The organism is Tatumella ptyseos ATCC 33301, from assembly GCF_000735525.1.
Classification (GTDB): domain Bacteria; phylum Pseudomonadota; class Gammaproteobacteria; order Enterobacterales; family Enterobacteriaceae; genus Tatumella; species Tatumella ptyseos.
The window spans coordinates 114,169-171,286 of record NZ_JMPR01000018.1; the positions used below are offsets into that span (position 1 = coordinate 114,169).

Genomic DNA, 57,118 nt, shown 5'->3' on the forward strand with positions numbered 1-57,118 from the left:
GAACCGCTGATTTTCTCCGGTGTGGTTTTGACTGAAGCGTTCAACGCTTTCCCCTTATGATACAGATGTTGTGTAAATCTCTGGCGCGCACTGCAACAGCAGTGCACCGGACTTTTGTCAGGATTGTCAAAAAATGCCATCTTTCTGTAAAACTAACAACTATTAAATCTGATTATTTATGCATTAAATCCGGCACAATGCCCATAATCCCCTTAGCAAAGACGACTATTGGTGAATAAGCAGAATAAAATTCCGCCGACTTTTTGTTCGTTTATTTGTACGATGAAGTACGTTGAGGTGCTACTGTCCGGAACCCTGGTGACGAAAAATCCCGGGCTGAGCGTAAGGAAAAATTCATTGGTTTTAACTATCTGAATCAACGTTTTAATCGTTAACTTTTTTAATAAAAGGCCGGAATTCAGGGGGTTCAGCGTTATACTTTCCAGAGTAAACAAAGCGCTGAGTCTTTCATCTATGCCTTGCATGTCGTGCTGGAGATTCTGACCACTAAGCCATTTTCATCCCAGGTGAGTTATGTCCCCTTTACAGCTTGCTAATTTTTCAATCAATTTTGTTTTCCAGCCGATGTTTGGTAAAACCGGAGAGTTGTTAGCGGTTGAATGTTTATCGAGGATCACCGCCAACCACCAGGGGACAACAATCTCTCCGGAATTTTTTTTCCAAAGCGTCACTCCTGCCATGAGTATTGAGATCCTTAAGGCACAGATTGCTTTAATCGGGTCTTACCGTGACTGGTTTATTCGTCACAATGTGATTGTGACGGTGAATATCGATGATAAGTCACTGGACTTTGTGAACGAGCATTACCTGTCTGAAGGCAATGCGTTTGCGGGTTTTATCCATTTTGAAGTGAATGAATCTTCAGACAGTCTGGTACCTGAGTCTAACCAGGCCCCGGTATTCCATAAGCAGCGGACATTCTGGCTGGATGACTTTGGTTCCGGCCTTTCCGGATTCTCAGCTGTTTTCGATAATCAATTTCGTTATATTAAAATAGACCGATTTTTGTTCTGGAACTTTATGAGTAAGCCTGGCGGAAGCCAGCTGATGGGAGCGTTACTGAACTTCTTTTCATTAAATAATTGTAATGTGGTTGTCGAAGGTATTGAAACCGATCAGCATGAAAAATGGCTGTCTGAAATGCCGTACTATGCGTTACAAGGGAAGCTCTGGAAGGAGCTGACCATTGAAGAGTTGTGCTGCGCTGCCTGACAGAACCGCGGTATGACGTCTGTGGTGTCACAGGCGTGTGGCCTCTGTCTGCTATCTCATAAAGAGAGCAAGCCTTGTGAATACCTTCCTATTTTTATATGTTATTTTAAAGTTTCTCTTAAGTAAGAAGGCTTATCTCCTATGGCTGGTGTTAATACTGATCCGCAGACGCTCAGAAATGATCGTTTTGAACTGGTCGCAATCCTGCGTACCCTGCTGAAAGAAAAACATCGTTTTAGCCTCAGTTCTGAAGAGGGGCACGATTTCGAATTGCTACGTGTTGAATCCAGCCGTGTTTATCTGAGCCTCCCGCAAGCAGATTTTACCTTACCCGCAACTCTTGAACTCAGCGCAGAAGGGAGTGAAGCAAAAATTATTTTTACTCTGAATGCTGTCCGTCAGGAAGAAACCGCCGGGGGGACTGTACTGACCGGCGAGATCGGTAATGAGTTTAATTACTTTCAACGACGTATTAACCTGCGCGTTCCGCTGCCTTTATGGAAAAACTTTACCCTGACGTTGCCGCTTTCAGGGCTTAGTGCACCCCGACCCTTTATCATCTATGACTTTTCGGTCGGCGGATTAGGCGTTTACACACCGAAGCCGTTGTCAGAAAAAGCCAAAGTCGGCGCGGTATTTAAGAAAGCATTATTGTCTTTAGGAGAATACGGTGAGTTTAAAGCCAATATTGAGATTATTGCGCTCAGTGAACTTGAAGAAGAACTGCCGGAATACCCTGGCTATCAGCAACGGATGTCAGTCAGGTTTACGAATCTGTCACTGATAAATCAGCGTAATTTCCAGAAAATTGCCTATGCGTTCGAAGTCAATTTTAAGCGTAAGCGATAACCTGTCTCTGCCTCTTCCCTCCGATAACCGGAGAAGATTTCGGTTCCCCTCACACGACTGATAAACGACATACTCCGTTGCTTCTGCGACAGATAAGGCCTGGATGGCCCCGTGACGGGGCCGGAGTCAGGATTATTTAAACGTTATATTGACGGTGGCAGTGGTATTGAAAGTCCCTACTGTCGGGGAATTGGTGAGCCATTTCAGATAAGCAATATACCCGACCGGGATGGTTGTCGTAGAGCTGCTGGTGATCGCAGTTGTGGTGAAGGGGTAGACCTGACCAAAGACAAGCGGTGTCCCGGTATTACTTTGGCTCGTCAGATAAACGCCGATCCCGGGTTTCGTGGACGGAATGAGCAGAGTGGGGTCGCTGGTGCTGACATCGTTACTACTAAAACTGGCGACCAGTTGCTGACCCACGCAGCCCCCCCCGGACACATTTGCGGTGACCGTAAACGGTATGGTTTTCGCTATTTTGCCGACCGCGGAGGTTTCACGCATGACATTACCGAAATTGATATTTGACGGTGAAATAGTCACTGTCGGAGTACACTGTATCACACTGATATTATTGAAGTTAGTCAGGTTGGCGACATAGTTACTGTTTGGGGTGCTGTTAATGCCCAATACACCATCCACCTGAAATACGCCCGCGGTACCAATGTCTGTAAAGGTTGTTTGTGGTGCGACCCCGGTGGCTTTCAGGTAAATCGAAAAAGTAAAACTGATGGTCAGTGGTCTGGCCTGGCCGTACTTCGCATAATACGCGGAATCAAAAATCGTACCGCGCCCGACATCAATGGCTTTGGTCGCGACAGCGGTGTTAATAGAATCATAGTCTTTACCGTTGATCGTCACACCGACGCTCAGCGAAGGGTCTATTTTACTCAGACCACCCTGCGGGTTCCAATAGAGCCAGGCATCCTCTCCCCCCGGATAGCCTTGCATATCCCAGCAGGTAAAGGTGGCAGTATAGGTAGACGAACGCCATAAGACGTTACCGGCGGTAAAGTCTGATTTAGCAAAGGACACCGATCCAATCGGAAAACTTTGAGAAATAGAGCCTGTCGGTGACGGTGTGTCGGCGTAACTGCCCTGGCGGCAGGAGAGGGCGAAACTTTGCTGGCTGGCGAAAATCGCGCAGAGAACCAGCAAAGAGCCTAATAATTTTCGTAGGGTGTGCAGTGTCATTGCCTGGCTCCTCAGGGGCGTTGGCAGGTCAGTGTAATTTCCTGATATCCACTGGTTTTTGTCTGATCGGCCAGCTTATCGGGGATGAGTAAGAAACATTTATCGTTCGGGCCTTCACCCCATTTCACTGTCAGTTTTTCGCCGGCCGCAATGCCGGAGACAAACAGATCGCCTTTCATTCCCACGGTACCGCTATTACGTCCCCGGGCATTAAATACCCCCGCACCAATCTGCGGATAACTGTGATCCGGCAGGGAGGAATGAATGAGCAGGCTGTGGCCATAAAAGGTATTGAAAGTGACGCGGACAATGGCTTTCTGCATCGGGACGACCTGGATAACTGATTGCGGAATATCCAGCCCCGGACGCATCTCTTCGGTATTCAGTGCGATGGTATTGTACCGGTACGCCGTCAGGTTATTGACAATAGCGTACCCAAAGCGGTCCACTTTAACGCCTGGTGAGTTAAGGATCCCCACACCTTCGGCATTTTTCGCTTTGATGATAGCAAAGGTATCGCCCAGCGGTTGCGAAAGCGTGACTCCACCGGAGTGGACAACCAGGCCGCCACTGGCACCCAATGCCGTCTGAGTATAGTTGTTGCTGTAACTGTAACTACCGTTCAGATTACCCATACTGCCCTGATACCCCAGGTTTGCGCCGCTGTTTTGTCCGCCGGTCTGAGTATGGCCGGTCGTCACTCCGTAGCTCAGACGGTTATCATCAAGCAGGGTGCCTGAAACGCCGGTGTTATAGCTGTCGCCCGACTGCTGGTCATGTGCCAGCTGGGTGGTGGAGACAATCGCGTTATTATTATTGTTCCAGACCAGCGGGATAGAAAGTGTCATGTTAATGCTGTTATCGGCATAACCATACTGGGAACGGGTCGACTGCCAGTAGACACCGTAGCTCACATTTTTCCAGGCATTGGAATATCCCAGTTGCACGGTACGGGTTTTCTGACTGGTTCCCCAGTAACGTTGCTGGTTAGCATTAACATAGATACTGCCATAACCTTTCAGGTTCTGGTTAATCGAAACTTCCATACGTTCACGCTTATTGGCATAAACGTTTGAGTAATAAGTCGCGTTATTGGTCTGCGCCCAGGCGGGTGTCCCGTCTGCAGTGTCATTCGGGTCGATATAGTCGCTTTCGTATTGACCATCTTTCCAGTCACGCCTTTCCTGCACGGCATCACTGAAATCATAATATCCGGAGGTCGAATAACGGTACCCTGCCAGCCGGAAATCGGTACCGAAATCACTTAATGACTTCGCATATAAAAGACGATAGCTCTGACCTTCTTTGGTATCACCGGAAGCCAGATTAGTTTTGGCGTAACTGCCATCCAGGGAAACCGCACCCAGATCACCCAGACCGGTCCCCATACCCAGCACGGCCGACTGATAGTTGTCGGCGACAATCACACCGCCGTACGGCGTCAGATTATGGCTGATCCCGCGGGCCACGGTACCCTGAATAAACTGCGGCTGATAACCGCTGATACCATCATGGTAACGACCGGCGGTGACCTCATAGTTCCACAATCCGTTACGCAACATACTGGTGACAGATGAATAGGCAACGGTAAAGGTTTTCCTGGAACCATCGGCTTCCGTCACGGTGACATACAGCGTACCGCTGCTATTGGGATAGAGATCACTGATAGCAAACGGACCCGGCGGCACTGTCGTGCTGTAGACCAGGTAACCGTTCTGGCGGATAGTGACCCGGGCGTTGGAGGTCGCTACCCCCCGGACGACCGGTGCATAACTCCGCATACTTTCCGGCAGCATGTCATCGACACTACTGAGTTTGACTCCGCGAAACTGGATGCTGTCAAAGACACTGTTGCTGGTAGAGGACTGGCCCACCAGAAAACGGCTGCGCATAGCAATAATATCGGTTTCTGCCCAACTGGAAATATTATTCCAATGAGAGCCGGTAATATTATCATGGGTATAGTTGCCGTTTTGACGTAAACGCCAGCGGCCAAGGTTCAGGCCATTATTTAGCGACAAATACGTATATTCGTTATTATCGGCGACGGATGAACCGCGATAATTGTTTTTGTCGTAGTTGAGCGTGTAATTAACAAATCCGGCATTCACCCCCTGGTCCCAGATACGGGTAGGGATGTATCCCTGAGGAAGCGTTTTCAGGTGGGTTTGCGGGACTGCCAGATCGATACGTTGCTGAGTAATATCTGCGGCGACTTTGGCATCCGGGATATATTTACTGATATCAATACATTGCTTACCGGCCAGAGGGGCGGGAAGAATAATACCATATCCGTACAATTGCTCAGTACTAAAACAAGGACGAACACCTTCCGGCGTTCGGATAAATGTCACCGGCAGGCTATCGACTTTTTGGGAGTTCAGATAAATATCGAACGGGTAAGTGCCTGGCTGAATACTGTCACCGACCGACACCTGACGTGCTGCATTGAGATTGCCTGCACCATGAACGAATTGCATATTAAACTCTTCCGCACTCGCTCCTGACATTGCCAGCAGACCGGGGAGCGCAATAACCAGCGACAAAGAGTAACGTGTTTTTATTTTCATGGTGGCCAGCTTCTGAAGTCTGTTTATTTAACCGGAAAGTTGTTTACTTCGGTGGTCCCACCATAATCATTAACATAGCTGAATGAGACGGTAGACCCGAGCTGAGTATTTGCCGGAAGAGTAAACGCTCTGGTAGAAAAAGGTGAGACCATATCCAGATAAATATCCTGAGCACTTTCCTTATTCAGGTGCAGACGGTTCAGCGAGATATACATCGGGCCATTATTGGTCACGGTTAACTTATTGCCGTTTTGTGTCCATATCAGTTTCTGCACTTCTTTATCTAAGGTCGTATTCAGGCCCTGAGGACGATAAAAAAGCTTTAAGCGGCTATGAACGGCAATTTGCAGAACATTAGGATCTTTTGCCTCCGGAGGAATTTCCTGAAGATTAATCCAGAATAATGACTCACGGTTAGTCGGTAATCCATGACCGGCGTAAATAAAACGCAGTGTGGCCTCTTTACCCGCATCGATTCGCATAATGGGCGGGATCACCTGCATCGGGATCGGCGCATTACTGCTGCGATCTTCGTTTTCCAGCCAGCTTTGTAACATGTAGTTCTGGTTACTCTCATTTTTTAATGAGAGTGACGCAGAACTGCTGCCTGAATTATAAATGACTCTGGTGGCCTCCAGTTGTATTGCTGCAAACGATGAGACTGAAAACAGCTGGAGCAGTACAAAAAAGATAAACTTCTTCATCATTAGTTCCTGTTTTTCCACCAGAGTATTAGCTGTTACTGATATTCGATAGAGAAATTAGTGGTGGCGTTAGCCTGTCCGCTCGGGGTGCCTTTTGCGAATGCATAGTATCTGGCAGCCAGTTTGATATTCAACGCGCCAGTAGAGTCTGTTGCCTGGAAAGGTACAGAACTGCTGGTATCACCGATAGTATAAACTCCCCCGCTCGCTAAATCCGTAATCTGAATACCGACACTTGTTGACGGATCAGTACCGGCTACACCGGTCGGAGTCAGTTTCAGTAAGGACGGGTATCCTGAAACTGCAGTACCATCAAAGCGAACTTTGATTGAACCGGTAGTACATTTGCTCAGGTCGATTTCAAAAGGACGCGGGCCGGCAGTCTGGGTCGGGGAAGACAGTGCTGAGCTTGAATAGTTACCCATCGCCACAGAGATAGTTTGGTTGGTGGCATTGGTCACTACGCAACCTGACTGCGTGATGCTACCGGTAAAGGAAACGGTTCCATCCGAAGCAAATGTCTGCACTGATGCCAGAGTTAAGGTTAATGCTGCTATTGGTAACAGAACTTTTTTCATTTTACTACCCCATGACTGATTAAAAATAATGATGAAATGTAAGGTTGAGTTCCTCTGGGAACCTGTCGGGGCTCTGCCATTCTGATAACCAGCCTTAAGGGCAAACACATCAGGAAGCATCTCCGTGAACAAAAATATATCACCTGAAATGCGTGGTATTGATAGGAGCTGAAAATTGATAAGGCTTCTTTGATAGTTAAGTTCTGTTTTACTTTTTGACCAGCAAAGAGATCCATTCATTAACATAACTGTCGAAATACTGTCATATTCCTGAATAGTGTTCTCTTTTGGTCAATATCTTATTGATATGGCGGATCTTCCCGTTTCAGGTTCGTTGGCAGTGGTCAGGGCATAACACACCCCTTTTTTCAGACGAAAATAGGGTATTAACCCGCATGTTCGCAGGCAGAACGGAAAAAAAAATCCAATAACGGCGAAAATTCATCAAAACGCACGCAGGAGGCCGTGATAAACGGACAGAATGCCGGGGAAATGGTCGGGAAATGACTGTCAGAAACAGCACCCCCGGGAGGGGGCGCGGGGAAAGATTACTTTACGGTAAAGATATAAGTCCCGGTGGTTTTATGCCCATCAACAGACAGCGCATGCCAGGCGACCTGATATTCACCCGCAGACAGAGGCGCATTCAGCGGGACCACCAGCGTATTTTTTTCCTGGTCGCTGAGTGAGGCTTTGCCGGTACTGACCGTTTTATCGCCCTGGTATGTCACCGTGGCATTACTGAATGACGGCTCCAGATCTTCAGAAAAATGCAGTGTTAAGCGGGTGGGGCTGGTGGTGAGCTGGCTTTGCGGTGCCGGTTCGGCTGAGGTCAGATGTGCATGGGCCAGTACCGCCGTGCTGGTCAGCGCGGACACAAGCAGGGCGGTCGTGACGGCCAAAGATTTTACTGAAAAAGACATTGTTTATTTCCTTGTAATAACGTCAAAGTTTACCGGTAAAAAATACACCGGCAGGGATCGGTAAAGTCCGGCTGCTATATTTCGCATGCCTCCGCCTGCGAAGGCTGGCAGCAGGTGAGTTCGCTGAGACTGCAGATGACGGGACAGGACGGGCGCAATAAACATCATCAGGATTGCCGGTAATGCAATCACTGCAGGATATTTAGCCGGTGACAAGCGGATACTACATGCCAAAGGAGTTACCCATCATTGATCTGTCGCGTTATTGTAATTATTTTTGCACAGAAATGTTAATGGTTAACCCTTTTATTTTACATGGTGATAGCACTGACACTGTACGAAAGGTGAGTAAGGACAGTTATTACCGCGGATCCGGCCGGGGGATGCCGGGAAATCGTTTTCCGGGCATCGCTGCCGTCTTCGGTAAAACAGGATAATGGTGGCTTTATCCGAAATCGTTGCCGGGAGTTCTCTCCCGGCAACGCGTATCAGACATGGGATCCTCCGGAATAGGTCGCACTTTTTTCCGCAGGCGCAGCGACAGGGGCAGTCCGGCGGGGCAGGATCAGATTAAGCAGAATAGCCAGGATGCCCCCGCTGGTGACAGCGCTCTGGAACATATTACGAATAATCGCAGGGAGTGCTTTGAGCACTTCCGGTTGTGATTCAATGCCCAGACCGACACCAAACGCAATGGCAATAATTAACATACCACGGCTATCAATCGGTTCGCGGGTCATGATCCTGATCCCCGCAGCCACGACATTACCGAACATGACCAGTGTGGCACCTCCGAGCACGGGTTTAGGCAACTGTTCGAGCACATGACTGAACATCGGGAAGAGCCCCAGCAGCACAAAAATACCGCCAATCCAGAAACCCGCATAGCGACTGGCGACCTGGGTCATCTGGATGACACCGTTGTTCTGAGCAAAGGTTGTATTCGGGAAGGATGAAAACGTCGCCGCCAGCAGACAGCTGACGCCATCACCGAGGATCCCGCCTTTAATCCGTTTTTCGAATTCCGGACCTTCTACCGGTTGTTTTGACAACATACAGTTGGCCGTCAGGTCCCCGACGGCTTCGATAATAGAGATAAGAGAAACCAGAGCCACGGGAATAAATAGCGACGGTGTAAAATCCAGGCCGAACCGGAAAGGGATCGGCAGGGTAATCAGTGAACCCGGCGTGCTGAAGTGCGGGTGAAACGAGCCGGTAAGCCAGGCCGCAACACTGCCGGCCACAATACCGGTGACAATGCCCGAGAGCCTCAGCCAGGGCGAACGGCTACAATTCATCAGAACAATCACCAGCACCGTCAGGGCGCCGAGCCACAGGTTTGATGGTGCACCGAAGTCAGCTGCGCCGAAACCCCCGCCCCAGTCACTGATACTGACGTTAATCAGACTGATACCGATCAGGACAATGACACTGCCGGTCACCAGCGGGGTGAGTACACGTGAAAACGTATGAATAAACCGGCTGACAATCAGCGGAATAATGGCTGCCACCAGGTTACAGCCAAAGATCATCGCTAACATCTGTTCAGGGCTGGCACCCTGGCTTTTAAGCATCAATCCGCCGGAGATAATGACCCCAAGAAAGGCAAAACTGGTGCCCTGCAGGCAGATCATTCCCGCGCCGATGGAGAAAAAACGGCCTGCCTGCAACAGGGTGCCCAGGCCGGAGGCAAACAGCGACATACTGATAAGCCAGGGAAGGTATGAGTTCAGCCCGAGTGTGGACCCGATAATTAATGGCGGAGTAATGACACCCACAATACTGGCCAGCATATGCTGGATGGCAGTAAACAGTGCAGGCACTGCCGGTATCTTCTCATTCAGGCCATACAATAGCTCGGTATCATGCTTATCATTCATCGGGTGCACTCCGGGAAGAAACAAAAGTTTTATATCTCAAGCAATATTCAGGCCATATCGGGGCAGAGTGAAGCTCACCGGTCAGGCATGTATGGCTAACATAATGCTATTAAAAGAAATTAACCGGGTTTGTCTGAACGAATACATTGCAGAATGACGGGGGTGTTCTGGAACGATTGTCTCAGGATGGCTGGCCGGATGACCCTTTTTTGTGCAACTCCCGGGGTGACGACGACAGCGGTGCATTACGAACGGCGGGAATATCCGTGCTGGCGGACAGGGGAAAGCGGTCTGGCGGGGAAGAGCCTTTAGCAGGGGCGATGTTGTGCTGAACAGGACTTACAAAACAACAGCCCCCTCCATGAGAGGGGGCTGTCCGGTCAGTAATGGATAACCGTACGGATCGACTTACCTTCGTGCATCAGGTCAAACGCATCATTAATCTCGTCCAGCCCCATGGTATGCGTGACAAACGGTGCCAGTTCAATATCACCTTTCATTGAGTCTTCAACCATACCCGGTAACTGTGAACGGCCTTTCACGCCACCAAAGGCAGAGCCTTTCCAGACGCGCCCGGTTACCAGTTGGAACGGACGGGTCGAAATTTCCTGTCCGGCTCCCGCAACCCCGATAATGACCGACTGGCCCCAGCCCCGGTGCGCACTTTCCAGCGCGGCGCGCATCACATTGACATTACCGATACATTCAAAGGTGTGGTCAACACCCCATTTGGTCAGTTCAACAATAACCTGCTGAATCGGTTTATCGTAGTCGTTCGGGTTCAGGAAATCCGTCGCACCAAACTGTTTAGCCAGTTCGAATTTTTCCGGGTTGGTATCAATGGCAAAGATCCGACCGGCTTTTGCCTGACGGGCCCCCTGAACCACTGCCAGACCAATGCCTCCCAGTCCGAAAACGGCAACGGAATCGCCCGGCTGAACTTTTGCTGTGTTATGAACGGCTCCGATACCGGTAGTGACGCCGCAGCCTAACAGGCAGACATGTTCATGGTTAGCTTCCGGATTAATTTTCGCCAGAGAGACTTCAGAAACCACCGTGTATTCACTGAAGGTTGAGCAGCCCATATAGTGGTAGAGAGGCTGGCCCTGATAGGAGAAACGGGAGGTTCCGTCCGGCATGACACCTTTCCCCTGCGTTTCACGTACAGCGACGCACAGGTTAGTTTTACCGGATTTGCAGAAGTCACACTCTCCGCATTCAGCCGTGTACAGCGGGATCACATGGTCACCCACGTTGACGCTGGTCACGCCTTCCCCCAGTTCGACGACGACACCTGCCCCTTCATGTCCCAGTACGACAGGGAACAATCCTTCAGGATCATTACCGGACAGGGTGAATGCATCGGTATGGCAGACGCCGCTGTGGGTTATTTTAATCAGGACTTCACCTTTTTTTGGCGGAGCGACATCGATTTCTACAATTTCCAGCGGTTTGCCCGGGCCGAAAGCAACGGCGGCACGTGATTTCATAACTTTATTCCTGTGACAGAGGGCAGATCCGGCTATTTAAGATAAGCGCGAACCAGCCCGATGGTATCGTTAACTGACGTATTGAGCTGCCGGCTATCGGTCTCAGTACCGTCAAAGGTTTCTCTGATATGGCTTTCCAGCACTTCGGCCATCAGCCCGTTGACTGCGCCACGGACTGCGGCGATTTGCTGCAGAATAGCCCGACACTCTTCCCCTTCATCCAGTGCTCTTTCCAGGGCATCGATTTGCCCGCGAATACGCCGGACCCGGGTCAGTGTCTTCTTTTTTGCTTCCGGAGTGGATGGCATGTTGAACACTCTCACTGAGATGACCGGAACGAATATACTATATGGGAGTATAGTATGTGAAGTGAGATCGGTAAATTTTCCTTTCGTTTTGGTCATCGGAAACGTACGTTATTGATAAGTCACGAATGAAAACGATCCGTGAAGAGCTGCTTATTTATTTTTATCATGAGCGACAGAGAAAAGGCTGTCCCGGAATAAGCAGCACGGTTATGCAGTAATGTCAGCAATAACACAGAGAAAATAACAAACGGGGAACTTATGATCAGACTGACAGGCCGGCTGATAGCGAAAACAGCGGAAGATTCAGCGATTATTCGTCGCTATCTTCCGGAACACCAGCGTTTGTCACGCGCGGAAGACGGGTGTCTGTTTTTTGAAGTGATTGAAAGTGACGATCCGCTGATCTGGCGGGTGGAAGAGCTTTATACGGATCAGCGAACATTTGACGCACATCAGACCAGAACCCGTAACTCTGAGTGGTGGAAACAAACATCCGCTATCTTAAGAGAATATCGTATTCATGAAGGATCGGATGTTCCGGCGGAGTCGCCGCGCTGACCCCCCGGACTGACAACGTACTGAAACCCGTCTCGTTCCTGCTCTGCAAAACAGTGAATTGTGTAGCCTGTAGTAATGAGGCAGGGGGAAAATCCCGTGTCACTGCATAAAGTTATCAGGCTACCTGAGTGGGTATTTGGCGGGAAAAAATCACAGGATAACGATGAATATAAAAATCAGAAGTACAGAGGCAGGAGATGCGGCGCAGTACCTGACAATATCGTGCCAACAGACTGTTCAGGAAAATACATTGGGTATGCCCTGCCAGTCACTGAATGACTGGAATGAACGGTTGGCTTGCAACGGTCGTGACGGGATTTATCATTTTGCCGCCGACGCTGACGGGGAGTTAGCCGGAATCATTACTATCCGTAATCCTCAGCACCCCAGGCTCAGGCACACCACCAATCTGGGCATGTTTGTTGATGAAAATCATACAGGCAAAGGCGTGGGTTCCGCATTAATCGAATTTGCTCTCAGATACTCTTTTCACTGGCTTGGTGCGGTCAAAGTTGAACTGGAAGTCTTTACCGATAATGTGGCAGCCATCGGGCTATATAAAAAGTTCGGGTTTCGGGAAGAAGGGATCAGAACGAAATCGGCGCTGAGAAACGGCCAATATGTCGATGTTCTGATGATGGGGCTTGAGGTGCAGGATACAGAGATGCTGTCAGGTCGCACTCACGAATAATCAGCTCTTCAGGAGTACGGCGATGCCCTGCAGGAAAGGGCAAGATCTCCGGGAAAAAGAAACGATATTTGCCGGTAAGACGGGCGAAATATTCTGCTTAAGTATCGTAGCGCGGGGATGTTGCTTAAAATAATCCGCTGACCTCTCTGTTTATCACTTTCCCCTGGTACGCACTTGTACAGATACTCCTGTGCAGGTTCCTGAAGTGGTTTTCTGTCGTGAGCCTGCGACAAAACGGCCGTCTTTTCCTTACAGTAAACGATCCCGGTATCGCGCGTGTCCACTCTGCGGGACAGGCGCGCACGACAGCAGAAAACGCCAATATCAGGGTGTCGTATAACAATGACGTCCCGGAGAACGCATACTTTAATTGCCCGGGCCCGGATGATTCAGGCCGGTAACCGCTATCAGGAGAGCACAAACTATTATCAATAATGATGACTGTTTTACCTGATGACACTGCTTCATTCTCTTTGTCGCCGGACAATATTTTCGAAGTTATATGTCAGAGTTGGGTAAATAACACTCGTATTGTAAGCGATTATTTGTGAATTACACCTACGGATATCACCAGTCCGGAGTTATCCTTATGTTTTTACTTTGGTTTATAGCCTGTCATTTCTTTTGGAACTTTCTGTCCTGAGCCGGTGTCGAATGTTGATTATAATAAATATATATTTTATACCGTAGGTATAAAAAATTACATAACGTATTAACAGGGATTTATTTTAAATGAGATATGGTTCAGCAGCGATAGCTAAAATGTCTTTAGGCGCTTTCCTGTTACTTTTATTAACAGCGGTCTCTTTTTTTACTGAGGATAAATTAAGCAGGTATTCTTTCTATTTTTGTGGCTATGCTTCCATTTTGGGTTTTATCTTATTGACTGTCGGTCAGGGAGTGAAAAAAAGTCTTCATAAACTTTCTTTTCCTTTTCTGATTATGGGGCTGTTATTTCTTCTCTGGTCATTATGGTGCACCTTTTCCGGTGAAGGCAAATATTTGCTTTATACCTCTGCGAAAAGAATGATTATCGCGTTTTTTATTATAAACTTTATCTTAGCGACCTTCAAAAATTCATTTATATCAAAAGATAAACTGAAAAGTTATGCCTTAGCCGTGCTATGGATAACCTTTATTGTCGCTTCACTTTCCGGTATTCACCAGGCGCTGAACTCAGGCGGCAGGATCCTGCTGGGATTTGATCGGCCTACGATGAGTGCCTATGCCTATTCCTTTGTTTCTCTGACATTAATGATGGCTCTGGCGTATGACAAGAACCGGCTGAGAAAGAATATTACTTTTTTCTGTATGATTGCTGTCTCTACCTACGTCATTTTCCATACACAGACTCGTGCGGCGATGGGGATCCATACTTTTCTGATCGTGGTGATCACTTTTTATCTGTTCCCGGTGAAGAAAGAACCTCTGTCCTGTCTCGTCGCGCTACTCCTTCTGGCCTTCTCTGTATTTTCTAACCACCATATTATCGATCATCGTACCGACCAGGCCCTTAGTGATGTTCAGTCCTATAGAAATGATAATGACCGTACATCACTCGGTGCCCGGTTCAGCATGTGGAAGGTCGGGCTAATCTCATTTGAGCATCACCCGTTGGGTGAAACGCTTCATCAAAGAAATGATTTTATACGCGGCTACCTCCGGACGTCCGGAGAGGAAAATTCTGATGTGAACAGGTATCTGGATGTTCATCTGCATAACGAAGTGATTCAGTACCTTTCAGTATTCGGAATTTTCGGCTTGATTGTCCTGTTATATTTTTACTACTCTTTTATCCCGGGGTTAAGAAAAGAGTACGGTGTATTGAATTGTATTTCTGTCCCTATGGTCGCTACGATTTTTTACGGGATAACGGATGTTCTTTTTATTTCAGACGGCATGATATTGATTTCTTCGGTGACGATAACACTGAGTGCAATCATTATGTCAGACAAAGAAGTGCATCAGATGAGGGGGAGATCATGAACCCTGTATTAAGTATTGTTGTTACTGCGCACAATGCAGAAAGAACGTTAGGACGCACTCTGGACAGTATTCTTAATGCCATCTCGCAGGGAGAAGATGCCTGTGAAATTGTGATTGTTAATGATGCCTCTGAAGATGGTACATCCCGTATTGTTAGTGAGTTTGCGGCTCAAAATTTTTTATTCACCCGATACTATAATGTGAGTTTCAGAAATATCGGTTTAGTCAGGAATTTTGCAGTTCAGCATTGTCTTGGGGACTATATTACCATGGTTGACTCGGATGATATCGTCTCCGGGCAGGCATTTTTCAACGCGCTGACTCTTTTAAAAAAAGAAGCGCCGGATGTTTTTCTGACCCGTCTGATTAAAGTCAATGAAGAGGATATGCCTTCCTCTGAGACTGTTATTTTTGAGCCGAAAAAGATCAGCCGGGAGAAACTGATCAGGAAATATCTGGCCCACAAAGAAGTCCAGTCCCACTTTATCGGTCAGTTTATCCGTCGGGAGTTGCTTTCAGGGATTTGTTTCCCTGATTTTACCTGTTATGAGGACTCATTTACCTTTCCGCAAGTTCTGGCGAATGCAGAAAAAATTCTGTATTCCCGGGTGGGTTTTTATCAGTACCTGAAGAATAATAACAGTCTGTCTAATTCCATAGATGCTGAAAAGCTGGGTTGCCTGATTGAAGCGACACAAAAAGTCGATACGTTGTTCTATAATGCCTATAAAAACCTGGTGATATGTCGATGGATAGACATCCTTGTTAAATACGGTGACCGGATAAAGGACACTGAGACCATGATACTGCTCAGAAAACGTGTTGCGCGGGTGAGCTATTTTTCATTTATTACTGACCCCGGGATCAGGGTTAGCTATAAACGGAAATTACTGACACTTGCCAGGGCCAGATAGTGACGAATCAGTCATGGAAATTATTCTCAGCGGGCTCCACTGTATGTAACGGGCCGCGGACAGAATGCTATTGCTGCCGGGTCGGCAGATAATGATCCAGGCGTGACAGGATATCTTAGGGGACATCCGCATCAGTGATAAAGTGATCCTGCTACGTTCGGACAAAAGGATGGCGGCATAGGCACGGAGGTCGGTGTACAAAAAATCGTTGTTTTCTGGCTGTCGCACCAGAAGAGTATTATTCCCCCTTACTTTATCAGTGGAATGCTATTCGTTCCATGATGATTTTTCAGGGAGAAAATAAGTAATTATGATGTAAAGTCAGAGGCCAGTGTTAAGTATGGCTTTCAATTCTTCCTATGGTTATTTTTTTAAATTTCCTTTTTGTTGTTCTCCATAGGAATATCCTGACCTTTAATGATAATGGTCTTTCTTTTTTATTTTTCTTAATGTTATTGACCTGCTTTTTTCGAATCCCTTTCTTTTTTCAATTTGTTCCTGATCATACCATATTGTAGAGTTTTCGCTGAGCGTTGATTGTAATCCGACCGGGGGGACGATAGCTTTAAGAGAAACGATAGAATATTCTCTGATGAAAGTCCACCTGTCAGCTTCAAGCCAGACAGGAGTAAGGAAATCCAGTAATTTAATCGCGGCCTTTTTATTTAACAAATAGCAATGTGTCAGAGCGGCTTCAGCAACATCGACCAGATGATAATCCTCATTGATTTTTTTTATTGGTTTTGTGAAGTATTTATTCACTTCACTGAGAAGGATTACCTCCTCCGATTTATTTTCAATGTTGTTATACCACTCTACAATCTTTACAAGATCGACTTTCAGCAATGCATCATCTTCTAATATCAGTGCTTTTTCTATATTTTCATTAGCCATTTTTTTGTAAATTTTTAGATGGCTTAATGAACATCCGATTTCCGAAGGTGTGAGTCCGGCAACATAAGATGGATGAGTGATTTTTTCTAATTCATTATGACTTAAAGTGCGTCCATCCACAGCAGGTATAATTTCTGCCTCTATATTCAGGTCCTTACATTGTTGCAAAATACTTAAACGTCTTTCGCTATCTTTCTCTAAGTTAATAATAAAAACGCGCATTTTTTGTAATTTTATAGTAAAGGTATCGTTAACTTATGATACGGAATATTCCTAATAATACAAAATTAATTAATGTATTTTCTTGTTTATTAAATAACCAAAATAAAATAAGTAATTGATTTTGTTTTATTTTTATTTTTGCATTATGAAATGCCAGTGCTTGATACGGAGGGTTAAATTCTCCATTTAATGTTGCTCTATAACGTTATAAGTTAAAATTTTTTATGCATTTTGATGGCCAGGGGGTGACTTGTAGCCCTGAACAGATCTTCGTGTTGAATCGCTTCCGGTTTAACGTCAGGTATAGCTGTAGGTGCTTTTGAAAGGAGGGAACACTGTATTTTTTTATCCGACCCGGGCTTATCATCAATGATTACCGCTCCGGGTGTCGTTCTGACGGATAGTCAGTGAACAAAACCGTGATTGCCCTGAATAAGCAGAAAACCCTGGGCGGCAATATTGGTTCGGATAACGACGTTGTTCTGAAGGATTGGCCGCAGAACATCATTCATTATGAGGTAAGGCAGCCATAAGAGGTCATCAAGCCCCACAGATGTACCGTTGAAATGAAAGGGTACGCAGTGACGATGAGTCACGTTCGCTTATGTCTCGCCATTTCACAGAATAATCACACCTGTTTGTGGGGGGATTACCGGGAGATATTAAATTCAATGAGAAAAGTACGGGTGAAGGAGGGAGCCCGGCAATGTAACCCCGGTCTGTCATCACCGGGTCCGTGAAGTGTCACCGGCAGCAGAGCCATCAGTGCGTTTGTCGGACAGAATGAACCGACGCATACTGGAGCGTCAGGCCTGTCCCTCTGATGGATTGCAGAAACAGCAGAAATGAAAAAGCCCCGCATTTCTGCGAGGCCTTAGAAAGAGTGGTGCCCGAACTCGGAATCGAACCAAGGACACGGGGATTTTCAATCCCCTGCTCTACCGACTGAGCTATTCGGGCAACGGGGCGCATTAAACCGTAATGGCCCTGAGACGTCAACTCTTTTTACCAGACAAAAGCAGAAAAAGGCACTGACTGTCTGCTTAATAGACAAAACTCACTGATTTGCTGTTTTTTCGTCAGGCTGTCTGTCCGGCCAAGGGGGACTCAGGCACCATTCTGTTTCCTGGTCGAGCCCCCGCAGAGCAGACCGCCGGTAGCATCATGCGGTGAGGCTGCGTAATACCGTCTTCACCGGTGAACGGTTGAAAACGCTACGGCTGGCAGTGAATGTCCTGGCACTGACTGACCTCTGGACGCCAGACCCGCTGTTAGCCCAGAGCACCATTTTTACGGCACAGTGCGACCTGCAAAATATCCTCAGCCAGACGACGGGCGATAGCGATATCCTGCAGGTTGCGTTTGACCAGTAACTTACTCAGGCACCCTTCCAGTATCAGTTCCAACTGGTCGGTAACCATGGTCGGGTTATCGGTTTCCAGAGATAAAAGGTACTGATGGGTATACTGCCATGATGCCTGTTTTTGTTTTTCAGCTTCCTGATGGATGGGGTGATGTGGGGCAGGGAAAGCACTGCAGGCCGCGATAAACAGACATCCCGGAAAGCGACCGCGTTGAACGTGCTCTGATAACAGCTCATAGCGTTTCAGAATTTTTTGCTCAGTGGTCAGTGAACTGTCCTGGCGGATATCCTGACGCCACCCGGCAATCTGTTGCCCGTGGAACGCGAGAGCATTACGCATTAGCTGCTCTTCATGGGTATCCTCACCGACCAGTATCCCCAGTTCACCCAATTGTTGCTTCAGCGTACCTGCGGCAGCGAATCCCTGCTGCTCAAGCAAATGTAATACCTGTTCTGATATTTTTTCCGGTGACACACGAACCTCCAAAAAAGCGATACCGGCCTATGCCGGTATCGTCAGAGTAATCAGGGTTGAAGTTTTTGTAAATGTGCCGCGAATTCACGACCATTCATATATCCGGTGACGCGTGAGCCCGGGATTTCATGGCCTTCGGCATCGAAAAAGAGCAAGGTGGGCAGCCCCAGCACCTTCAGATGGCTGAGCAGGGCATTATCCTGTGCGCTGTTAGCGGTCACATTGGCCCGCAGCAACTGATACTGTTTCAGGCGCTGCGCTACCTCCGGGGCCGTAAAGGTATATTTTGCAAACTCTTTACAGGCCACACACCAGTCAGCGTAGAGATCCACCAGGGTGATTTTCCCCTGAGAGTGTGCCAGGCGCTGATCAAGCAGGGCAATCGTGCTGACATCCTCGAAAGGCAGGCCGTGGGTTTCTGCGCTCAGAGTCGCCGGCGATGCAGACGGGAATGCCCAGTCCTGAAGCGGACGTGCAGCGATAATGGCCAGCAGTAACCAGACTATCTGCAGAATACGCATACCACCTTTGTGGCTCTTCAGGCTCAGGCTGAAGGCCCAGCCGCAGAATGCCACGCTTAACAGACTCCAGAGGCGCAGCCCCCATAAATCGCCTGCCACACGTTCTATCAGAAAGACCGGCAGCGCCAGGATGACAAAACCGAACCCTTCTTTTACGGCTTGCATCCAGGGGCCACTTTTCGGCAGTAGCCGGTTGCCGAACAGTGTGACCAGAATAAGCGGCAGTCCCATTCCCAGGGCATACAGATAGAGCGTTCCGCCGCCGGCCAGCAGATTACCGCTTTGTGCAATATAGAGCAGGATGGCACTTAACGGGGCTGTGGTGCAGGGAGAGCAAATTAATCCTGCCACCGCCCCCATCAGCAAGACCCCGGCCAGCGAACCGCTTTTTTGCCGGTTGCTCCACAGAGTGAGTTGGGTTTGTAACGCGGAAGGTAATTGCAGTGTAAAAGCACCAAACATTGAGAGCGCCAGCAGAATAAAGACCCCGGCCAGCGTCAGCAGTACGGCAGGGCTTTGCAGGGCTGCCTGAAAACGTAAACCGGCGGCCGCCACGACCATTCCCATTAGCGTATAGGTGAGAGCCATCCCCTGGACATAAACAAAGGCCAGCAGGAAGATACGTGAGGTGCGGATAGTGCGTCTGTCACCGAGAATAATCGCCGAAATCAGCGGATACATAGGGAGGACACAGGGAGTAAATGCCACACCGATCCCAATCAGCAGCGCCCAAAGTGGGGAAAACGGTAAATGCGTTGCCGGCAGGGCAGGTTCGCTCCGGGCGCCGGCAGACGTGGCTTCCGCCGCCGCAGGGGAGACCGCAGTATCGGAAGGGCTGGCCTGAGAGAGCGGGACAACCCGGGTCTCCGGAGGATAACAGAATCCTGCGGCCGCACATCCCTGGTAACTGACGGTCAGGCTGGCTGAAGGCCTGATATCGTGCAGTGAAACCGGCACCCGGAGATCGCTGGTAAATATCTGACTTTTCCCGAAAAATTCATCTTCGTGGGGCTGGCCGGCGGGCATTGCGATCTGCGCGATCTGCGCCTGGCTGGCGGTCAGGGTGATTTTTTGCTGATAAAGGTAGTAGCCTGGCCTGATATTCCACTTCAGCACTAACTGATTGCCGTTCTGACTGAAATCGAACCCGAAGGCTTGATCTACCGTCACAAAATGTGGCGATGAGGCGGGCCCACTGAATAATGAGGCCTGTGTCTGCAGGCTGAATAATGTAAGTGCCAGGATAATCAGGCGAGCGATGCGTGCAACCATGACAGGTATTCATTCTCTCCGTGTTGGACAGGGATCACCAGTAACTCAGGGACATCATAAGGATGTGCCTGCTTGAGCAGTGACAGTAAGGCGTGTTGATGTTCAGTATTACTTTTCAGGATAAGCTGGCACTCTTCGGCACATTCGAGCTTATCCTGCCAGAGATAATAAGACGTCATTCCGGGAAGAATGTTCACGCAGGCCGCCAATTGGCTTCGGATAGCGCATTCAGCCAAAGCCGTTGCGGAAGCCTTATCGGGGGTAGTGCATAACACAATGACGGCGTCTGATGTTTTCATGACTCACTCCTGAAACGGTCAGGCATGATAGCACTATTTTTCATCAGTACAGAATAACGCAGGCACAGAATGGTTCAGGGCAGGGAGAGTACAGGGCCTGGTCAGGCCCTGATAAGGTTACTGGCTATCTTCGGTATAGCGTTTTGCTTTGTAAACCGGGTGCATCAGGTTTTCAACCGAGAAAATATCATCCAACTGGGCTTCGCTGAGCAGTCCCCGTTCCAGGACCACTTCTCTGACACTTTTGCCGGTTTCGGCACAGATTTTACCGACGATATCGCCATTATGGTGGCCGATATACGGATTCAGGTAGGTGACTATCCCGATAGAATTAAAGACATAGGACTCACAAATTTGCTGGTTCGCAGTGATCCCGCTGACACATTTTTCCAGCAGATTAAAGCAGGCATTACTGAGAATAGAGACCGATTCAAACAGTGCCTGTCCAATCACCGGCTCCATCACGTTGAGCTGTAATTGTCCGGCTTCTGCCGCCATGGTGACGGTAATATCATTACCAATCACTTTAAAGCAGACCTGGTTGACCACTTCCGGGACGACCGGGTTCACCTTCGCCGGCATAATGGAAGAACCCGCCTGCAGCTGTGGCAGATTAATCTCGTTTAAACCCGCCCGGGGACCGGAAGACAGCAGGCGCAGATCATTACAGATCTTCGACAGTTTCACCGCCAGCCGTTTAAGAGATGAATGTACCATCACGTAAGCGCCGCAGTCCGAGGTGGCTTCAATTAAATCTTCGGCGGCAACGACCGGCAGACGGCTGACCTCAGCCAGATATTTTACGGCCAGTGGCTGATAGCCGTCCGGCGTATTCAGCCGGGTTCCGATAGCGGTTGCTCCAAGGTTAACCTCAAGCAGCAGCTCAGCCGTACGCAAAATGCTGCGGGTTTCTTCTTTCAGCAGAATACTGAAGGCATTAAATTCCTGACCCAGAGTCATCGGAACGGCATCCTGAAGCTGTGTGCGCCCCATTTTCAGGATGTTTTTAAATTCAATGGCTTTGCGTTGAAAACCTTCGGCCAGTGCGTTAATCGCATCGACCAGTTTCAGCAAAGAGTTGTAGACGGCAATACGAAATCCGGTCGGATAGGCATCGTTGGTTGACTGACACATATTCACATGGTCATTAGGGTTAAGGTACTGATATTCCCCTTTATTATGACCCATCAGCTCAAGGCCGATATTCGCCAGCACCTCATTCGTATTCATATTTACCGAGGTTCCGGCCCCTCCCTGATAGACATCAACAGGGAACTGATCCATGCAGGTTCCGTTATTCAGGACTTCATCACAGGCCTGGATAATGTGGTCTGCAATATGCCGTGGAATAGTCTGCAGCTCTTTGTTGGCCAGGGCTGCGGCTTTCTTCACCATCACCATTCCGCGAACAAACTCAGGAATATCACTGATTTTACTGCTGCTGATATAAAAATTTTCTATCGCCCGTAGCGTATGAATACCGTAATAAGCATCCGCAGGAACTTCACGCATGCCGAGCAGGTCTTCTTCGATACGAATGTTGTTAACCATGGTAACCTTCTTAGAGTGACTGTCTTGCCGGAGGCCATGAACACAAGTTACGTGTTTGTTGTGCGTGCCTGGTTCCGGAATTTTATCCGGATATGCTCCGTGCTGCACGATGATATCCGGTTTATGTTATAAATAAGCAACACAGGTCACTTATTTTTTACAGCGTGGTAAAAAAATGTGCTGCCTTAGACGGAAATCTTAACGTTAATGACGTTCCGTCAGGATCACGGGATAGTTATAACGAATTTCTGCCTGATGGTTGAAATCACTTTTTATTATACCCATCTTCATTATTCCATCTTTATGATGTTATCTATTTTCGTCGCCCTGCCTGAGCAGGGGGGCTAACTGACAGGAGACCGCCGTGCGCTGGTTACCGTTTATTGCTTTTTTCTTACTTGCCTGGATTGAAATTTCACTGTTTATTCAGGTCGCTCACGTGGTGGGTGTATTAATGACCATGGTGCTGGTGATCTTTACTTCCGCTATCGGTATTTCGCTGGTTAAACATCAGGGGATTAAAAACTTCAGATTATTACAGGAAAAAATGTTGCGGCAGGAAAATCCAGCGGCTGAGATGACGAAAAGTGTTTCGCTGTTGATTGCCGGTTTCCTGTTAGTCCTGCCTGGCTTTTTTACTGATTTCCTCGGCCTGCTGTTGTTATTGCCCCCGGTACAAAAGCATCTGACCCTGAAGCTGATGCCCTATCTGAAGGTCAGACGTGGCGGAAACGCTGAACCGGACGGCTTTACCGTGGAAGGGGAATTTGAGCGTAAAGAGTACGATGTTATCGAGCATAAAGACGACTCTTCATCTCATCCGCGCTAAGTCATGCCAATAAGGGCTATGTGTCTGCATAGCCCCCTTATGCCTTCTTTCGTTCCCTGACCTTTCTTTGGTGTTTTATTTCACGTAACCGACTGAAAATCCGCATATCCTGCTACTGTAAACCTGAAGTACGGTGACGGCCGGAAAAATAAAAAAAATTTTTTTTTACCACTTGAAAGCGCTCCTCCAAGGCCTTATCTCTGAATGCACGAAGCCGATGCCATCGGGCCGGTATTCAACCCTAAACAACCTGTGACTGAGCATTTCGAAGGAGAGCTATCAAATGACTATTCGTCCATTGCATGATCGCGTTATCGTCAAGCGTAAAGAAGTAGAAGCTAAATCTGCTGGCGGCATCGTTCTGACCGGTTCTGCTGCGGGTAAATCTACGCGTGGTGAAGTTCTGGCCGTAGGCAATGGCCGCATCCTTGAAAGCGGTGAAGTAAAACCTTTGGATGTGAAAGTGGGTGATGTTGTCATTTTTAACGAAGGCTACGGCGCTAAAACTGAGAAGATTGACAATCAGGAAGTCCTGATTATTTCAGAAAACGATATCCTGGCCGTTGTTACTGAGTAACCGGACAACCAATTCCACTAACTTAAATAAATTTAAGGGAAATCTCAAATGGCAGCTAAAGACGTAAAATTTGGTAATGACGCGCGCGTAAAAATGCTGCGCGGTGTTAACGTACTGGCAGATGCAGTAAAAGTTACCCTGGGCCCGAAAGGCCGTAACGTGGTTCTGGATAAATCTTTTGGTGCACCGACTATCACTAAAGACGGTGTTTCTGTTGCTCGTGAAATCGAACTGGAAGATAAGTTCGAAAACATGGGTGCGCAGATGGTGAAAGAAGTTGCCTCTAAAGCAAACGATGCTGCCGGTGATGGCACAACCACTGCGACCGTTCTGGCTCAGTCTATCGTCAACGAAGGTCTGAAAGCTGTTGCCGCGGGTATGAACCCGATGGATCTGAAGCGCGGTATCGACAAAGCAGTTATCTCTGCGGTTGAAAAACTGAAAGCGCTGTCTGTGCCTTGTTCAGATTCTAAAGCAGTTGCTCAGGTCGGCACTATCTCTGCAAACTCTGATGAAAGCGTCGGTACCCTGATCGCACAGGCGATGGAAAAAGTGGGTAAAGAAGGCGTTATCACCGTTGAAGAAGGTACCGGTCTGCAGGACGAACTGGACGTGGTTGAAGGTATGCAGTTCGACCGTGGTTACCTGTCTCCTTACTTCATCAACAAACCGGAAACCGGTGCCGTTGAACTGGAAAGCCCGTTCATTCTGTTAGCGGATAAGAAAATCTCTAACATCCGTGAACTGCTGCCTGTACTGGAAGCTGTTGCTAAAGCCGGTAAGCCTCTGCTGATCATCGCTGAAGATGTTGAAGGTGAAGCGCTGGCAACGCTGGTGGTCAACACCATGCGTGGTATCGTGAAAGTGGCTGCGGTTAAAGCACCTGGCTTCGGCGACCGTCGTAAAGCCATGCTGCAGGATATTGCTATCCTGACCGGCGGTACTGTTATCTCCGAAGAAATCGGTATGGAACTGGAAAAAGCTGTCCTGGAAGATATGGGTCAGGCTAAGCGTGTTGTTATTAATAAAGACACCACCACCATTATCGATGGCGTAGGTGAAGAAACTGCTATCGGTGGCCGTGTTTCTCAGATCCGTCAGCAGATCGAAGAAGCGACTTCTGATTACGATAAAGAAAAACTTCAGGAACGTGTGGCTAAACTGGCAGGCGGTGTTGCCGTACTGAAAGTCGGTGCTGCGACTGAAGTTGAAATGAAAGAGAAAAAAGCACGCGTTGAAGATGCGCTGCACGCAACCCGTGCTGCAGTAGAAGAAGGCGTGGTTGCTGGTGGTGGTGTGGCTCTGGTACGTGTTGCTGCACAGATCTCTGGCCTGACCGGACAGAACGAAGATCAGAACGTCGGTATCCGTGTTGCACTGCGTGCGATGGAAGCCCCTCTGCGTCAGATCGTTGCGAACGCCGGTGAAGAGCCTTCCGTTATCGCTGATAAAGTGAAACACGGCGAAGGTAACTTTGGTTACAACGCAGCCACTGAAGAATACGGTAACATGATCGACTTCGGTATCCTGGACCCAACCAAAGTGACCCGTTCAGCGCTGCAGTATGCTGCCTCTGTTGCTGGCCTGATGATCACCACCGAATGTATGGTGACTGATCTGCCAAAAGAAGAAAAAGCTGACTTAGGTGCTGCCGGTGGTATGGGTGGCATGGGCGGAATGGGCGGAATGATGTAATTCCCCCTGTACTGACAGTGTCTTAGTCAGTACGCAGGACGGTATGATTAACGTCTGCCGTTCGCCTGTAGTCTGCAGACCCGGCTCCGTAAGGAGCCGGGTTTTTTTACGCCTGACGACGGGAATACGGGTGTGAAGACCAGGGGCCGTAAACGCTTCCGGCTGAGCGCATCTGTCGACAGGTTTTTTAATTTAGCCAATGCTATGGTGTAATATGTCATTGCAGATTATATTTCACTCTCTTCGGACAGATGGTTGCCACTTGAGCAGTGACTGGCATGATGAAAAATAATGAGGAAGAATAATGCGTTTACAAATCTCTGCTGCAGTCTTTTTTTCGGCTGCACTACTGACGGGATGCAGCACTGCCGGTAATCAATTAACCTCAGGCGGTCAGGATGTGCGTTTTGTTGATGAACAGCCCGCCGCGCAATGCAAGTTTCTGGGCACCCTGACCGGTGAGCAAAGTAACTGGTTATCGTCTCAGGGGACGGAAGGTGGCAGCTCCATGCGCGGTGCTGCGAACGATTTACGTAATAAAGCGGCGGCAATGGGAGGTAATGTTATCTATGGTGCCAGTACACCGGGCCTGTCCGTGATCTCCAATTTTGTGCCTCTGGCGACGAAAATGTCTGGTCAGATCTATAAATGTCCTTAATCCCTTCCTGAGGTTTCCGGACTGAAACGGATCAGGCAGAGCGATCAGGCTCTGCCTGTGTAAGAAGACTTATTTCAGTGCAGATAAATCAGAACGGCTTTGATCCAGCCGACGGGTAAGGGTACTGAGCTCCTGCTTCTTCTCCGCGACCTTATCCTGATATTTTCTTATCTTATCTTTGTTACCCCGACGGATAGCCTGCTGCAGTTCCTCTTCTGCCGCTTTGACATCAGCCTGTTTTTCAGACTGCTTTTTCTGCAGTTTTTCGACCTGTGCATGGGCATCCTGGCGAACCGATTCCGGCGAGCAATGGGTATTCACCTGATCTAATGCCTTTTCTAACCCTGCCAGTTTGCCGGTATTATTGTGCTGACGCGCATATCCCATCTCTTTTTCAATGGCAATGCGTTTATCGGTACAGGTTTCGGCGGCTAATGCATTCATTGTCAGCAGTGAAAGCACTGACAGGCTCAGTACGGTCATGACTTTTTTCATAAAAGCTCCTTTCAATTCGGGCCGTGCCCGGGTGACTTATGGAAAGCTACCTTGGATACCTGGCGCGGATCCCGCGAGGCTGAACTGCCCGAACAGAGGGCAGTGCAAAGAATATTCCCGGGAGCGTACCAGGCAGTATCATAAATCCTTTTACTGTCAGCCATACTGAACCTGATCAGCTAAGTTCCGGGTCAGTCCTGCCGGAGCTGTAAATCGAGGGGAGTTTTACTCGGTTCACCGCCGATTTCTCGTGCCAGTTTGGGGACCAGATAGCCGGAGATCATCGCCAGCAGCTCGCGCATAATTTTGCGGGCTTCCTCATCGGACACGTAGAAATGAGCCGCTCCCTGAACTTTATCCAGCACATGCAAATAATAGGGCAGGATCCCGGCGTTAAATAGCGCGTTACTGAGGGCGGCAAGTGTGGCTGCGCTATCATTAATCCCTTTCAGCAGCACCCCCTGATTGAGTAGCAGAACCCCGGCACGTTTCAGCCTGGCCATCGCCTCCGTTAAGGCCGGGTCAATCTCATTAGCGTGGTTGATGTGGGTCACCATAATGACCTGCAACCGTGTCTGAGATAACCGCTGGCATAACCCCGGGGTGATCCTGTCCGGGATCACCACCGGTAACCGGCTATGGATACGCAAGCGGAGAATATGGGGGATTGCCTCAAGCTCGCTGATAAGCCAGTCCAGCTCGTGGTCTTTCGCCATCAGGGGGTCCCCGCCGGAAAAGATAATTTCATCCAGCTCCGGGTGATGGCGAATATAGTCGAGGGCGGCCTGCCAGTTCCGCTTATTTCCCTGATTATCCTGGTAGGGAAAATGCCGGCGGAAGCAATAGCGACAGTTAACCGCACAGCCTCCTTTGACCAGCAATAACGCACGGTTACGGTACTTATGCAGCAGCCCCGGTACGGCATTTTGCTGCTCTTCCAGCGGGTCGATACTGTAGCCAGGCGTGGAAATAAATTCTTCCTGTTGGGTAATGACCTGCAGTAACAGAGGGTCCTGCGGATTGCCTTTTTCCATTTTACGGATAAACGCCCGCGGGACGCGCAGGGCAAATAACCGGCGTGCGCCGGTTCCGGCCTGTAGTGCCGGCAGATGCTCCAGATCTAAAAGCTTCAGTAATTCATCAGGTTCGGTGACAACTTCCGTAAGTTGTTGCAACCAATCTTCTCTGGAGGGGGTATTTAGGGTTACAATGTTTGCCATTTTTTTGGCTTTGTCCAGTATCCATATTTGTCGAGGGCCTTCATGGCAACATATTCTAGCAACGATTTTCGTAACGGTCTTAAAATTATGATTGATGGCGAGCCTTACGCCATTGAAGCCAGTGAGTTCGTAAAACCAGGAAAAGGGCAGGCATTTGCACGCGTTAAAATGCGTCGCCTGCTGACCGGTAAGCTTATCGAGAAGACCTTTAAGTCTACCGACTCTGCTGAAGGTGCGGATGTTGTTGATGTGACTCTGACTTACCTGTACAACGACGGTGAGTTCTGGCACTTCATGAATAACAATACCTTTGAACAACTGGCGGCTGACGCAAAAGCGGTCGGTGAGAACGGGAAATGGTTGCAGGACCAGGCGGAATGTATCGTTACTTTATGGAACGGTAACCCGATCACCATCACTCCTCCGAACTTCATTGAAGCTGAAATCACTGAAACTGACCCGGGTCTGAAAGGTGATACCGCCGGTACCGGTGGTAAGCCTGCAACCCTGAGCACGGGTGCTGTGGTTAAAGTTCCTCTGTTCGTTCAGATTGGCGAAGTGATCAGAGTGGATACCCGTTCCGGTGAATACGTTTCACGCGTGAAATAAGTCCTACAGGCACCCCCTTCTCCGGGGGTGCCTGATGACAGGTGAATGATGATGCAAAAACGTCTAATGCAGGTCCTCTTCCTCTGTGCGCTCACGTCATTTCTTAGCGGATGCAACACCTTTCGTGGTTTTGGTGAAGATGTCTCACACCTTGGTAATGCCATTTCCCGCGTGGCGAGCTGATCCGTTAACTTTGTGAACCTCCTCACTGTCCGGCCTTCTGCACTGTAAAAAAACGGCTATGCTTACTGTGTTGTTTCACTGTGCTGTGACTACGATGAGGATATTTTTGCTCCCAGCCCTCATGTCTGCTTCCTCGTTGAAAAACCAACTCTTTTCTGCCTGCCGGCGTCACAGACCTTTGGAACGAAAATTACTCTCTGTCGTCACGGCGGTTTCGCCCATGCATGACGTCATTGTTTGTCGGTGATGTTGCATGTAGACTGCACCACTTTTGTCATCCCGGGAGTACGACAATGAACGAAACCACACACTGGCAGCCGAGTGCACCGATTGCCAATCTACTGAAACGTGCGGCAATTGTAGCGGATATCCGGCGTTTTTTTGCAGATCGTGGTGTCCTTGAAGTAGAGACTCCGGCGATGAGCCAGGCAACCGTCACCGACATCCACCTGGTGCCGTTCAAAACACGGTTTGTCGGGCCGGGCGCGTCTCAGGGACTGGATTTATGGTTAATGACCAGCCCCGAGTATCATATGAAGCGCCTGCTGGCCGCGGGTAGCGGTCCGATTTACCAGATGAATCGTAGCTTCCGTAATGAAGAAGCGGGACGGCACCATAATCCTGAATTCACCATGCTGGAATGGTACCGGCCGCATTATGATATGTACCGGTTAATCAACGAAGTTGATGACCTGCTGCAACAGATCCTGGAATGTGGTGAGGCGGAGTCATTATCCTATCAGCAGGCGTTTCTGCGTTGCCTGAATATTGACCCCCTGACGGCAGAAAAAGAGGCTCTGGTTGCGGTTGCCGCGACACTGGGAGTGGGAGATTTAGCCGCTGCCGAAGATGACCGCGATACTCTGCTGCAACTGCTGTTTATGCTGGGGGTAGAGCCTAAGATTGGTCAGGAAAGGCCTGCGTTTGTCTATCACTTCCCGGCATCTCAGGCCTCGCTGGCAGAAATCAGTACTGAAGATCATCGGGTGGCAGAGCGTTTTGAGGTTTACTATCGCGGGATCGAGCTGGCTAATGGCTTCCGGGAACTGACCGACGCCAGGGAACAACGTCTGCGGTTTGAACAGGATAATCGCCGTCGTGCAGAAAAAGGATTACCTGAGCAGCCGATTGATCAGTTACTGCTGGCGGCGTTAGAGCATGGTCTGCCTGATTGCTCCGGAGTGGCGTTAGGCGTTGATCGTCTTATTATGCTGGCGTTGAAAGCCGAATCTCTGAACGATGTGATCGCTTTCCCGGTCGATCGTTGCTGATCTTATCCGGCCCTGTTCTCCCCGGGGCCGGAAAATACAGTCTTTCTTACAACCCTCCGGACTTATAAACTTTCGTTTGTGGCGTTCCCTGAGCACCCGGCAATGGCGTACTGACTTTCTCCATACGAACCTGGAAAGGCGGGAAGGGCATTTCGATGTGGTTGTCTTTGAAGCCTTTCAGTATCAACTGATGAAGCTCATGGCGCAGAGGCATCCTGTGGCCCATTTCTGCGGCGTAAATACGTAACTCAAACAGCTGAATACCTTGCTGAAGATCCACCAGGAAAGCTTCAGGAAGCGGGGTTTTCAGCACGTAGCTACAACGCTCTGCCGCCTGCTTCAGTACCCCGGTGACCAGTTCACTGTTGATATGCGCCGGGGCCGGGATGGTCAGCACGACCCGAGTGACAGCATCAGAAAGTGACCAGTTAACAAACTGTTCGGTAATAAATGCCTTATTCGGCACAATAATTTCTTTACGATCCCAGTCAGTGATCGTGGTGGCGCGGGTATTTATTTTCGAAATGGTTCCTGTCAGCTCACGAATAGTTACGGTATCACCGATACGTATCGGTTTTTCAAACAGAATGATCAGGCCGGAAATAAAGTTTGCGAAGATCTCCTGTAACCCGAACCCTAATCCGACGCCCAGTGCCGCGACCAGCCATTGCAGCTTAGCCCAGTCAATGCCCAGCATCGAAAACGCTGTCATCACACCGATAATCATCAGCACATATTTGGTTAAGGTGGTAATCGCATACCCGGTCCCTGGTGTCAGACTCAGGTGCTGTAATAAGGCCAGCTCCAGCAAGGCGGGCATGTTTCTGACCAGTTGCAGGGTGATAATCAGTACCAGAATGGCTATCAACACTGCACCCAGTGTCACCGGCTGGATATTTTCTCCGCCGGCCGGGGATGCATCCCATAACGGAATATTTTCCAGAAATGCGAAGGCAGAATGCAGTTCTGACCACAGTAAAATCAGTGAGACTAACGCCACCAGTGTCAGTAAGGAACGCACCAGGCGCAGCGACTGGGCACTGATGGTATCGAGGTCGATAACGGGTTCATCAACATCATAAGAGTCGTTACTGAAGCCGTTATGCTCTTTTTCTTCTTCACCGTTACGGGCACGGCTGGCAAGCATATCTGCGCGTTTCTGTCGTGCACGATCGAACTCAATTCTGCGTCGCTGGATAAGCATCCAGCGACGTATAACATGATAAATCACTAACAGTACAAACCAGATAGCCAGTGAGCTCTCCAGACGTGCCAGCAGTGCCTGTGCGGTTGCCAGGTACCCGATGCAGGACGCGAGCGCAGCAATCAGAGGAATAGCCATCATGACATCCCAGAGAATGGTATTGGTCATGTTGTCACTGTTGCCCTGGCGGTCAAAATACAACGGCAGGCCAGCCCGTTTCAGAGCGTTTGTCACGACAGTCAGAGAGATACAGATAAAAATGAAGCAAAGTCTGCCCAGAGAGGCAGAAAACTGGCGGTCTTCAAGATTATCGAAGGTAATCAGCACCATAATGAGCGGTACAATGACACCCACCGTCAGGGAGTAGTAGCGCATCGCTTTGGCGACACTGGCTTGTGGCCAGCGGAAGTGTGTAATAAACAATCCATGGGGTCTGGCAAAGGCCGCACTGATCATAAATGCCCATAATACCGGCAGAGTTGCGGTAACACCGTCGCCAATCGCCACGGCGATGGGATAAGGCCAGGCATGCTGAAGACCATACCCGAGCGCCGCCCATAATACCGGCAGGGGAAGCGCAACCAGAATTGACCAGAAGACGGTACGCACGGTAAGGCTGAATTTATCCAGGGTGACTTTTCCGACTTTACCGGCTGAGCGTTCGAGGAAAGCCTGGTAATGACGACGCGAACTGATACTGATGACCACCAGAAAGAATGCCCCCAGGATAGGGACAATGGTTTCTCTGCTGGTAAACATCATTATTGTGGCTTTACCCAGTTGCCCGAAAGTATCCAGAGAAAGAAGACGTGACAGATCCTGGACGACCTGCACCGGATAATGGAAGGTGACCGGGCCTACATCAGCCGTCCAGAACAGATAGCGGTGGGTGGCATCTTTCACATCATCCAATGCATCCTGCAATTGGGTATTGGCCACTTTAAGTTTGGTGATCTCCAGAATCAGAGAATCACAACCGGAGATCAGCGAGCCGAGTAATTCGCGCTGGGTGCGTAGCTGGGCATCCAGAATACGTGTCTGGCTGGTGGTCAGGGGAGTACCATCTTCCTGGGTCAGTGAGTGCAAACTTCCTTGCCGGCTTAGCAGATCTTCATAATGCAGCCGTTGTACCCGCAACTCACCCATTTCACTGTCAATCTGTTGCTGTTTCGGGACTTCCGGCAGGCGGGCGACCTGAGCACGCAGGGCTTCTCCCAGCAGGTTAGATTCGCCAAGCCATTGAGATTGCTCCCGCAGTGTGCTGAGCGCCTGTCTGACCTGCAGAGTCTGGCTGGCGGCGAGTCTCTGCTGAGAGGCCACCAGATCCATCCGCTGAGCCTGTTGATTCAAATCGTTGGAAAGATCGCGGTTGATACGGAATTGTTCACTGATACCGGGAGGAAGCTCACCGCTATTTTCAGCCAGTTGCTCGGTACGTTCCAGTGCCTGTTGTGCTTCCTGCTGGCGCAGGGTATTCAGCTGGTTTCTCAGTGCCTGCAGATAGTTATCCAGCTGCGTCATGGTCTTCTGATGCAGCTCAGCCCGTAATCGTGCCAGCTCCTGACGATTACTTGCAGACAACTGAGCCAGTTCCAGTTCGTTGACACGGGCTTTGCTTGCGGCATTCCCGGTTTCACGTGCCCAGGCCGTGGCTTGCCCGCGGGCAGTGGCAGAAACGGAAAGACTTTGCAGACGATGATCACTGTCAGTCAGCGCCCGCCTGGCTTCGGTTTGTTGCTGCGGCAATTGTGTGATGGAATCACTGATTTCCCGGACCCGATCCTGTTCCTGCTGGGCCTGACGGCCTTCTTCCAGTAACTGGCTGCTGACCCGTAAAATCTCCTGCTCCAGCTCATTACTGCTCAGTGACGGACTGACCGTTTTCGGGGTATCTGTCACCGAGACAATTTGCTGCTGTATTTCCCGGGACAATTTAGGGAAATTATCGATAACAGACTGATACTGACGTGCCTGCTCGATCGATGCGGTACGCTGATCGATAAAATCCAGGGCAGTCTGTAACGTCTGAACCAGTTCTGCCTGCGCCGGGCTGGCTTTACTGTTTTTAGCTGTTTCCAGCGCCTGTTTTATCTGTGCGGCCTCGGGAAGCGGGGCCGCATACAGTGAAAAGCTGAGCCCGAGGCTCAGCAGTAAAGCCACAATCACGCGCACGTCATCGTTCTCCGGGCTTACTCAGTGACAGGACTGTCAGAGGGAGTCTCAGAGAAAGTTCTGGCCAGAGGCTGTCCCAGTCGGGTTTTCGCTTCGGCTTCCAGAGACTCACTCAGCATGACTTTATTTTTCGCAAACAGATTAATGACTGTGGAACCGAGCTTAAAGCGGCCCATTTCATCACCTTTCAGTAGCACAACTGCACCTTCTGTCTCTGCTGCAGGGTAGTGCCAGCGCTTAATCACCCCTTCACGTGGTGGCGTAATGGTTCCGGCCCAGACCGTTTCGATACTGCCGACAATGGTGGCACCGACCAGTATCTGAACCATCGGGCCGAAGTCGGTATCAAAGTAGCAAATCACGCGCTCGTTACGGGCAAACAGGTTGGGAATATTGCGCGCAGTCAGCGGATTCACGGAGTACAGGTCTCCGGGCACATACACCATTTCGCGCAGGATACCATTGCAGGGCATATGGACACGGTGGTAATCACGCGGCGCGAGGTAAGTAGTTACAAACTGGCCGTTGTAAAAATCGGCGGCACGGCGCTCATCACCTGCGAGTAAGGCTTCCAGGGTGTACTGATGACCCTTTGCCTGGAAGATCTGATTTTCTTCGATACGTCCGGCCTGACTCACGGCACCATCTGCGGGCTGGACCAGCAGATTAGGGTCGTTATCAATCGGGCGGGCACCTTCTTTTAACGGACGGACGAAGAAGTCATTGAAGGTCGGGTAGGCCGACGTTTCTTTCTTCACCGCCTCAGACATGTCCACTTTATAGTACCAGACAAACAGGTCTATTACTGAACGGGTAAGCCATCCTCCGCGACGGCTGGCAGCCCAGCCAGCCAGTTCGGTTAGCGCTTTTTTAGGTAAAACAGCATTGATGCCAAGTTTAATTTTTTCGAGCATGTTGCCTCCTGGCATGATCACGATATGCAGATAAAAACGGGCGCAACTCAGGCGACCCTGGTAAATTGGCGATCCCGCCAGTATGTCAGTTAGTCCTCACTGACAGAAAAGTTTTTCCGGACTTTAACCTGTGCCATGCTTTCCAGAATACGGTGGTAACTTTCGAAGCGTACTTCGTCAATCTTGCCGTCTTCTACGGCCTGACGTATTGCACAACCCGGATCGTTATCATGTTTGCAGTCGCGGAATTTACAATGACCAAGATAGTCCGCAAATTCGACAAATCCCCGGGTAATTTGTTCCGGTTCCAGATGCCAGAGACCAAACTCCCTGACCCCCGGGGAGTCGATCACATCTCCGCCCTGCGGGAAGTGATACAGGCGGGCGGCGGTAGTGGTGTGCTGGCCCAGACCTGAATTATCTGACACATCATTGGTCAGGATCTCATCTTCACTGGCGGCATCCAGTCCTAACAGCCGGTTCAGCAGGCTGGATTTACCCACACCGGACTGGCCTGCAAAAATACTGATCCTGTCAGTCAGTGCCTGCTCCAGGGGTTCCAGCCCCTGACGTTCGTAGCTCGATACCATCAATACCGGATACCCGATCCTGCGGTAAATATCCATTTGCTCGTTCACAAAGGCCCGTGCCGCCTCATCCAGCAGATCGGTTTTATTCAACACCAGCAGTGGCGCAACCCCCAGCGTTTCACAGGCCACCAGATAGCGGTCGATAATATTCAGCGATAATTCCGGTAAAATGGCCGACACAATGACAATCTGATCAATATTGGCAGCGATCGGCTTCAGGCCGTCGTAATAATCCGGGCGGGTCAGCATCGAGGTTCTTTCATGAACGGCTTCGACAATCCCTTTCCCGGCACCACTTTGTGGTGCGCGCCAGACCACACGGTCACCGGTGACCAGTGAACGGATAGTCCGGCGGATATTACACCGCAGAATATTCCCCGTGCTGTCTTCCACATCGGCATGCATACCAAAGCGGCTGATCACAATCCCTTCTTCCGGTTCGCTAAAGAGGCTGTCATCAGGCTCTGCTTTTTCCGGTCGTGTTTTCAGGCGTCGCTGATGGTTAGCATTAACACGACGCTGCTGACCTTTTGACAGTTTATTTTTGCTCACACTTCCTCTCATGATTTGCCAGACTTCGCCCGGCGGGACAAAACGTCTATGATACCATTATTAGTCATCAATAGACGATTTTAGCAACGGTGAGAGAGTGTATGGCAACTGCAAGTGAAAACAATCTGATTTGGATTGACCTCGAAATGACCGGCCTGGACCCGGAACGGGATCGGATCATAGAAATCGCAACGCTGGTGACCGATGCGGACCTGAATATTCTTGCCGAAGGGCCAGTGATTGCGGTTCACCAGTCCGCCGAACAACTGTCTCTGATGGATGACTGGAATGTTCGTACCCATACCGGCAGCGGTCTGGTTGAACGGGTTAAGCAGAGTCAGTACGATGACCGGGCGGCAGAGCTTGCCACGCTGGAATTTTTAAAACAGTGGGTCCCCGCGAATGCCTCCCCTATTTGCGGGAACAGTATCGGTCAGGATCGCCGTTTCCTCTACAAGTATATGCCTGAACTGGAAGCATGGTTCCATTACCGGGCACTGGATGTGAGTACGCTGAAAGAGCTGGCTCGTCGCTGGAAACCGGAAATCCTGCCGGGTTTCAGTAAAGCGGGGACGCATCAGGCACTGGATGATATTCGTGAGTCAGTGGCTGAATTGCGCTACTACCGGGATAATTTCCTCAGTCTTTAAGTAAAGTTGACTAATCTGACAACAACATGATGCATTAATCATCAGTCAGACGAAAAGCTGCAAAAATATTGGTAACGGGGCTTGCGTAGCGGAATTATTCTCGTATAATTCGCACCCCGTAACGATGAAGAATTTATGTCGTTGCCGGCGCGGGAATAGCTCAGTTGGTAGAGCACGACCTTGCCAAGGTCGGGGTCGCGAGTTCGAGTCTCGTTTCCCGCTCCAGAGTTAATAAACGTAGTTGCAGTTGTACCTCCGATGCGGGAATAGCTCAGTTGGTAGAGCACGACCTTGCCAAGGTCGGGGTCGCGAGTTCGAGTCTCGTTTCCCGCTCCAGATTTTCTTCGGTATTTTCTTCCGTTTGACACTTCTCTTTCTTATCCTGATTTGCTGATTTGCTGATTTGCTGATTTGCTGATTTGCTGATTTGCTGATTTGCTGATTTGCTGATTTGCTGATTTGCTGATTTGCTGATTTGCTGATTTGCTGATTTGCTGATTTGCTGATTTGCTGATTTGCTGTGCCGGGAATCGCGGGTAAAAAAAATCAGCGCACCAGGTACGCTGATCGATATTGCCGGATGACAGGGGAAGGCGGACGCTATGCGTTACCTTATCCGCGGTGACTTCACCCCTGAACTTTTTCTGAGGCTTCGGTAAAGGCCTGATATAGCTCACGGGCACGGGCACTGACAGGGCCACGGGTCAGCTCTCTGTCTTCAATACGGTTACAGTGCAGAACCTTACCGTGGTTACCGGTACTGAAGATTTCGTCTGCATTCAGGACATCTTCCGGGGTTAACGTCACTTCTTCTACCGTAATACCGTCTTCACGTAACAGGGCAATCACCCGCTGACGGGTAATTCCGTTCAGGAAAGTCCCGTTAGGCACCGGGGTATAGGCCGTACCATTTTTGACGATCCACAGGTTAGCCGCTGCAAATTCTGCCACATTTCCTTCACCGTCCAGTACCACTGCGGTGTAAAAGTCACGCTGGCTGGCTTCCCGGATAATACGTTGTGTATTCGGATACAGGCAGGAAGCTTTGGCTTCCGTGGGAGCCATGGTCGCGTCGGGGCGACGGAACGGACTGAACGTTGCGCTGAATCCGTTATCTTCCGGCAGGGCTGTTTCAAAAATATGTAATGCAAAAGTTGTGCTTTCAGGATCCGGCAGCAGGAACCCGCCAGGAGAGAAGAACAGAACTTTAATGTAGTAATCGGTATCGTGAGGAAGGCGGGCCAGCCCCTGGTGGACTAAACGAATAATTTCGTCTGCGGTAATTTTAGGTTCCATTCCCATAGAAAGCGCGGAGCGAATAGCGCGCTGACAGTGGGCTTCCAGGTCCGGAAGATGGCCTTTGACAGCGCGCGCGCCGTCAAACACAGTAGAGGCCATCCATAATGCATGATCGGTGATACCAATCGCAGGTTTATCTGTCGTGCTCCATTCGCCGTTGTACCAGATGATTTCTTGGTTATTCATTGTCTTCCTCAGTACCCATAATGTCCTGTCACCAGGCTGCCGTTATAATTGATGTTTTGTGAACTGTTATTGGCATGCCGGACGCTAATGCCAGCAGTTAACTTCAGCTTAGCAAGAAATCAGATATAGCTGAATAACTTCTCTTCGCCAGATCCGCCACTTTTTTACTTTTTGTCGTGCGATCGGCAAAGGATCGTTTGTCATACAGAGGATCTATCTACCCTGCTGATATTTATGATGTATTCCGGGAGGCTGATCCCCGGGGCTGCGTCAGCGTTTAGCGATTTGTATAAATAACCATCGATCAGTGCGCATCAGTGCGTTTGCTAGTTGCTATCACAGTGCGTTCTCTGCATAATACGCCTCCCCGAAATACTGTATCTCTGATGTGCTATTTCGTACCGCACAAAGGGAAGCCTTTATTTTTACAAAGGATTCATCCGTGAGTGCCCTATACAGGCATCTTTTTTGTAGTCTGTAAACAGAGTTATCCACAGTTTTAACCTTTTTTTACCTTCGCTCTCCTGTACAGAGTCATTGCCAGAGATAGTTAGCAACCGATTGATTTAAATAAAAATATTTTATTTTCACCGCAATGTGACTTTCGTCATTTTCTCTCTGTATACCTTGAATAAAAAAGATATTTTTATTTTTATCCACAGACAAAAATCTCCTGCAAAAAGAAACCCTATAAAATAATTTAGCCAGGTATCTGTGTGGCGAATATGTGCCTGTCAGGGACCGGCTCCCTATTTTTGCCTGCTATGTTATCCTGTCGGCCTCTCTTTCCCGTGATTAAGAGGTCGCCAATGTCTGAGCATCATCAGGATCTTTCTTCATCGTCGGCTGTCTGGCCGGTTAACGCCTTCCCTGAACTCGAACGTGCTCTGTGTGAGAGCGGTGATATTACCTGCTGGCAGCTGATGCAGCAGGCAGGTATGGCTGCGTTTACGTATCTGCGGCAGACCTGGCCGGCAGCACGGCATTTACGCATCTTATGCGGGGCCGGAAATAATGGCGGGGATGGTTATGTACTGGCGACCCTGGCAAGTATGGCGGGTTATACCGTCAGTGTGATGGCGTGTGATCATAAAGATCTTCCGCCGGAAGCCGCACAAGCCAGAGATCAATGGCTGGCCTGTGGCGGGGAATGTCAGCCTGCAGACGGGGAGTGGATCGGGCAGGAGGATCTGATCGTTGATGCTTTGCTGGGGATCGGTCTGAATCGCGCACCTGAAGATCCTTATCTGTCGTTGATCGAAAAAACCCGCCAACGGCAGGTGCCTATCCTGGCCCTGGACATCCCTTCCGGCGTCATGGCGGATAGCGGGGCAGTACCGGGGGCTGCTATCAAGGCCACCGTGACACTGAGTTTTATCGCGCTGAAAGCCGGACTGCTGACCGGTAAAGCGCGGGATTATTGCGGCAGGGTGACGCTGGATCCTCTCGGAACGCTACCTGACCCGGTACTGACTGCAGCGCCGATCTGGCGCAGAACCGCGCGGGATCTGTCGCGGTGGCTGCAGCCCCGTCAGGGGACGTCCCATAAAGGGAATAATGGGCGGTTAGTCTTCATCGGGGGCGCAGAAGGGACCGGGGGAGCAATACGCCTTGCCGCAGAGGCGGCATTACGCAGCGGAGCCGGCCTGGTCAGAGTATTGACTCACGCCAGCAATATCCCGGCCATTCTGAGCGCACGTCCGGAACTGATGGTTGCCGAAGCCTCGGACGAAAAACTGCAGGAAGCTTTGGAATGGGCCGATATGCTGGTTATCGGTCCGGGACTGGGCCAGAGTCAGCGTGCCCGACAGCTCCTGAACCAGGTAAAAAAAAGTAAAAAAGACACACTTTGGGATGCTGATGCCCTTAACCTTCTGGCAATCGACCCCGATACACGTCAAAATCGAATTCTTACCCCTCACCCCGGTGAAGCCGCTCGATTACTTGGGTCGACGGTCAGTGCTGTCGAACGCGACCGGCTACAGGCCGCACGCGAACTGACACTGCGTTATGGCGGGGTTGTCGTACTGAAAGGGGCAGGCACGCTGATCACGTCTTTCAAAGACGAAATGACGATTGCCGATGCAGGGAATCCCGGGATGGCGACCGGGGGGATGGGTGACGTGCTGAGCGGTGTGATTGCCGCACTTGCCGGGCAGAAACTCTCTCTTTATGATGCGGCCTGCGCCGGTGTCGTCGCCCATAGTGCCGCGGCCGATGCTGTTGCCAGCGAATCAGGCATGCGTGGTATGTTAGCCAGTGATTTATTTATTCCGCTTAGGCGATTTGTTAATCCTGATATGAACGTAAAATAAAGAATGAAAACCTCTGTTATCGCTTTACCTGATGAATCGGCCACTCTGGCTTTAGGCGCATCTCTTGCACAGGCCAGTCACCGTGCCACGGTTATCTATCTGCACGGTGATTTGGGGGCCGGAAAAACCACCTTCAGTCGTGGTTTTATCCAGGCGCTCGGGCATCAGGGGAACGTGAAAAGCCCGACCTACACCCTGGTGGAACCTTATACCCTTGGGCAGCGCACTGTTTACCATTTCGATCTGTATCGTCTGGCGGATCCTGAAGAACTGGAATTTATGGGGATCCGTGATTATTTCGGCGCAGAGGCTATCTGCCTGGTCGAATGGCCACAGCAGGGAAAAGGCTTTTTACCTGAGCCGGATCTGACGATCACCATGAGTTACGTGGACGACTGCCGGCAGGCAGAGATCGTTGCCCATACCCCTTATGGGGAAAATATTGTCGCGAAGTCGGTCACAGACAGGGATGGAGTATGACCTTACGGCATTTGTCCCGGTATGGACTGTTATTGCTACTGACCCTCCTGTTGCCGGGGCTAAGTGTTGCAGCATCGTTATCCAATATCAGTGTCGATAATGGCGGTTCACTGGCCACGGTGACACTGCATTTTAACGGTAAACCCACCTACTCATGGTTTTCTCTCCATAAACCCGAACGGGTAGTGATGGATATCAATCAGTCGGGAGTGATTAAAGGCCTGCCGCTGAATTTTAGTGGTGAGAATATCGTAAAGCGTATTCGTACCAGCAAACCGGTTAATGCGAACAGCTTTCGTCTGGTCTTTGAGCTGACACAGTCGGCGAAAACCACGACCCGGATGAATGTGCAGGGGGATGAATATCAGGTTATTTTTTCTTTGCATGGAAAAAATGCCGTCACTTCGGCCGCGAAAGCGACGCCGGCCAGTGACCCTTTCAAAGGGCAGAATGGGGCGACGGTGACGAATACCAATACGACAACGTATCCCGGCGGTAAGATCCGTAATAACGACCGGGTGATCATCGCTATTGATGCCGGGCATGGTGGCCAGGATCCCGGGGCAATAGGCCAGAACGGGCTTAAAGAGAAAAATGTCACCATCGCCATCGCCCGTAAACTGCAAAAACTGCTGAATGCAGACCCTATGTTTAAAGCCGTTATGACCCGAACCGGGGACTACTATGTCTCCGTGAAGGGGCGTTCTGAGGTTGCACGCAAAGAAAAGGCGAATCTGCTGCTCTCCATTCATGCGGATTCGGCCCCGAATCGTTCTGCCACGGGGGCTTCTGTCTGGGTGCTTTCCAACCGGCGGGCAAACTCAGAAATGGCAGGCTGGCTCGAAAAGAGAGAAAAACAGTCTGAATTACTGGGCGGTGCGGGTGATCTTCTGGCAAACAATCAGGCGGATCCGTATTTCAGTCAGGCGGTACTGGACTTGCAGTTTGGCCATTCACAGCGCGTAGGGTATGACGTTGCGGTCAAAGTGATCCAGCAGCTACGGGTTGTAACAGTGATGCATAAACGCTTGCCTGAACATGCGAGCCTTGGGGTATTGCGTTCGCCGGATATTCCCTCCTTACTGGTTGAAACCGGATTTATCAGTAACCGGAAGGAAGAACGTCTGCTGGGAACCAGCGCCTATCAGGATAAGATTGCCAGAGCGATTTACTCAGGGCTGCATAACTATTTTAAACTGCACCCTCAGCAAAATGTGCCGGACAGAGAGAATAAAGCGCAACCTGCCATACCGGCCAGGCCTGTTTCATCAGCGATCCATGTTGTGCGGCAGGGTGAAACGCTGACAGGAATTGCACGGCGTTATGGTGTGACGAACCGTGTGCTGATTGATCTTAACCGTCTGAAGAACGAAAATGTGATGACAGGGCAGCGTCTGAAAATCCCCGCAACCGGGGGGAGCCCGCAAAATACGTTAGCGACCAAACCTCCGGCGATTGTCCGGCATAAAGTGGTCAGAGGAGATACACTCAGTAGTATTTCCGCTAAGTATGGTGTGAGCTCAACGCGTATAATGCAGCAAAATCATATGCGTTCTGAAAATGTCATGCTGGGCCAGACACTGACAATCTCTCCGCCATGATCCGCTGACAGAAGAGAACTTCTGGTCATCAACGTTCTGTGAGGAAGGGAATGACAATAAAAATATTACCACCTCAACTGGCGAACCAAATCGCCGCCGGAGAAGTGGTTGAAAGACCGGCCTCGGTCGTTAAAGAGCTGACAGAAAACAGCCTGGATGCCGGGGCGACCCGCATTGAGATAGAAATTGATAAAGGTGGCGCCAGGCGGATATCCATCCGTGATAATGGTTGCGGGATAGCGAAAGATGAACTCCCGATGGCATTAGCCCGTCATGCGACCAGTAAAATCGCCAGCCTGGATGATCTGGAAGCCATTATGAGCCTGGGGTTTCGCGGTGAAGCCCTGGCCAGTATCAGTTCGGTGTCACGACTGACACTGACCTCCCGTCCGGAAGCGCAGGAAGGGGCATGGCAGGCGTATGCTCAGGGGCGGGAAATGGACGTTTCTCTCAAACCGGCAGCGCATCCCTGCGGTACCACTCTGGAAGTCCTGGACCTGTTCTATAACACCCCGGCCCGGCGAAAGTTTCTGCGTACCGAAAAAACTGAATTTGCACATATTGATGAAGTGATCCGCCGCATTGCCTTAGTGCGTTTTGATGTGGAGTTTTCCCTCAGCCACAATGGTAAACGGGTTCGTCATTACCGCGCAGCCAGTGAACAGAAGCAGCAGGAGCGCCGGCTGGCCGCCATCTGCGGGTCCGCCTTCCTTGAACATGCTCTGCATCTCGAATGGCAGCATGATTCTCTGGGCCTGACCGGTTGGGTGGCAGACCCCCGTGCGGCAGGGCAGTTCTCAGACTTACAGTACTGCTATGTGAATGGCCGTATGATGCGCGATAAACTCATCAATCACGCTATCCGGCAGGCCTACCAGGATAAACTGGGAGCAGATCAGCAGCCCGCCTATGTCCTTTACCTGACCATCGACCCGCACCAGGTTGATGTGAATGTTCATCCGGCAAAACATGAAGTCCGTTTTCACCAATCGCGACTGGTCCATGACTTTATTTACCAGGGCGTACTGAGTGCGTTACAAAGTGCGACGGAAACACTGCCGGAGATGACGGAGACACCGGTGACCTCCGGGGCAACGAACAGAAGCGCCGCCGGGGAGAACCTGTATGCTTCACCAACGCGGCCAGCGACGGCCGACCGCGGTGCGGTGCCGGCCGATGACAGTGGCCGGAGGCGGGAGCAAACCGCCAGCCGCGGTGCCGGGGCTACGCCCCCGGTCTCCTATACCGCACCGCGTTATCAGACCCGGGAAGGGGAGCTGTACCAGCGGATGCTCTCTTCGGCTCAGCTACCGGCGTCAGCACAGGAGAAGGTTTCAGCCCCGGAGCGGAGTCAGTCAGCGGATCCCGGCGTGCCATTAGCCTCACACCCGCGAAGTTTTGGCCGGGTGCTGACCGTTCTGCGTCAGGCCTATGCGCTGACCGAACATCAGGAGGGACTGCAACTTATTTCTCTGCCAGTGGCCTCGCGTTGGCTTATCCAGGCTCAGTTGCAGCCGGGGGAGGCCCCTCTGCGCTCTCAGCCCTTACTGATCCCTGTCCGGCTGAAAACAGAAAAATCAGAGCGTCAGGCACTGTCCATACACAGTGAATCGTTGCAGTCTATGGGGCTGGAGTTTGCGACGGATGCCCAGCATGTCACATTGCGTGGGGTGCCTTTACCATTGCGCACACAAAATTTACAAAACTTGATTCCGGAGCTGTTAGGCTATCTTGCCCGACAATCAGAGGTCAGTGCAGAGCAGCTTGCCCGATGGCTGGCAACCCGCTGTAACACCGGACACTCTGAATGGAATCACTCACAGGCTATTGCTTTACTGGCAGACCTGGAGAGGCTGACACCGTCACTGGTGACCGCTCCTCCCGCCGGATTATTACAGGCAGTAGATTTAAACAATGTATTTGAAGCGTTGAAAAATGAGTGAAATAAATCAGTCCGGCCGGCCAAAGGCTATTTTCCTGATGGGGCCGACGGCTTCCGGTAAAACGGCCCAGGCCATAGCATTACGCCAGAAACTGCCGGTAGAAATTATCAGTGTCGACTCTGCATTAATTTATAAAGGTATGGATATCGGGACAGCCAAACCTTCCGCAGAAGAACTGGCACTGGCGCCGCATCGTCTGCTGGATATTCGTGACCCGGCACAGGCCTATTCGGCGGCAGAGTTTCGCCGTGATGCTCTGAAAGAAATGAATGAAATTTCACAGAGCGGGCGTATTCCATTGCTGGTGGGCGGGACAATGCTCTATTACAAAGCATTACTGGAGGGGTTATCCCCGTTGCCTGCGGCTGACCCGGAAATTCGCCGACAGATAGAAGCAAGAGCGGAAGCGGAAGGCTGGGAAGCGCTTCATCAGGATTTATGCCGTATTGATCCTGAAGCAGGGCATCGTATTCATCCGAATGATCCCCAGAGACTGTCGAGGGCACTGGAAGTTTTCTATATTTCAGGTAAAACTTTAACAGGGCTGACAAAAACATCTGGCGAAGCGTTACCTTATGATGTCATACAGTTTGCAATTGCTCCCTCCAGTCGCGAATTGTTGCACCAGCGCATCGCATTGCGTTTTCAGCAGATGCTGGCGTCGGGGTTTGAGACAGAAGTGCGAAAATTATTTATGCGGGGTGATTTGCATACAGATATGCCCTCTGTCCGCTGTGTAGGGTATCGCCAGATGTGGTCATGGTTATCGGGTGAAATCGATTACGATGAAATGGTTTTTCGCGGGATCTGCGCGACACGACAGCTGGCCAAGCGGCAGATCACCTGGTTACGGGGATGGGAAAATGTCCACTGGCTTGACAGTGATCAACCTCTGTTAGCACAGGAAGCAATAATGAAGGTAGTTAGTGCTAACATTGGGTGATTGTGTACAATTGACGGGTTACCGTGCGCAAAATTTTCGCAATTTTAAACTGTTGGTTCTGAAATAATAAACAACAAGCATATAAGGAAAAGATAGAATGGCTAAAGGGCAATCATTACAAGACCCGTTTTTAAACGCATTGCGTCGCGAACGTGTACCGGTTTCGATTTATCTGGTTAATGGTATTAAATTGCAAGGTCAGATCGAATCCTTCGATCAATTCGTCATTCTGTTAAAAAATACCGTCAGCCAGATGGTGTATAAGCACGCTATCTCTACGGTAGTACCGTCACGACCGGTATCTCACCACACTAATGCGCCGGCGGGTGGCAGTAACTATCATAATAATGGAACTGCATCTGCTCAGTCACAACAAGACGGTGATAGCGCAGAGTAATTTGTCACTGTAATTCCAGGGTCGGTGTCTGTAACAAGGCCGCCGCCCTGGTTTTTTTATTAAGAGAGGTTTTCGCTTGTTTGAGCGTTATGAAGCTGGCGAGCAGGCTGTTCTGGTCCATATCTGGTTTACCCAGGACCGGGATCAGGAAGATTTACAGGAATTTGAAACACTCGTATCTTCTGCGGGCGTAGAAGCCCTGCAGGTAGTGACCGGTAGCCGCAAGGCGCCCCACCCCAAATATTTTGTGGGCGAAGGAAAAGCACAGGAAATTGCTGATGCGGTCAAAGCGACCGGTGCCTCCGTCGTCCTGTTTGATCATGCATTATCCCCGGCCCAGGAACGTAACCTGGAAGCTATCTGTCAGTGCCGGGTCGTTGATCGTACCGGCTTGATCCTCGATATTTTTGCGCAGCGTGCTCGTACCCATGAAGGTAAATTGCAGGTTGAACTGGCTCAGTTACGTCATCTGGCGACACGGCTGGTCAGAGGCTGGACTCACCTGGAACGTCAGAAAGGCGGGATAGGTTTGCGCGGGCCCGGCGAAACCCAGCTGGAAACGGACCGCCGTTTACTGCGTAATCGCATCAGTCTGATCCTCTCGCGCCTGAGTCGCGTGGAAAAGCAGCGTGAACAGGGGCGTCAGGCGCGGGCAAAAGCGGATATTCCTACTGTGTCGCTGGTGGGGTATACCAACGCCGGGAAATCCACCCTGTTTAACAAGGTGACGTCGGCTGACGTTTATGCCGCTGACCAGTTATTTGCCACGCTGGACCCTACGTTACGCCGTCTGCATATCGCGGATGTCGGGGATGTGGTTCTTGCCGATACGGTGGGTTTCATTCGTCACCTGCCGCATGACCTGGTGGCTGCATTTAAAGCAACGTTACAGGAAACCCGTGAGGCATCGCTGCTGATGCATGTTGTCGATGCGGCGGATGTGCGTCTGGATGAAAATATTGATGCCGTCGATGAAGTGCTGGCCGAAATTGAAGCCGATGAAATCCCGGCATTACTGGTGATGAATAAGATAGACCGGCTGGAAGGTTTTGAGCCGCGAATCGATCGCAATGAAGAGAATATGCCGGTCCGTGTCTGGTTATCGGCACAAAGCGGTGCCGGCATTCCTTTGCTCTGGCAGGCGCTTTCTGAACGTCTGGCGGGGGAAATTGCTCAGTACGAATTACGTCTGCCGCCTCATGCCGGTAAGTTACGCAGCCGCTTTTACCAGTTACATGCGATCGAAAAAGAATGGAATGAAGATGATGGCAGCACAGGCCTGCACATCCGGATGCCCGTCGTTGACTGGCGCAGGATGTGTAAGCAGGAGCCATCTGTGATTGATTATATTGTCTGATTTATTTTTTCAATACCAGAACGACGTATCTCAGTATCCGATACCACCGCACTTAAAATTTTCACCGCAATTACTATAAATGGAGTGTAAGCATGGCGTGGAATCAGCCCGGTAATAACGGACAGGACCGCGATCCTTGGGGGAGCCGCAATAAAAAAGGCGCTAACCCCGGGGATAATCGTGGCGGGCGTGATCAGGGACCCCCTGATTTAGACGATGTATTCCGTAAACTCAGCGAGAAGCTGGGTAAATTTGGCGGATCAAAATCAGGCGGTACCGGTCAGCCGGGCGGAAAAATCGCCGGCGTGGTGGTACTTATTGCGGTGGTGGTCTGGGCAGCCAGTGGTTTTTACACTATCGGTGAAGCAGAACGTGGGGTGGTTACCCGTTTTGGTAAGTTCAGCCATCTGGTTGAACCCGGCCTGAACTGGAAGCCGACCTTTATCGACCATGTGCGTGCCGTTAACGTTGAGGCCGTCAGAGAGCTCGCGACTTCCGGAGCGATGCTGACGTCTGATGAAAACGTGGTTCATGTTGAAATGAACGTCCAATATCAGGTCACCGATCCTGAACAGTATCTTTATTCCGTCACCGATGCGGATGACAGCCTGCGCCAGGCGACAGACAGTGCCTTACGTGGTGTGATTGGTCGCTCGACGATGGATCGTGTACTGACGGAAGGCCGGACTGTGGTCCGCAGTGAAACCCAGCGTGAAATTGAAGAAACGATCCGTCCATACCATATGGGGATCAGCATACTGGATGTTAACTTCCAGGCAGCTCGTCCTCCGGAGCAGGTGAAAGCCGCATTTGATGATGCGATTGCTGCACGTGAAAACCGTGAGCAGTACGTGCGTGAAGCCGAGGCTTATGCTAACGAAGTTCAGCCGCGCGCCAATGGACAGGCTCAGCGTATTCTGGAAGAAGCCCGTGCGTACAAAGAACGGACGGTACTGGAAGCGCAGGGTGAGGTCGCTCGTTTCTCTGAAATCCTGCCGGAATATAAAGCGGCACCTCAGATAACCAAAGAGCGTCTGTATATCGATACCATGGAACGGGTATTATCCGAAACCCGCAAAGTGGTTGTCGGGGATAAAAGCAATAATCTGATGGTACTTCCCCTTGATCAATTAATGAATGGCGGATCAACTTCGCAAAGTCACGGGGCTCGTCAAACCGTCCCTCCGCTGAAAGCTCCATCAGCAGCCTCTTCTACCGTTAATACACGTCGTAATACGTCGTCATTATCGACGGAAAGCATTATGGATCAGCGCAGAGCGAATGCACTGCGTAATGATGGCTTGCGCGAAGGAGAGGAATAATGCGTAAATCTGTAATAGTTGTCGCAGTGGTCGTGCTGGTACTGCTGTTCACCTCAATGTTTATTGTGCCGGAAGGGCAGCGGGGCATCGTTGTTCGCTTTGGTAAAGTATTACGCGATAATGAAAACAAGCCACTGGTCTATTCGCCAGGCCTGCATTTCAAAATCCCGTTCTTTGAAACAGTGAAAACCCTGGATGCACGTATTCAAACGATGGATAACCAGGCGGATCGTTTTGTGACCAAAGAGAAGAAAGATCTGATTGTCGATTCCTATATCAAATGGCGTATCAGTGATTTCAGTCGCTATTACCTGGCGACCGGCGGGGGAGATATTTCTCAGGCAGAGCTGTTACTGAAACGCAAGTTCAGTGACCGTCTGCGTTCAGAAATGGGCCGGCTGGATGTGAAAGACATTGTGACTGATTCGCGGGGCCGTCTGACCACCGATGTGCGTGATGCACTGAATACCGGGAGTGCCGGGGTGGATGATGACGTCCGGACGCCGGCAGCAGACGATGCTATTGCCAGTGCGGCAGCCCGGGTAGAGAAAGAAACTCAGGGCAAAGTCGCGGCCGTGAATCCGAACAGTATGGCAGCACTGGGTATTGATGTTGTTGATGTCCGCATTAAACAAATCAACTTACCGGCGGAAGTCTCTGATGCGATTTATAACCGTATGCGTGCGGAACGTGAATCTGTTGCCCGTAGCCAGCGTTCTCAGGGCCAGGAAGAAGCTGAGAAAATACGCGCCCAGGCCGATTATCAGGTGACCAAAACACTGGCAGAAGCACAACGCCAGGCGCTGATCACCCGGGGTGAAGGGGATGCAGAAGCCACAAAATTATTTGCGGATGCCTTCAGTAAAGATCCGGACTTCTTTACCTTTGTCAGAAGCCTGCGCGCTTATGAAAATAGTTTTAAAGGTGATCGTGATGTGATCGTGATGAGCCCGGACAGTGATTTCTTAAGGTTTATGAAATCACCCGCTCAGACGACGCACTGACAGGCGGTGTTAAATGTTCAGGCCGGCCCATCGCCGGCCTTTTTTATTGGATAAAGACTATGAATTCAACAATATGGATGGCTCTGGCCCTGGTATTGGTTCTTGAAGGGTTGGGCCCGATGTTGTATCCGGGCGGCTGGCGGAAATTCATTACGGCAATGACACGGCTACCGGACACCCTGCTGCGCCGTTTTGGCGGCGGGCTGGTGGTTGCCGGTATGGTTATCTTTTATATGGTGAGCCGCTGATGCCTGTAAAGACAGACGTCCGGCCTGTCATGGGATACCACGTATAGCAGCATGATGAGAATTACGTCAAAAAAAGTGCGCAATCGTATGCTAAAAATGCTGAAAGTGAATTTTTCAGATGGTAGAATCCTTTTTTAAGCAATCGGTGGTTTTGGAAAATGGGTAAGAACGTTGTCGTCCTTGGCACCCAATGGGGTGATGAAGGCAAAGGTAAAATCGTAGATCTTCTGACTGAACGTGCTAATTATGTTGTCCGTTACCAGGGCGGCCACAATGCCGGTCACACACTTGTCATCAACGGTGAGAAAACCGTCCTCCACTTAATTCCATCAGGTATTCTGCGTGAAAACGTTACCAGCATCATTGGTAACGGCGTCGTATTATCACCTGAAGCTCTGATGAAAGAGATGAAAGGCCTGGAAGATCGCGGAATTCCTGTACGCGAACGTCTCCTGCTATCCGAAGCCTGCCCGCTGATCCTTCAGTATCATGTGGCGATGGATCTGGCACGCGAAAAGGCCCGTGGCGATAAAGCTATCGGTACCACAGGACGCGGCATTGGTCCTGCGTACGAAGATAAAGTTGCCCGTCGTGGTCTGCGTGTTGGTGATCTTTTTGATAAAGAAACCTTTGCCGTTAAGCTGAAAGAAATTGTTGAGTATTACAACTTCCAGCTGGTTCATTACTACAAAGCCGAAGCCGTTGATTACGATAAAGTACTGAACGATGTACTGGCGATTGCTGACATCCTGACCGGAATGGTGGTGGATGTTTCTGAATTACTGGATAACGCGCGTAAACGCGGTGATCTGGTGATGTTTGAAGGGGCACAGGGAACGCTGCTGGATATTGACCACGGTACTTACCCGTATGTCACCTCTTCAAACACAACCGCAGGTGGCGTAGCAACAGGTTCCGGACTGGGACCACGTTATGTTGATTATGTCCTGGGGATTGTAAAAGCCTATTCTACCCGTGTGGGTGCAGGTCCTTTCCCGACAGAACTGTTTGATGATGTCGGTGAATATCTGGGGCAGAAAGGTAATGAGTTTGGCGCAACGACAGGTCGTCGTCGTCGTACCGGCTGGCTTGACGCTATTGCCGTCCGTCGTGCAGTGCAGATCAACTCATTATCCGGTTTCTGCCTGACCAAACTGGACGTGCTGGATGGATTAGAGACCGTCAAAATTTGTGTCGGATACCGTATGCCTGATGGCCGTGAAGTAACGACCACGCCACTGGCTGCAGAAGGCTGGGAAGGCATTGAGCCGATTTACGAATCAATGCCAGGCTGGACGGAGAGTACTTTCGGTGTGAAAACGCCTGAAGGGTTGCCGCAGGCAGCGCACAACTATATTAAGCGTATTGAAGAACTTACCGGAGTACCGATCGATATTATTTCCACCGGTCCCGATCGCAGTGAAACGATGATTTTACGCGACCCGTTTGATGCTTAATCATACTCTGGCCGGAATTTTTCCGGCCTTTGTCTCTCCTGCCATCAACTGCAATTTCCCTCTGTTTGCTGATCAAGTTCATCGGTTACTTAAATAATTCTCCGCAAATCCGGACTCTGGTTTATTATCAGTACACAGAGATGCCTTTTGCTTACCTGCCGTTCATCAATGTTTGTTCGGTATACATTCCGGGGATACAGTGCAGCTAACCAGCTTTACAGATTACGCTCTTCGGGCATTAATTTTTATGGCGACATTGCCGGAAGGCCAGATGACCAGTATCACTGAAGTGACTGATGTCTATGGAGTTTCACGGCATCACATGGTCAAAATTATTAATCAGCTGAGCCACGAAGGCTTTGTTCAGACCAGTCGTGGTAAAAATGGCGGGATCCGCCTCGGGATGCGCGCAGAGGCGATTAACCTGGGCTACGTCGTCCGGCGACTGGAGCCTTTGCAGTTAGTGAATTGTGATGAGTGTGCTATTACCCCGGCTTGCCGCCTGAAAGCAGCGTTATATAGTGCAATGGAACAATTTCTGAAAGAACTGGACACCTATACGCTTGCGGATATCGTTAGAGATAACAACAATTTATATAAAATTCTTATCACGGATGCCGCTGTGGTAAATACACATTCATGACATCGGAGGTACCTATGTCACAAGACCCTTTTCAGCAACGGGAAGCGGAAAAATACGAAAACCCGATCCCCAGCAGGGAGTTTATCCTTGCTCATCTGGAAAAACGCGAGAAACCTGCACGCCGCGATGAGCTGGCACAGGAACTTAATATCACCAGCGAAGAACAAACCGAAGCACTGCGCCGTCGCCTCCGTGCGATGGAAAGAGACGGTCAGCTGGTATTTACCCGCCGCCAGTGCTATGCCTTACCGGAGCGGCTGGATTTGCTGCGCGGAAAAGTTATCGGCCACCGTGATGGCTATGGCTTTCTGAGACTCGAAAACGCGAAGGATGATCTCTATTTATCTGCTGAGCAGATGAAGTTCTGTATGCATGGCGACATTATTCTGGCGCAGGCGGCAGGTGCAGACCGTCGTGGTCGCCGCGAAGCCCGGGTGGTCCGCGTTGTTGAACCCCGTAACAACCAGATCGTCGGGCGTTATTTTGTCGATGCCGGGGCGGGGTTTGTTGTCCCGGATGATAGCCGTCTGAGTTTTGATATTCTGATTGAGCCGGAACATACTCAGAATGCCCGCATGGGCGCTGTCGTGGTGGTGGAGCTGGAAAAACGCCCTACCCGCAGAGCAAAAGCGATTGGCCGGGTGATCGAAATTCTCGGGGATAATATGGGCACCGGGCTGGCTGTGGATATGGCCTTACGGACCCATGAAATCCCGCATGACTGGCCGGAAGCTGTTGAACAGCAAATGGCGGCGCTCAGTGAACAGGTCCCGGAAAAGGCGAAAGCCGGACGGGTTGACCTGCGTCAGTTACCCCTGGTCACCATTGATGGTGAAGATGCCCGTGACTTCGACGATGCCGTTTACTGCCAGAAAAAACGCGGTGGCGGCTGGCGTCTGTGGGTAGCTATCGCGGATGTCAGCTACTACGTCCGTCCGGGCACTGAGCTTGATAACGAAGCACAGGCGCGTGGTACATCGGTTTACTTCCCTTCACAGGTCGTGCCTATGTTGCCGGAGGTTCTGTCCAACGGGCTGTGCTCGCTGAATCCTCAGGTCGACCGCCTGTGTATGGTCTGTGAGATGACCATCTCGGCCAGCGGTAAACTCAGTGGCTATAAGCACTATGAAGCGATCATGAATTCGCATGCGCGCCTGACCTATACCAAAGTGTGGAATATCCTGCAGGGCAATGAAGAACTGCGTGAACAGTATGCCCCGCTGGTCGGCGACCTGGAAGAATTGCACCGCATGTATCAGGTGCTGGAACAGGCCCGTGCTCAGCGTGGTGGTATTTCTTTCGAAACGGAAGAAGCGAAATTTATTTTTAACGCCGATCGTCGTATTGAGCGTGTCGAGCGAACCGCGCGTAATGATGCACATAAACTGATTGAAGAGTGCATGATCCTGGCAAATATTGCCTCGGCACGCTTTGTCGAAAAACATCAGGAACCGGCGCTGTTCCGTGACCATGACCGTCCTTCTGATGACAGCATCAAAAGCTTCCGTACCGTATTGAGTGAGCTGGGCCTGACTCTGTCTGGCGGAACGAAACCGGCACCTGTGGATTATTCAGAATTGCTGGAGAAGATCTCGGGGCGTCCGGATGCGGAAATGCTGCAAACCATGCTGCTGCGTTCAATGAAACAGGCAGTCTATGACCCGGAGAACCGCGGTCACTTTGGTCTGGCATTGACGTCCTATGCACACTTTACGTCGCCTATCCGTCGTTATCCTGATTTATTACTGCACCGGGCCATTAAATACCTGTTGGCTAAAGATGCTAATGAATTACAGGGGAACACGACACCGACCGGCGGCTATCACTATGATATGCAACAGATGTTGCAGCTCGGCCAGCACTGTTCTCTGACAGAGCGCCGTGCAGATGAGGCCACCCGTGATGTGGCGGACTGGCTGAAATGTGATTTCATGCAGGACCAGGTCGGAAACACCTTTAGTGGTGTTATCTCAAGTGTGACCGGGTTCGGCTTCTTTGTCCGTCTGAGCGACCTGTTTATTGATGGTCTGGTACACGTATCGAGCCTGGACAATGACTATTACCGGTTTGACCCGGTCGGTCAGCGACTGATCGGAGAGTCCGGTGCGCATACCTATCGGTTGGGGGATATTGTTGAAGTCCGTGTTGAAGCTGTCCATATGGACGAACGTAAAATCGATTTCGCCCTGATCTCCAGCAAACGTCAGCCGCGCGGTGCAGGAAAAACGGCGCGAGAAAAAGACGCTAAAGCGGGTACCGCGGCGGGCAAAAGCCGTAAAGGCGCGCGCTCCGGGGCTAACTTCGAAGCGGATGAAACCTTCCGCAGTGAGAAGAAAAAATCCGGTAAAAAACGCGGGAAAAAGAAGCCTGCGGCGAAAGAGACTGTGACAGAAGCTCCGGTGAAGAAAGTTAAAAAAGTCTCGGAGAAAACACGTAAAATCGCCGCCGCGACCAAAGCGAAGCGGGCAGCAAAAAAAGATAAGTCTGTGACTAAAAAAGCAGACTGATCTCAACAGCACAGGTTCCCTTCGGGAGCCTGTGCCTGATATTTAACGTCTAACCATTGAACTGAGTTATGAGCGAAATAATTTTTGGCATTCATGCCGTTGAAGCCTTACTGGAGCGTGATCCTCAACGTTTTCAGGAAGTATATATTCTGAAAGGGCGCGATGATCGTCGCCTGCAACCGTTGGTATCCGCACTGGAAACTCAGGGGGTTGCGGTTCAGGTCACAACCCGCCAGTGGCTGGACAGCAAAGCCGAAGGTGCTGTGCATCAGGGGATTGTGGCGCTGGTGAAACCCGGCCGCCAGTATCAGGAAGGTGACCTTCCGGATCTGCTGGAAAAAACCGAACAGCCGTTTCTGTTGATCCTCGACGGTGTGACCGACCCCCATAACCTCGGCGCTTGTCTGCGTAGTGCAGATGCTGCCGGGGTACATGCCGTCATTGTGCCGAAAGATCGCTCAGCCTCGCTGAATGCGACCGCCAAAAAAGTGGCCTGCGGTGCGGCGGAGACAGTTCCGCTGATCCGTGTGACCAACCTGGCGCGCACGATGCGTTTGTTGCAGGAATACCATATCTGGATCGTCGGAACTGCAGGCGAAGCGGATCATACATTGTATCAGAGCAAAATGACCGGCCCGATGGCCCTGGTCATGGGAGCTGAGGGTGAAGGAATGCGCCGTCTGACCCGTGAACATTGCGATGAACTGATCAGTATCCCGATGGCAGGCAGTGTGTCTTCACTGAATGTCTCTGTGGCGACAGGGATTTGTCTGTTTGAAGCCGTGCGTCAGCGTCAGAGCTGATTTGCAGGGCAGTGCTCTGCAGCCCGCTCAGGGCTGTGGAGCGCTTACCGCACAGGAACCGGCATAGGTTCCGTAAAAGATTGCCTCTGCGTACCACCTCCCCGGAATGACCGTTTCACTGACCATAATAATGCGATACCAGCGGACGCCCGTCCGGTTAGCTTTATCTGCGATAGCTCGTTGTGCATCGTCCGGTGAACCCCGGACAACCACATGCACCTCTCCGGTTTTACACAGGTCGTACGTCATGCTTCGGCTCAGTTCCTGAGCATAGGGCTGCAAAGGGGGGCGGGGAACCGGTGCAGGCGTCAGCAAGGCGCAGCCGCTAAGCCCGAAAAGAAGGGGGAGTACCAGAGTTAGCCGGTGCATCTCAGATCTCCACAGGCCGGCAGGGACTTACGGTACATCGGTCAGTTATCTGCAATAATTAAATGCCTGCGGGTGGTTCTGCAGGCTGCCGCTAAGGGCGGCGTATAAAACGGTTTTACCGTCAATCGACAGGGCATCGCTGATATTCAGCCACTGTAACTGTTCACGATGTCGGGCTTCATCATTACGGGCATACAGGCCGCTCATCGTGTTTTCGGCGGGGGAGTAAATCAGCGCAAAATTCTCGCTGGCACAATCATGGGGCTTGCAGGTACTGTATACCTGATAAGTAATGCCCTTGAGCGTCACCTGCTGCATCGGGCTTTCAACCCCGCCTTTTTTTATCCAGTCCGGCAGGTGCTGATGGGCAATGAGTTGAGCAAAGGCGGTGCCCCCCTGCGGACTGGCCACCAGGCTGCTCAGTGTGGGCGTTTGGGCCAGGGCAGTAAAAGAAACCCCTGTGCAGCAAAGGGTAGTGAAAAGAGCCATTGTGCTTAATTTCATAATATCCTCAGTCCGTCATGGTATTGGGTTAAGTATATCGTTAATTCTGAGGATCACCGGGTATCGGGGTATTCTGCTGCCCGTTTTACGGGGGAGCCTGCAGATATTGTGGCTGTTTTCCCCGGTCACGTGATTTAACGATTTATTTGCTTGAGTTTCGGGCACCGTATCAGTATTATTACGCGTCAATTTTTCAGCCGCATTTTAACACGTTCCTTGCTTCCATGGGCCGCGGCTGACCCTGACAGGAGGCTGAATAATCCGTAAGGAGCAACCGATGCGTCATTACGAAATCGTATTTATGGTCCATCCTGACCAGAGCGAGCAGGTTCCTGGCATGATCGAGCGTTACACTGGTGCTATCACTGGTGCTGAAGGCACGATCCATCGTCTGGAAGACTGGGGTCGCCGTCAGCTGGCTTACCCGATCAACAAACTGCACAAAGCACATTACGTTCTGCTGAACGTAGAAGCTCCGCAGAGCGTTATCGATGAGCTGGAAACTAACTTCCGCTTCAACGACGCCGTTATCCGTAGCATGGTTATGCGCGTTAAAAACGCGGTAACTGAAGCATCTCCGATGGTTAAAGCGAAAGAAGAACGTCGTGATCGTCGTGAAGACTTCGCTAACGAAACCTCTGATGACTCAAGTGCTGAGGATTCTGAAGAGTAATCCATGACGGTGGCGAATCGTCTGCGTCTGTCCGGCAATGTCTGTGGCAGAGTCGTCAGAAAGACCAGCCCCTCAGGAATTCCTCACTGCCAGTTTGTGCTTGAGCACCAATCGATGCAGGAGGAAGCCGGATTATCCCGGCATGCATGGTGTCGTATTCCTGTCATTGTCAGTGGTACAGCACACCTGCAGATTACTCAACATATAACGGTCGGCACGCAACTCATTCTTGACGGTTTCCTGCACTGCCATCAGGCAGCGACAGGACAGAGCAAAATGGTGTTACATGCCGAGCAGATTGAATTGATAGATTCTGGAGACTAGCCTAATGGCACGTTATTTCCGTCGTCGCAAGTTCTGCCGTTTCACCGCGGAAGGCGTTCAAGAGATCGATTATAAAGATATCGCAACGCTGAAAAACTACATCACTGAAAGTGGCAAAATTGTACCGAGCCGTATTACCGGTACTCGCGCAAAATACCAGCGTCAGCTGGCCCGTGCTATCAAGCGCGCGCGCTACCTGTCTCTGCTGCCGTACACTGATCGTCATCAGTAATCGGCCACTGTCCATTAACGACTTTGAGAGGATAAGGTAATGCAAGTTATTCTGCTTGATAAAGTAACAAACCTGGGTAACCTGGGTGATCAGGTTAACGTTAAAGCGGGCTACGCTCGTAACTTCCTGGTACCAAAGGGCAAAGCTGTCCCTGCGACCAAAACTAACATCGAGTTTTTCGAAACTCGTCGTGCAGAGCTGGAAGCCAAACAGGCTGAAACTCAGGCTGCTGCCAATGCCCGTGCTGAGAAAATCAACGCACTGGGTACTGTAACCATTACTTCTAAAGCCGGTGACGGTGGCAGACTGTTTGGTTCTATCGGCGCACGTGACATTGCTGATGCAGTGTCTGCAGCAGGTGTTGAAGTTGCTAAAGGTGAAGTACGTTTACCGGAAGGCGTTCTGCGCACTACTGGT

The 57,118-nt window shown here is 50.4% G+C and carries 55 protein-coding genes and 3 tRNA genes (2 of these 58 running past the window's edge); 34 read left to right on the forward strand and 24 right to left on the reverse strand.

Annotation, left to right across the window (positions count from 1 at the left end; all coding sequences use genetic code 11):
* Positions 1–44: the 5' end (the start) of a peptide MFS transporter gene (locus tag GTPT_RS04780; RefSeq protein ID WP_029990561.1), read on the reverse strand. The gene continues 1,426 nt to the left of window position 1, outside the view; only the first 44 of its 1,470 coding nucleotides appear in the window; the start codon lies at positions 42–44; its stop codon lies off the left edge, out of view.
* A 490-nt stretch (positions 45–534) separates the two neighbouring features.
* On the opposite strand from GTPT_RS04780, the gene GTPT_RS04790 reads away from it, so the two are divergent.
* Positions 535–1,233, forward strand: a complete 699-nt coding sequence (locus GTPT_RS04790) for an EAL domain-containing protein (RefSeq protein ID WP_029990562.1) — start codon at positions 535–537, stop codon at positions 1,231–1,233.
* Positions 1,234–1,374: 141 nt separating this feature from the next.
* A complete protein-coding gene (locus GTPT_RS04795; RefSeq protein ID WP_029990563.1) occupies positions 1,375–2,082 on the forward strand; it encodes a PilZ domain-containing protein in 708 nt (235 codons plus the stop codon).
* A gap of 132 nt (positions 2,083–2,214) precedes the next feature.
* Here GTPT_RS04795 and GTPT_RS04800 read toward each other — a convergent pair whose 3' ends face one another.
* From GTPT_RS04800 to frmR, 8 genes are all read right to left on the reverse strand, one after another.
* Positions 2,215–3,276 (reverse strand): fimbrial protein, encoded by a 1,062-nt coding sequence (locus GTPT_RS04800; RefSeq protein WP_029990564.1) that lies wholly within the window; start codon positions 3,274–3,276, stop codon positions 2,215–2,217.
* Between the two features lie 11 nt (positions 3,277–3,287).
* Positions 3,288–5,846 carry a fimbria/pilus outer membrane usher protein gene (locus tag GTPT_RS04805; protein WP_211255095.1) on the reverse strand — a complete coding sequence of 853 codons (2,559 nt, stop codon included), beginning with the start codon at positions 5,844–5,846 and terminating at the stop codon, positions 3,288–3,290.
* A gap of 23 nt (positions 5,847–5,869) precedes the next feature.
* Entirely contained in the window at positions 5,870–6,553 is a 684-nt protein-coding gene (locus tag GTPT_RS04810; RefSeq protein WP_235501088.1) for a fimbrial biogenesis chaperone, read from the reverse strand.
* Between the two features lie 32 nt (positions 6,554–6,585).
* Positions 6,586–7,128: a fimbrial protein gene (locus GTPT_RS04815; protein ID WP_029990566.1), complete on the reverse strand. Its 543-nt coding sequence runs from the start codon at positions 7,126–7,128 to the stop codon at positions 6,586–6,588.
* 548 nt (positions 7,129–7,676) lie between these two features.
* Positions 7,677–8,051 (reverse strand): copper homeostasis periplasmic binding protein CopC, encoded by a 375-nt coding sequence (gene copC / locus GTPT_RS04820; protein ID WP_029990568.1) that lies wholly within the window; start codon positions 8,049–8,051, stop codon positions 7,677–7,679.
* A 488-nt stretch (positions 8,052–8,539) separates the two neighbouring features.
* Entirely contained in the window at positions 8,540–9,931 is a 1,392-nt protein-coding gene (locus tag GTPT_RS04830) for a uracil-xanthine permease family protein (protein WP_029990571.1), read from the reverse strand.
* Positions 9,932–10,311: 380 nt separating this feature from the next.
* Positions 10,312–11,421, reverse strand: a complete 1,110-nt coding sequence (locus GTPT_RS04835; RefSeq protein WP_025901057.1) for an S-(hydroxymethyl)glutathione dehydrogenase/class III alcohol dehydrogenase — start codon at positions 11,419–11,421, stop codon at positions 10,312–10,314.
* 32 nt (positions 11,422–11,453) lie between these two features.
* The gene (gene frmR, locus GTPT_RS04840) at positions 11,454–11,729 is read right to left on the reverse strand and encodes a formaldehyde-responsive transcriptional repressor FrmR (RefSeq protein ID WP_025901058.1); all 276 of its coding nucleotides are present in this window, start codon (positions 11,727–11,729) and stop codon (positions 11,454–11,456) included.
* Positions 11,730–11,987: 258 nt separating this feature from the next.
* Between frmR and GTPT_RS04845 the strand changes: the two genes are divergently transcribed.
* The 4 genes from GTPT_RS04845 (at position 11,988) to GTPT_RS04860 (ending at position 15,878) form a co-directional block, all read left to right on the forward strand.
* Positions 11,988–12,287 carry a putative quinol monooxygenase gene (locus GTPT_RS04845; protein WP_025901059.1) on the forward strand — a complete coding sequence of 100 codons (300 nt, stop codon included), beginning with the start codon at positions 11,988–11,990 and terminating at the stop codon, positions 12,285–12,287.
* 163 nt (positions 12,288–12,450) lie between these two features.
* A complete protein-coding gene (locus GTPT_RS04850; RefSeq protein ID WP_029990574.1) occupies positions 12,451–12,978 on the forward strand; it encodes a GNAT family N-acetyltransferase in 528 nt (175 codons plus the stop codon).
* Between the two features lie 900 nt (positions 12,979–13,878).
* Positions 13,879–14,964 carry an O-antigen ligase family protein gene (locus GTPT_RS04855; RefSeq protein WP_162139944.1) on the forward strand — a complete coding sequence of 362 codons (1,086 nt, stop codon included), beginning with the start codon at positions 13,879–13,881 and terminating at the stop codon, positions 14,962–14,964.
* Positions 14,961–15,878, forward strand: a complete 918-nt coding sequence (locus tag GTPT_RS04860; RefSeq protein ID WP_029990578.1) for a glycosyltransferase family 2 protein — start codon at positions 14,961–14,963, stop codon at positions 15,876–15,878. The genes GTPT_RS04855 and GTPT_RS04860 overlap by 4 nt, the downstream gene beginning before the upstream one ends.
* Positions 15,879–16,292: 414 nt before the next feature.
* On the opposite strand, the gene GTPT_RS04865 is transcribed toward GTPT_RS04860, so the two are convergent.
* From GTPT_RS04865 to aspA, 6 genes are all read right to left on the reverse strand, one after another.
* On the reverse strand, positions 16,293–16,994 hold the full coding sequence (locus GTPT_RS04865; protein WP_051845729.1) for a glycosyltransferase family 25 protein: 702 nt from the start codon (positions 16,992–16,994) through the stop codon (positions 16,293–16,295).
* A gap of 884 nt (positions 16,995–17,878) precedes the next feature.
* Positions 17,879–17,954 (reverse strand) — tRNA-Phe (locus tag GTPT_RS04870).
* A 311-nt stretch (positions 17,955–18,265) separates the two neighbouring features.
* Positions 18,266–18,832: a division control transcriptional repressor DicD gene (dicD, locus tag GTPT_RS04875; RefSeq protein ID WP_029991381.1), complete on the reverse strand. Its 567-nt coding sequence runs from the start codon at positions 18,830–18,832 to the stop codon at positions 18,266–18,268.
* Positions 18,833–18,882: 50 nt separating this feature from the next.
* Positions 18,883–20,625 (reverse strand): protein-disulfide reductase DsbD, encoded by a 1,743-nt coding sequence (locus GTPT_RS04880; protein ID WP_029991383.1) that lies wholly within the window; start codon positions 20,623–20,625, stop codon positions 18,883–18,885.
* On the reverse strand, positions 20,601–20,924 hold the full coding sequence (cutA, locus tag GTPT_RS04885; protein WP_029991384.1) for a divalent cation tolerance protein CutA: 324 nt from the start codon (positions 20,922–20,924) through the stop codon (positions 20,601–20,603). Before cutA ends, GTPT_RS04880 begins: the two co-directional genes overlap by 25 nt.
* A 117-nt stretch (positions 20,925–21,041) precedes the next feature.
* Positions 21,042–22,475, reverse strand: coding sequence for an aspartate ammonia-lyase (gene aspA / locus GTPT_RS04890; RefSeq protein WP_025901064.1), 1,434 nt, complete (start codon positions 22,473–22,475; stop codon positions 21,042–21,044).
* A 364-nt stretch (positions 22,476–22,839) separates the two neighbouring features.
* Here aspA and GTPT_RS04895 point away from each other — a divergent pair, with 364 nt between their 5' ends.
* The 4 genes from GTPT_RS04895 to GTPT_RS04910 all read left to right on the forward strand — a co-directional run bounded on the left by GTPT_RS04895 (position 22,840) and on the right by GTPT_RS04910 (position 26,234).
* Entirely contained in the window at positions 22,840–23,304 is a 465-nt protein-coding gene (locus GTPT_RS04895) for an FxsA family protein (RefSeq protein WP_025901065.1), read from the forward strand.
* Between the two features lie 283 nt (positions 23,305–23,587).
* The gene (locus GTPT_RS04900; protein ID WP_025901066.1) at positions 23,588–23,881 is read left to right on the forward strand and encodes a co-chaperone GroES; all 294 of its coding nucleotides are present in this window, start codon (positions 23,588–23,590) and stop codon (positions 23,879–23,881) included.
* Between the two features lie 48 nt (positions 23,882–23,929).
* Positions 23,930–25,576: a chaperonin GroEL gene (gene groL / locus GTPT_RS04905; protein ID WP_029991386.1), complete on the forward strand. Its 1,647-nt coding sequence runs from the start codon at positions 23,930–23,932 to the stop codon at positions 25,574–25,576.
* Positions 25,577–25,880: 304 nt separating this feature from the next.
* A complete protein-coding gene (locus tag GTPT_RS04910) occupies positions 25,881–26,234 on the forward strand; it encodes a DUF4156 domain-containing protein (protein ID WP_025901068.1) in 354 nt (117 codons plus the stop codon).
* Positions 26,235–26,303: 69 nt separating this feature from the next.
* Here the strand turns inward: GTPT_RS04910 and GTPT_RS04915 are convergent, their stop codons facing one another.
* Positions 26,304–26,729, reverse strand: a complete 426-nt coding sequence (locus tag GTPT_RS04915; protein WP_029991387.1) for a DUF1090 domain-containing protein — start codon at positions 26,727–26,729, stop codon at positions 26,304–26,306.
* 191 nt (positions 26,730–26,920) lie between these two features.
* The gene (gene epmB / locus GTPT_RS04920; RefSeq protein ID WP_029991389.1) at positions 26,921–27,949 is read right to left on the reverse strand and encodes an EF-P beta-lysylation protein EpmB; all 1,029 of its coding nucleotides are present in this window, start codon (positions 27,947–27,949) and stop codon (positions 26,921–26,923) included.
* 42 nt (positions 27,950–27,991) lie between these two features.
* On the opposite strand from epmB, the gene efp reads away from it, so the two are divergent.
* The 3 genes from efp to epmA all read left to right on the forward strand — a co-directional run bounded on the left by efp (position 27,992) and on the right by epmA (position 30,012).
* A complete protein-coding gene (gene efp / locus GTPT_RS04925) occupies positions 27,992–28,558 on the forward strand; it encodes an elongation factor P (protein ID WP_025901071.1) in 567 nt (188 codons plus the stop codon).
* 51 nt (positions 28,559–28,609) lie between these two features.
* On the forward strand, positions 28,610–28,741 hold the full coding sequence (locus GTPT_RS16940) for an entericidin A/B family lipoprotein (RefSeq protein WP_174371900.1): 132 nt from the start codon (positions 28,610–28,612) through the stop codon (positions 28,739–28,741).
* Positions 28,742–29,034: 293 nt separating this feature from the next.
* Positions 29,035–30,012: an elongation factor P--(R)-beta-lysine ligase gene (gene epmA / locus GTPT_RS04930; protein WP_025901072.1), complete on the forward strand. Its 978-nt coding sequence runs from the start codon at positions 29,035–29,037 to the stop codon at positions 30,010–30,012.
* Positions 30,013–30,058: 46 nt separating this feature from the next.
* On the opposite strand, the gene mscM is transcribed toward epmA, so the two are convergent.
* The 3 genes from mscM to rsgA form a co-directional block, all read right to left on the reverse strand.
* The gene (mscM, locus tag GTPT_RS04935; protein WP_025901073.1) at positions 30,059–33,388 is read right to left on the reverse strand and encodes a miniconductance mechanosensitive channel MscM; all 3,330 of its coding nucleotides are present in this window, start codon (positions 33,386–33,388) and stop codon (positions 30,059–30,061) included.
* A 17-nt stretch (positions 33,389–33,405) separates the two neighbouring features.
* Positions 33,406–34,302: an archaetidylserine decarboxylase gene (gene asd, locus GTPT_RS04940; protein WP_025901074.1), complete on the reverse strand. Its 897-nt coding sequence runs from the start codon at positions 34,300–34,302 to the stop codon at positions 33,406–33,408.
* A gap of 89 nt (positions 34,303–34,391) precedes the next feature.
* Positions 34,392–35,444, reverse strand: coding sequence for a small ribosomal subunit biogenesis GTPase RsgA (rsgA, locus tag GTPT_RS04945; protein ID WP_025901075.1), 1,053 nt, complete (start codon positions 35,442–35,444; stop codon positions 34,392–34,394).
* Positions 35,445–35,545: 101 nt separating this feature from the next.
* Between rsgA and orn the strand changes: the two genes are divergently transcribed.
* The 3 genes from orn to GTPT_RS04960 all read left to right on the forward strand — a co-directional run bounded on the left by orn (position 35,546) and on the right by GTPT_RS04960 (position 36,430).
* A complete protein-coding gene (orn, locus tag GTPT_RS04950) occupies positions 35,546–36,094 on the forward strand; it encodes an oligoribonuclease (RefSeq protein WP_025901076.1) in 549 nt (182 codons plus the stop codon).
* A gap of 149 nt (positions 36,095–36,243) precedes the next feature.
* Positions 36,244–36,319 (forward strand) — tRNA-Gly (locus tag GTPT_RS04955).
* 35 nt (positions 36,320–36,354) lie between these two features.
* A tRNA-Gly gene (locus GTPT_RS04960) sits at positions 36,355–36,430 on the forward strand.
* 291 nt (positions 36,431–36,721) lie between these two features.
* Here the strand turns inward: GTPT_RS04960 and GTPT_RS04970 are convergent.
* Positions 36,722–37,579 carry a branched-chain amino acid aminotransferase gene (locus GTPT_RS04970; protein WP_025901077.1) on the reverse strand — a complete coding sequence of 286 codons (858 nt, stop codon included), beginning with the start codon at positions 37,577–37,579 and terminating at the stop codon, positions 36,722–36,724.
* Between the two features lie 534 nt (positions 37,580–38,113).
* The gene (locus GTPT_RS17895) at positions 38,114–38,239 is read right to left on the reverse strand and encodes a hypothetical protein (protein ID WP_256360137.1); all 126 of its coding nucleotides are present in this window, start codon (positions 38,237–38,239) and stop codon (positions 38,114–38,116) included.
* A 149-nt stretch (positions 38,240–38,388) separates the two neighbouring features.
* On the opposite strand from GTPT_RS17895, the gene GTPT_RS04975 reads away from it, so the two are divergent.
* From GTPT_RS04975 to rlmB, 14 genes are all read left to right on the forward strand, one after another.
* A complete protein-coding gene (locus tag GTPT_RS04975) occupies positions 38,389–39,894 on the forward strand; it encodes a bifunctional ADP-dependent NAD(P)H-hydrate dehydratase/NAD(P)H-hydrate epimerase (RefSeq protein WP_029991305.1) in 1,506 nt (501 codons plus the stop codon).
* A 3-nt stretch (positions 39,895–39,897) separates the two neighbouring features.
* Entirely contained in the window at positions 39,898–40,374 is a 477-nt protein-coding gene (gene tsaE, locus GTPT_RS04980; RefSeq protein WP_025901079.1) for a tRNA (adenosine(37)-N6)-threonylcarbamoyltransferase complex ATPase subunit type 1 TsaE, read from the forward strand.
* Positions 40,371–41,975: an N-acetylmuramoyl-L-alanine amidase AmiB gene (amiB, locus tag GTPT_RS04985; RefSeq protein WP_029991304.1), complete on the forward strand. Its 1,605-nt coding sequence runs from the start codon at positions 40,371–40,373 to the stop codon at positions 41,973–41,975. The genes tsaE and amiB overlap by 4 nt, the downstream gene beginning before the upstream one ends.
* 50 nt (positions 41,976–42,025) lie before the next feature.
* Positions 42,026–43,918 (forward strand): DNA mismatch repair endonuclease MutL, encoded by a 1,893-nt coding sequence (mutL, locus tag GTPT_RS04990; RefSeq protein ID WP_029991303.1) that lies wholly within the window; start codon positions 42,026–42,028, stop codon positions 43,916–43,918.
* Positions 43,911–44,861: a tRNA (adenosine(37)-N6)-dimethylallyltransferase MiaA gene (gene miaA / locus GTPT_RS04995; RefSeq protein WP_025901082.1), complete on the forward strand. Its 951-nt coding sequence runs from the start codon at positions 43,911–43,913 to the stop codon at positions 44,859–44,861. The genes mutL and miaA overlap by 8 nt, the downstream gene beginning before the upstream one ends.
* Positions 44,862–44,958: 97 nt before the next feature.
* Positions 44,959–45,258 (forward strand): RNA chaperone Hfq, encoded by a 300-nt coding sequence (hfq, locus tag GTPT_RS05000; RefSeq protein ID WP_025901083.1) that lies wholly within the window; start codon positions 44,959–44,961, stop codon positions 45,256–45,258.
* Positions 45,259–45,334: 76 nt separating this feature from the next.
* Positions 45,335–46,615: a ribosome rescue GTPase HflX gene (hflX, locus tag GTPT_RS05005; RefSeq protein WP_025901084.1), complete on the forward strand. Its 1,281-nt coding sequence runs from the start codon at positions 45,335–45,337 to the stop codon at positions 46,613–46,615.
* Positions 46,616–46,707: 92 nt separating this feature from the next.
* Complete coding sequence (gene hflK / locus GTPT_RS05010; RefSeq protein ID WP_029991302.1) at positions 46,708–47,937, forward strand: FtsH protease activity modulator HflK; 1,230 nt, start codon at positions 46,708–46,710, stop codon at positions 47,935–47,937.
* Entirely contained in the window at positions 47,937–48,941 is a 1,005-nt protein-coding gene (hflC, locus tag GTPT_RS05015) for a protease modulator HflC (protein ID WP_025901086.1), read from the forward strand. Before hflK ends, hflC begins: the two co-directional genes overlap by 1 nt.
* A gap of 59 nt (positions 48,942–49,000) precedes the next feature.
* Positions 49,001–49,189 (forward strand): DUF2065 domain-containing protein, encoded by a 189-nt coding sequence (locus tag GTPT_RS05020; RefSeq protein ID WP_029991301.1) that lies wholly within the window; start codon positions 49,001–49,003, stop codon positions 49,187–49,189.
* 158 nt (positions 49,190–49,347) lie between these two features.
* The gene (locus GTPT_RS05025) at positions 49,348–50,646 is read left to right on the forward strand and encodes an adenylosuccinate synthase (protein WP_025901088.1); all 1,299 of its coding nucleotides are present in this window, start codon (positions 49,348–49,350) and stop codon (positions 50,644–50,646) included.
* Between the two features lie 199 nt (positions 50,647–50,845).
* A complete protein-coding gene (gene nsrR, locus GTPT_RS05030) occupies positions 50,846–51,289 on the forward strand; it encodes a nitric oxide-sensing transcriptional repressor NsrR (protein ID WP_025901089.1) in 444 nt (147 codons plus the stop codon).
* A gap of 14 nt (positions 51,290–51,303) precedes the next feature.
* Positions 51,304–53,796, forward strand: coding sequence for a ribonuclease R (gene rnr / locus GTPT_RS05035; RefSeq protein ID WP_029991300.1), 2,493 nt, complete (start codon positions 51,304–51,306; stop codon positions 53,794–53,796).
* Positions 53,797–53,864: 68 nt separating this feature from the next.
* Positions 53,865–54,599, forward strand: coding sequence for a 23S rRNA (guanosine(2251)-2'-O)-methyltransferase RlmB (rlmB, locus tag GTPT_RS05040; protein ID WP_025901091.1), 735 nt, complete (start codon positions 53,865–53,867; stop codon positions 54,597–54,599).
* A gap of 27 nt (positions 54,600–54,626) precedes the next feature.
* On the opposite strand, the gene bsmA is transcribed toward rlmB, so the two are convergent.
* Together bsmA and GTPT_RS05050 are read right to left on the reverse strand one after the other, a co-directional pair.
* A complete protein-coding gene (bsmA, locus tag GTPT_RS05045; protein ID WP_025901092.1) occupies positions 54,627–54,968 on the reverse strand; it encodes a biofilm peroxide resistance protein BsmA in 342 nt (113 codons plus the stop codon).
* 45 nt (positions 54,969–55,013) lie between these two features.
* Positions 55,014–55,472, reverse strand: coding sequence for an Ivy family c-type lysozyme inhibitor (locus GTPT_RS05050; RefSeq protein WP_029991298.1), 459 nt, complete (start codon positions 55,470–55,472; stop codon positions 55,014–55,016).
* Between the two features lie 277 nt (positions 55,473–55,749).
* Here GTPT_RS05050 and rpsF point away from each other — a divergent pair, with 277 nt between their 5' ends.
* The 4 genes in view from rpsF to rplI are tightly spaced (at most 39 nt apart) and all read left to right on the forward strand, a layout consistent with a single transcriptional unit that may run on beyond the window.
* On the forward strand, positions 55,750–56,145 hold the full coding sequence (rpsF, locus tag GTPT_RS05055) for a 30S ribosomal protein S6 (RefSeq protein ID WP_025901094.1): 396 nt from the start codon (positions 55,750–55,752) through the stop codon (positions 56,143–56,145).
* Positions 56,146–56,148: 3 nt separating this feature from the next.
* A complete protein-coding gene (gene priB, locus GTPT_RS05060; RefSeq protein ID WP_025901095.1) occupies positions 56,149–56,469 on the forward strand; it encodes a primosomal replication protein N in 321 nt (106 codons plus the stop codon).
* Positions 56,470–56,473: 4 nt separating this feature from the next.
* Entirely contained in the window at positions 56,474–56,701 is a 228-nt protein-coding gene (gene rpsR, locus GTPT_RS05065; RefSeq protein WP_000135199.1) for a 30S ribosomal protein S18, read from the forward strand.
* A 39-nt stretch (positions 56,702–56,740) separates the two neighbouring features.
* Positions 56,741–57,118 carry the 5' portion of a 50S ribosomal protein L9 gene (gene rplI / locus GTPT_RS05070; protein ID WP_025901096.1) on the forward strand. 72 nt of this gene lie beyond the right edge of the window, so only the first 378 of its 450 coding nucleotides appear in the window; its start codon is at positions 56,741–56,743; its stop codon lies beyond the right edge, outside the window.

What these genes read in the sequence shown, in the direction of transcription:
- GTPT_RS04850 (WP_029990574.1), top strand. Translation starts at nt 12,451, where the DNA reads ATGAATATAAAAATCAGAAGTACAGAGGCAGGAGATGCGGCGCAGTAC.
- cutA (WP_029991384.1), bottom strand. Translation starts at nt 20,924, where the DNA reads ATGAAAACATCAGACGCCGTCATTGTGTTATGCACTACCCCCGATAAG.
- rpsF (WP_025901094.1), top strand. Translation starts at nt 55,750, where the DNA reads ATGCGTCATTACGAAATCGTATTTATGGTCCATCCTGACCAGAGCGAG.
- GTPT_RS05020 (WP_029991301.1), top strand. Translation starts at nt 49,001, where the DNA reads ATGAATTCAACAATATGGATGGCTCTGGCCCTGGTATTGGTTCTTGAA.
- epmB (WP_029991389.1), bottom strand. Translation starts at nt 27,949, where the DNA reads ATGGCAAACATTGTAACCCTAAATACCCCCTCCAGAGAAGATTGGTTG.
- tsaE (WP_025901079.1), top strand. Translation starts at nt 39,898, where the DNA reads ATGAAAACCTCTGTTATCGCTTTACCTGATGAATCGGCCACTCTGGCT.
- GTPT_RS04790 (WP_029990562.1), top strand. Translation starts at nt 535, where the DNA reads ATGTCCCCTTTACAGCTTGCTAATTTTTCAATCAATTTTGTTTTCCAG.
- epmA (WP_025901072.1), top strand. Translation starts at nt 29,035, where the DNA reads ATGAACGAAACCACACACTGGCAGCCGAGTGCACCGATTGCCAATCTA.
- rlmB (WP_025901091.1), top strand. Translation starts at nt 53,865, where the DNA reads ATGAGCGAAATAATTTTTGGCATTCATGCCGTTGAAGCCTTACTGGAG.
- groL (WP_029991386.1), top strand. Translation starts at nt 23,930, where the DNA reads ATGGCAGCTAAAGACGTAAAATTTGGTAATGACGCGCGCGTAAAAATG.
- GTPT_RS04845 (WP_025901059.1), top strand. Translation starts at nt 11,988, where the DNA reads ATGATCAGACTGACAGGCCGGCTGATAGCGAAAACAGCGGAAGATTCA.
- GTPT_RS04795 (WP_029990563.1), top strand. Translation starts at nt 1,375, where the DNA reads ATGGCTGGTGTTAATACTGATCCGCAGACGCTCAGAAATGATCGTTTT.
- hflC (WP_025901086.1), top strand. Translation starts at nt 47,937, where the DNA reads ATGCGTAAATCTGTAATAGTTGTCGCAGTGGTCGTGCTGGTACTGCTG.
- miaA (WP_025901082.1), top strand. Translation starts at nt 43,911, where the DNA reads ATGAGTGAAATAAATCAGTCCGGCCGGCCAAAGGCTATTTTCCTGATG.
- GTPT_RS04805 (WP_211255095.1), bottom strand. Translation starts at nt 5,846, where the DNA reads ATGAAAATAAAAACACGTTACTCTTTGTCGCTGGTTATTGCGCTCCCC.
- hfq (WP_025901083.1), top strand. Translation starts at nt 44,959, where the DNA reads ATGGCTAAAGGGCAATCATTACAAGACCCGTTTTTAAACGCATTGCGT.
- aspA (WP_025901064.1), bottom strand. Translation starts at nt 22,475, where the DNA reads ATGGTTAACAACATTCGTATCGAAGAAGACCTGCTCGGCATGCGTGAA.
- GTPT_RS04865 (WP_051845729.1), bottom strand. Translation starts at nt 16,994, where the DNA reads ATGCGCGTTTTTATTATTAACTTAGAGAAAGATAGCGAAAGACGTTTA.
- GTPT_RS05025 (WP_025901088.1), top strand. Translation starts at nt 49,348, where the DNA reads ATGGGTAAGAACGTTGTCGTCCTTGGCACCCAATGGGGTGATGAAGGC.
- GTPT_RS04860 (WP_029990578.1), top strand. Translation starts at nt 14,961, where the DNA reads ATGAACCCTGTATTAAGTATTGTTGTTACTGCGCACAATGCAGAAAGA.
- GTPT_RS04835 (WP_025901057.1), bottom strand. Translation starts at nt 11,421, where the DNA reads ATGAAATCACGTGCCGCCGTTGCTTTCGGCCCGGGCAAACCGCTGGAA.
- GTPT_RS04810 (WP_235501088.1), bottom strand. Translation starts at nt 6,553, where the DNA reads ATGATGAAGAAGTTTATCTTTTTTGTACTGCTCCAGCTGTTTTCAGTC.
- priB (WP_025901095.1), top strand. Translation starts at nt 56,149, where the DNA reads ATGACGGTGGCGAATCGTCTGCGTCTGTCCGGCAATGTCTGTGGCAGA.
- copC (WP_029990568.1), bottom strand. Translation starts at nt 8,051, where the DNA reads ATGTCTTTTTCAGTAAAATCTTTGGCCGTCACGACCGCCCTGCTTGTG.
- rnr (WP_029991300.1), top strand. Translation starts at nt 51,304, where the DNA reads ATGTCACAAGACCCTTTTCAGCAACGGGAAGCGGAAAAATACGAAAAC.
- GTPT_RS04800 (WP_029990564.1), bottom strand. Translation starts at nt 3,276, where the DNA reads ATGACACTGCACACCCTACGAAAATTATTAGGCTCTTTGCTGGTTCTC.
- GTPT_RS04910 (WP_025901068.1), top strand. Translation starts at nt 25,881, where the DNA reads ATGCGTTTACAAATCTCTGCTGCAGTCTTTTTTTCGGCTGCACTACTG.
- amiB (WP_029991304.1), top strand. Translation starts at nt 40,371, where the DNA reads ATGACCTTACGGCATTTGTCCCGGTATGGACTGTTATTGCTACTGACC.
- GTPT_RS04815 (WP_029990566.1), bottom strand. Translation starts at nt 7,128, where the DNA reads ATGAAAAAAGTTCTGTTACCAATAGCAGCATTAACCTTAACTCTGGCA.
- hflK (WP_029991302.1), top strand. Translation starts at nt 46,708, where the DNA reads ATGGCGTGGAATCAGCCCGGTAATAACGGACAGGACCGCGATCCTTGG.
- mutL (WP_029991303.1), top strand. Translation starts at nt 42,026, where the DNA reads ATGACAATAAAAATATTACCACCTCAACTGGCGAACCAAATCGCCGCC.
- rpsR (WP_000135199.1), top strand. Translation starts at nt 56,474, where the DNA reads ATGGCACGTTATTTCCGTCGTCGCAAGTTCTGCCGTTTCACCGCGGAA.
- GTPT_RS04915 (WP_029991387.1), bottom strand. Translation starts at nt 26,729, where the DNA reads ATGAAAAAAGTCATGACCGTACTGAGCCTGTCAGTGCTTTCACTGCTG.
- bsmA (WP_025901092.1), bottom strand. Translation starts at nt 54,968, where the DNA reads ATGCACCGGCTAACTCTGGTACTCCCCCTTCTTTTCGGGCTTAGCGGC.
- GTPT_RS04970 (WP_025901077.1), bottom strand. Translation starts at nt 37,579, where the DNA reads ATGAATAACCAAGAAATCATCTGGTACAACGGCGAATGGAGCACGACA.
- GTPT_RS04880 (WP_029991383.1), bottom strand. Translation starts at nt 20,625, where the DNA reads ATGGTTGCACGCATCGCTCGCCTGATTATCCTGGCACTTACATTATTC.
- efp (WP_025901071.1), top strand. Translation starts at nt 27,992, where the DNA reads ATGGCAACATATTCTAGCAACGATTTTCGTAACGGTCTTAAAATTATG.
- GTPT_RS04975 (WP_029991305.1), top strand. Translation starts at nt 38,389, where the DNA reads ATGTCTGAGCATCATCAGGATCTTTCTTCATCGTCGGCTGTCTGGCCG.
- GTPT_RS05050 (WP_029991298.1), bottom strand. Translation starts at nt 55,472, where the DNA reads ATGAAATTAAGCACAATGGCTCTTTTCACTACCCTTTGCTGCACAGGG.
- GTPT_RS04830 (WP_029990571.1), bottom strand. Translation starts at nt 9,931, where the DNA reads ATGAATGATAAGCATGATACCGAGCTATTGTATGGCCTGAATGAGAAG.
- asd (WP_025901074.1), bottom strand. Translation starts at nt 34,302, where the DNA reads ATGCTCGAAAAAATTAAACTTGGCATCAATGCTGTTTTACCTAAAAAA.
- GTPT_RS04900 (WP_025901066.1), top strand. Translation starts at nt 23,588, where the DNA reads ATGACTATTCGTCCATTGCATGATCGCGTTATCGTCAAGCGTAAAGAA.
- frmR (WP_025901058.1), bottom strand. Translation starts at nt 11,729, where the DNA reads ATGCCATCCACTCCGGAAGCAAAAAAGAAGACACTGACCCGGGTCCGG.
- GTPT_RS16940 (WP_174371900.1), top strand. Translation starts at nt 28,610, where the DNA reads ATGCAAAAACGTCTAATGCAGGTCCTCTTCCTCTGTGCGCTCACGTCA.
- orn (WP_025901076.1), top strand. Translation starts at nt 35,546, where the DNA reads ATGGCAACTGCAAGTGAAAACAATCTGATTTGGATTGACCTCGAAATG.